At 69.0% G+C, this 57,671-nt stretch carries 49 protein-coding genes, 3 tRNA genes and 1 pseudogene (1 of these 53 running past the window's edge); 18 read left to right on the forward strand and 35 right to left on the reverse strand.

Going from position 1 to position 57,671, the window contains the following annotated elements:
* The coding region (locus A5643_RS17690; protein ID WP_156628629.1) for an AMP-binding protein at positions 1–2,370 on the reverse strand (2,370 nt) is incomplete at its 3' end.
* On the reverse strand, positions 2,351–2,581 hold the full coding sequence (locus tag A5643_RS07730) for an MbtH family protein (RefSeq protein ID WP_066853626.1): 231 nt from the start codon (positions 2,579–2,581) through the stop codon (positions 2,351–2,353). The genes A5643_RS07730 and A5643_RS17690, both read right to left, overlap by 20 nt.
* A 713-nt stretch (positions 2,582–3,294) precedes the next feature.
* On the opposite strand from A5643_RS07730, the gene A5643_RS07735 reads away from it, so the two are divergent.
* Positions 3,295–4,128 (forward strand): phthiotriol/phenolphthiotriol dimycocerosates methyltransferase, encoded by an 834-nt coding sequence (locus A5643_RS07735; protein WP_066853629.1) that lies wholly within the window; start codon positions 3,295–3,297, stop codon positions 4,126–4,128.
* Between the two features lie 173 nt (positions 4,129–4,301).
* On the opposite strand, the gene tuf is transcribed toward A5643_RS07735, so the two are convergent.
* The 6 genes from tuf to A5643_RS07765 all read right to left on the reverse strand — a co-directional run bounded on the left by tuf (position 4,302) and on the right by A5643_RS07765 (position 10,841).
* Complete coding sequence (tuf, locus tag A5643_RS07740) at positions 4,302–5,492, reverse strand: elongation factor Tu (protein ID WP_066853631.1); 1,191 nt, start codon at positions 5,490–5,492, stop codon at positions 4,302–4,304.
* A gap of 222 nt (positions 5,493–5,714) precedes the next feature.
* On the reverse strand, positions 5,715–7,820 hold the full coding sequence (gene fusA, locus A5643_RS07745; RefSeq protein ID WP_082948805.1) for an elongation factor G: 2,106 nt from the start codon (positions 7,818–7,820) through the stop codon (positions 5,715–5,717).
* A 72-nt stretch (positions 7,821–7,892) separates the two neighbouring features.
* Positions 7,893–8,363 (reverse strand): 30S ribosomal protein S7, encoded by a 471-nt coding sequence (rpsG, locus tag A5643_RS07750; protein WP_066853633.1) that lies wholly within the window; start codon positions 8,361–8,363, stop codon positions 7,893–7,895.
* Positions 8,363–8,737, reverse strand: coding sequence for a 30S ribosomal protein S12 (gene rpsL, locus A5643_RS07755; RefSeq protein ID WP_066853635.1), 375 nt, complete (start codon positions 8,735–8,737; stop codon positions 8,363–8,365). Before rpsL ends, rpsG begins: the two co-directional genes overlap by 1 nt.
* A gap of 245 nt (positions 8,738–8,982) precedes the next feature.
* On the reverse strand, positions 8,983–10,122 hold the full coding sequence (locus A5643_RS07760) for a mechanosensitive ion channel family protein (RefSeq protein ID WP_231995496.1): 1,140 nt from the start codon (positions 10,120–10,122) through the stop codon (positions 8,983–8,985).
* A gap of 146 nt (positions 10,123–10,268) precedes the next feature.
* A complete protein-coding gene (locus tag A5643_RS07765; protein WP_066853637.1) occupies positions 10,269–10,841 on the reverse strand; it encodes a TetR/AcrR family transcriptional regulator in 573 nt (190 codons plus the stop codon).
* Between the two features lie 173 nt (positions 10,842–11,014).
* On the opposite strand from A5643_RS07765, the gene A5643_RS07770 reads away from it, so the two are divergent.
* Both A5643_RS07770 and A5643_RS07775 read left to right on the forward strand, forming a co-directional pair.
* Positions 11,015–11,392 carry a DUF3060 domain-containing protein gene (locus A5643_RS07770; protein ID WP_066853840.1) on the forward strand — a complete coding sequence of 126 codons (378 nt, stop codon included), beginning with the start codon at positions 11,015–11,017 and terminating at the stop codon, positions 11,390–11,392.
* Between the two features lie 11 nt (positions 11,393–11,403).
* On the forward strand, positions 11,404–11,775 hold the full coding sequence (locus A5643_RS07775) for a DUF3060 domain-containing protein (protein WP_353612562.1): 372 nt from the start codon (positions 11,404–11,406) through the stop codon (positions 11,773–11,775).
* Positions 11,776–11,851: 76 nt separating this feature from the next.
* Here the strand turns inward: A5643_RS07775 and A5643_RS07780 are convergent, their stop codons facing one another.
* The 6 genes from A5643_RS07780 to A5643_RS07805 all read right to left on the reverse strand — a co-directional run bounded on the left by A5643_RS07780 (position 11,852) and on the right by A5643_RS07805 (position 17,602).
* On the reverse strand, positions 11,852–12,619 hold the full coding sequence (locus A5643_RS07780) for a crotonase/enoyl-CoA hydratase family protein (RefSeq protein ID WP_066853639.1): 768 nt from the start codon (positions 12,617–12,619) through the stop codon (positions 11,852–11,854).
* On the reverse strand, positions 12,619–13,344 hold the full coding sequence (locus A5643_RS07785) for a PaaX family transcriptional regulator C-terminal domain-containing protein (RefSeq protein ID WP_066853641.1): 726 nt from the start codon (positions 13,342–13,344) through the stop codon (positions 12,619–12,621). The genes A5643_RS07780 and A5643_RS07785 overlap by 1 nt, the downstream gene beginning before the upstream one ends.
* Before the next feature lie 10 nt (positions 13,345–13,354).
* Complete coding sequence (locus A5643_RS07790; RefSeq protein ID WP_286143647.1) at positions 13,355–14,266, reverse strand: crotonase/enoyl-CoA hydratase family protein; 912 nt, start codon at positions 14,264–14,266, stop codon at positions 13,355–13,357.
* Positions 14,267–14,271: 5 nt separating this feature from the next.
* Positions 14,272–15,912, reverse strand: a complete 1,641-nt coding sequence (locus tag A5643_RS07795) for an acyl-CoA dehydrogenase family protein (protein ID WP_066853643.1) — start codon at positions 15,910–15,912, stop codon at positions 14,272–14,274.
* 157 nt (positions 15,913–16,069) lie between these two features.
* Positions 16,070–16,828: a deoxyribonuclease IV gene (locus A5643_RS07800; protein ID WP_066853645.1), complete on the reverse strand. Its 759-nt coding sequence runs from the start codon at positions 16,826–16,828 to the stop codon at positions 16,070–16,072.
* Positions 16,829–16,984: 156 nt separating this feature from the next.
* Positions 16,985–17,602 carry a hypothetical protein gene (locus A5643_RS07805; RefSeq protein WP_066853647.1) on the reverse strand — a complete coding sequence of 206 codons (618 nt, stop codon included), beginning with the start codon at positions 17,600–17,602 and terminating at the stop codon, positions 16,985–16,987.
* A 350-nt stretch (positions 17,603–17,952) separates the two neighbouring features.
* Here A5643_RS07805 and A5643_RS07810 point away from each other — a divergent pair, with 350 nt between their 5' ends.
* Positions 17,953–18,366, forward strand: a complete 414-nt coding sequence (locus tag A5643_RS07810) for a hypothetical protein (protein ID WP_066853649.1) — start codon at positions 17,953–17,955, stop codon at positions 18,364–18,366.
* Positions 18,367–18,438: 72 nt separating this feature from the next.
* Here the strand turns inward: A5643_RS07810 and A5643_RS07815 are convergent, their stop codons facing one another.
* From A5643_RS07815 to rplJ, 6 genes are all read right to left on the reverse strand, one after another.
* Positions 18,439–21,261 carry a helix-turn-helix transcriptional regulator gene (locus A5643_RS07815; protein ID WP_197497677.1) on the reverse strand — a complete coding sequence of 941 codons (2,823 nt, stop codon included), beginning with the start codon at positions 21,259–21,261 and terminating at the stop codon, positions 18,439–18,441.
* A 320-nt stretch (positions 21,262–21,581) separates the two neighbouring features.
* On the reverse strand, positions 21,582–25,532 hold the full coding sequence (locus A5643_RS07820) for a DNA-directed RNA polymerase subunit beta' (RefSeq protein ID WP_066853654.1): 3,951 nt from the start codon (positions 25,530–25,532) through the stop codon (positions 21,582–21,584).
* Between the two features lie 37 nt (positions 25,533–25,569).
* Positions 25,570–29,064 (reverse strand): DNA-directed RNA polymerase subunit beta, encoded by a 3,495-nt coding sequence (rpoB, locus tag A5643_RS07825; protein WP_502686224.1) that lies wholly within the window; start codon positions 29,062–29,064, stop codon positions 25,570–25,572.
* A 400-nt stretch (positions 29,065–29,464) separates the two neighbouring features.
* Complete coding sequence (locus tag A5643_RS07830) at positions 29,465–30,529, reverse strand: ABC transporter ATP-binding protein (protein ID WP_066853658.1); 1,065 nt, start codon at positions 30,527–30,529, stop codon at positions 29,465–29,467.
* Between the two features lie 240 nt (positions 30,530–30,769).
* Positions 30,770–31,162, reverse strand: coding sequence for a 50S ribosomal protein L7/L12 (rplL, locus tag A5643_RS07835; protein WP_066853660.1), 393 nt, complete (start codon positions 31,160–31,162; stop codon positions 30,770–30,772).
* 51 nt (positions 31,163–31,213) lie between these two features.
* Positions 31,214–31,843 (reverse strand): 50S ribosomal protein L10, encoded by a 630-nt coding sequence (rplJ, locus tag A5643_RS07840; protein WP_066853662.1) that lies wholly within the window; start codon positions 31,841–31,843, stop codon positions 31,214–31,216.
* A gap of 379 nt (positions 31,844–32,222) precedes the next feature.
* Here rplJ and A5643_RS07845 point away from each other — a divergent pair, with 379 nt between their 5' ends.
* From A5643_RS07845 to A5643_RS07855, 3 genes are all read left to right on the forward strand, one after another.
* Positions 32,223–33,584, forward strand: coding sequence for an ABC1 kinase family protein (locus tag A5643_RS07845; protein WP_197497678.1), 1,362 nt, complete (start codon positions 32,223–32,225; stop codon positions 33,582–33,584).
* A gap of 2 nt (positions 33,585–33,586) precedes the next feature.
* Entirely contained in the window at positions 33,587–34,492 is a 906-nt protein-coding gene (locus tag A5643_RS07850; RefSeq protein ID WP_066853846.1) for an alpha/beta fold hydrolase, read from the forward strand.
* A gap of 136 nt (positions 34,493–34,628) precedes the next feature.
* Positions 34,629–35,489, forward strand: coding sequence for a cyclopropane mycolic acid synthase family methyltransferase (locus A5643_RS07855; RefSeq protein WP_066853664.1), 861 nt, complete (start codon positions 34,629–34,631; stop codon positions 35,487–35,489).
* 189 nt (positions 35,490–35,678) lie between these two features.
* On the opposite strand, the gene rplA is transcribed toward A5643_RS07855, so the two are convergent.
* From rplA to A5643_RS07910, 11 genes are all read right to left on the reverse strand, one after another.
* Positions 35,679–36,386 (reverse strand): 50S ribosomal protein L1, encoded by a 708-nt coding sequence (rplA, locus tag A5643_RS07860; protein WP_066853666.1) that lies wholly within the window; start codon positions 36,384–36,386, stop codon positions 35,679–35,681.
* Between the two features lie 76 nt (positions 36,387–36,462).
* Complete coding sequence (gene rplK, locus A5643_RS07865; RefSeq protein ID WP_066853668.1) at positions 36,463–36,891, reverse strand: 50S ribosomal protein L11; 429 nt, start codon at positions 36,889–36,891, stop codon at positions 36,463–36,465.
* A 59-nt stretch (positions 36,892–36,950) separates the two neighbouring features.
* On the reverse strand, positions 36,951–37,730 hold the full coding sequence (nusG, locus tag A5643_RS07870) for a transcription termination/antitermination protein NusG (RefSeq protein ID WP_066853670.1): 780 nt from the start codon (positions 37,728–37,730) through the stop codon (positions 36,951–36,953).
* Between the two features lie 55 nt (positions 37,731–37,785).
* Positions 37,786–38,199 (reverse strand): preprotein translocase subunit SecE, encoded by a 414-nt coding sequence (gene secE / locus A5643_RS07875; protein WP_066853849.1) that lies wholly within the window; start codon positions 38,197–38,199, stop codon positions 37,786–37,788.
* A gap of 78 nt (positions 38,200–38,277) precedes the next feature.
* A tRNA-Trp gene (locus A5643_RS07880) sits at positions 38,278–38,350 on the reverse strand.
* A gap of 197 nt (positions 38,351–38,547) precedes the next feature.
* Complete coding sequence (hadC, locus tag A5643_RS07885) at positions 38,548–39,048, reverse strand: (3R)-hydroxyacyl-ACP dehydratase subunit HadC (RefSeq protein ID WP_066853671.1); 501 nt, start codon at positions 39,046–39,048, stop codon at positions 38,548–38,550.
* Positions 39,049–39,052: 4 nt separating this feature from the next.
* Entirely contained in the window at positions 39,053–39,481 is a 429-nt protein-coding gene (gene hadB / locus A5643_RS07890; protein ID WP_066853673.1) for a (3R)-hydroxyacyl-ACP dehydratase subunit HadB, read from the reverse strand.
* Positions 39,468–39,947, reverse strand: coding sequence for a (3R)-hydroxyacyl-ACP dehydratase subunit HadA (gene hadA, locus A5643_RS07895; RefSeq protein ID WP_066853675.1), 480 nt, complete (start codon positions 39,945–39,947; stop codon positions 39,468–39,470). The genes hadB and hadA overlap by 14 nt, the downstream gene beginning before the upstream one ends.
* Positions 39,948–39,975: 28 nt before the next feature.
* Positions 39,976–40,143, reverse strand: coding sequence for a 50S ribosomal protein L33 (gene rpmG, locus A5643_RS07900; protein ID WP_066853677.1), 168 nt, complete (start codon positions 40,141–40,143; stop codon positions 39,976–39,978).
* Between the two features lie 35 nt (positions 40,144–40,178).
* Positions 40,179–40,252: transfer RNA gene (locus A5643_RS07905), tRNA-Met, on the reverse strand.
* 36 nt (positions 40,253–40,288) lie between these two features.
* Positions 40,289–40,361, reverse strand: a tRNA-Thr gene (locus A5643_RS07910).
* A gap of 85 nt (positions 40,362–40,446) precedes the next feature.
* Here A5643_RS07910 and A5643_RS07915 point away from each other — a divergent pair.
* Genes A5643_RS07915 through A5643_RS07925 form a run of 3 tightly spaced genes read left to right on the forward strand, consistent with a single transcriptional unit; the run spans position 40,447 to position 42,745 of the window.
* Positions 40,447–41,166: an MBL fold metallo-hydrolase gene (locus A5643_RS07915; protein ID WP_066853679.1), complete on the forward strand. Its 720-nt coding sequence runs from the start codon at positions 40,447–40,449 to the stop codon at positions 41,164–41,166.
* A 17-nt stretch (positions 41,167–41,183) separates the two neighbouring features.
* Complete coding sequence (locus tag A5643_RS07920) at positions 41,184–42,053, forward strand: DUF8453 domain-containing protein (RefSeq protein ID WP_066853680.1); 870 nt, start codon at positions 41,184–41,186, stop codon at positions 42,051–42,053.
* Entirely contained in the window at positions 42,050–42,745 is a 696-nt protein-coding gene (locus tag A5643_RS07925) for a crotonase/enoyl-CoA hydratase family protein (RefSeq protein WP_066853681.1), read from the forward strand. The genes A5643_RS07920 and A5643_RS07925 overlap by 4 nt, the downstream gene beginning before the upstream one ends.
* Before the next feature lie 30 nt (positions 42,746–42,775).
* On the opposite strand, the gene A5643_RS07930 is transcribed toward A5643_RS07925, so the two are convergent.
* Positions 42,776–43,807: a patatin-like phospholipase family protein gene (locus A5643_RS07930; RefSeq protein WP_066853683.1), complete on the reverse strand. Its 1,032-nt coding sequence runs from the start codon at positions 43,805–43,807 to the stop codon at positions 42,776–42,778.
* A 191-nt stretch (positions 43,808–43,998) separates the two neighbouring features.
* Positions 43,999–44,451 carry a cyanase gene (cynS, locus tag A5643_RS07935; protein WP_502686225.1) on the reverse strand — a complete coding sequence of 151 codons (453 nt, stop codon included), beginning with the start codon at positions 44,449–44,451 and terminating at the stop codon, positions 43,999–44,001.
* Positions 44,452–44,529: 78 nt separating this feature from the next.
* Between cynS and A5643_RS07940 the strand changes: the two genes are divergently transcribed.
* The 3 genes and pseudogenes from A5643_RS07940 (at position 44,530) to A5643_RS18105 (ending at position 46,562) form a co-directional block, all read left to right on the forward strand.
* Positions 44,530–45,036, forward strand: coding sequence for a protein disulfide oxidoreductase (locus tag A5643_RS07940; protein ID WP_066853687.1), 507 nt, complete (start codon positions 44,530–44,532; stop codon positions 45,034–45,036).
* Positions 45,033–45,872: pseudogene (locus A5643_RS18100) on the forward strand (cytochrome c biogenesis CcdA family protein); the annotation flags it as partial. The gene A5643_RS07940 and the pseudogene A5643_RS18100, both read left to right, overlap by 4 nt.
* Positions 45,861–46,562, forward strand: coding sequence for a class I SAM-dependent methyltransferase (locus A5643_RS18105; protein WP_156628676.1), 702 nt, complete (start codon positions 45,861–45,863; stop codon positions 46,560–46,562). The pseudogene A5643_RS18100 and the gene A5643_RS18105, both read left to right, overlap by 12 nt.
* Positions 46,563–46,579: 17 nt before the next feature.
* On the opposite strand, the gene A5643_RS07950 is transcribed toward A5643_RS18105, so the two are convergent.
* Together A5643_RS07950 and A5643_RS07955 are read right to left on the reverse strand one after the other, a co-directional pair.
* Positions 46,580–47,335 (reverse strand): class I SAM-dependent methyltransferase, encoded by a 756-nt coding sequence (locus A5643_RS07950; RefSeq protein ID WP_156628632.1) that lies wholly within the window; start codon positions 47,333–47,335, stop codon positions 46,580–46,582.
* Positions 47,332–47,943 (reverse strand): HD domain-containing protein, encoded by a 612-nt coding sequence (locus tag A5643_RS07955; RefSeq protein ID WP_066853691.1) that lies wholly within the window; start codon positions 47,941–47,943, stop codon positions 47,332–47,334. The genes A5643_RS07950 and A5643_RS07955 overlap by 4 nt, the downstream gene beginning before the upstream one ends.
* Before the next feature lie 70 nt (positions 47,944–48,013).
* Between A5643_RS07955 and recC the strand changes: the two genes are divergently transcribed.
* The 5 genes in view from recC to A5643_RS07980 are tightly spaced (at most 59 nt apart) and all read left to right on the forward strand, a layout consistent with a single transcriptional unit that may run on beyond the window.
* Entirely contained in the window at positions 48,014–51,310 is a 3,297-nt protein-coding gene (recC, locus tag A5643_RS07960) for an exodeoxyribonuclease V subunit gamma (RefSeq protein ID WP_066853693.1), read from the forward strand.
* A complete protein-coding gene (recB, locus tag A5643_RS07965) occupies positions 51,310–54,576 on the forward strand; it encodes an exodeoxyribonuclease V subunit beta (protein ID WP_066853851.1) in 3,267 nt (1,088 codons plus the stop codon). Before recC ends, recB begins: the two co-directional genes overlap by 1 nt.
* Positions 54,573–56,318, forward strand: a complete 1,746-nt coding sequence (recD, locus tag A5643_RS07970) for an exodeoxyribonuclease V subunit alpha (protein WP_066853695.1) — start codon at positions 54,573–54,575, stop codon at positions 56,316–56,318. Before recB ends, recD begins: the two co-directional genes overlap by 4 nt.
* Before the next feature lie 59 nt (positions 56,319–56,377).
* Positions 56,378–57,256: an NYN domain-containing protein gene (locus A5643_RS07975; protein WP_066853853.1), complete on the forward strand. Its 879-nt coding sequence runs from the start codon at positions 56,378–56,380 to the stop codon at positions 57,254–57,256.
* A 16-nt stretch (positions 57,257–57,272) separates the two neighbouring features.
* On the forward strand, positions 57,273–57,671 hold the 5' portion of the coding sequence (locus A5643_RS07980) for a superoxide dismutase family protein (protein ID WP_502686226.1). 195 nt of this gene lie beyond the right edge of the window; only the first 399 of its 594 coding nucleotides appear in the window; the start codon lies at positions 57,273–57,275; its stop codon lies beyond the right edge, outside the window.

Consider the following 57,671-nt stretch of genomic DNA (forward strand, 5'->3'; position numbering starts at 1 on the left):
CACAAACAACGCCGCCCCCGGCACCGGCGACCCAATCGGCACCACCGACGAACCCGGCGACAACGGCGCACTCACCGACGCATAGATCGTGGCCTCCGTAGGTCCATAAGCGTTAACCATCACCCGACCCGGCGCCCACCGATCCACCAACTCCGGAGGACACGCCTCACCGGCAACAATCAATGCCATCAATTCGAGACCCTGCGGTGACAACACCGCCACCGCCGAAGGCGTTTGGCTCAACACAGTGACCTGCTCGGCGACAAGCAACTCCTGCAAGTCCTGGGCCGAATGCCTCACCTGCTCAGGAACCACCACCAGCCGGCCCCCATGCAGCAACGCACCCCAGACCTCCCACACCGAAACATCGAAGGTCAACGAATGCCACTGGGACCACACCTGCTCCGGCCCCAAACCCACGCCGACCGAAATCTCCTTACACATTGCAACGACGCTAGAGTGAGCAACCGCTACGCCCTTGGGCACACCGGTGGTTCCGGAGGTGTAGATGACATAGGCGATATCGTCGGCCGTCGGCCCCGATGCCAGCGCGGTGGCCGGCTGATCAGCGATCACCGGATCCTCAACATCGATGACTGCGGCACTCACCCCCATGCCGGTGAGGCGCTGCGCCTGCTCGGCGTCGGCGAGCACCACCGTCGGGGCGGCGTCATCGAACACAAAACGCACCCGCTCATCGGGCACCATCGGGTCAACCGGCACATACCCCGCCCCCGTTTTGAGCACCGCCAGGATCGCGATCACCGCATCAGCCGAACGCGGCAACACCAACCCCACCCGGCCACCCGGGCCCACACCACGACCAACTAGCAGATGCGCCAACCGATTCGACGCCTCATCCACCTGCCGGTACGTCCACGACCGACCCTCAAACCGCAACGCCACCACATCCGGGCCCGCCACCACCTGCTCGGCAAACAACCCCGGAATCGACTTCCACACCGATGGCGCGGTAGTCAACGCCGTGCGATTACCGAACTCATCAAGACTCGCATCCTCATCGCCAAGCAGCGTGTCGATCGAGGACAACAGCGCATCGGGGTTCGCTGCCATTATCGTCAAGATGCGCTGCAGCCGTTCCCCCAAGTCCGCTACTCCAAGACCCGCGAACGGCTGCCCAGCGCCAGCGGTGCTGAGGAGAAGTTCGTCACCTGCACCGAGAAAAAAGAAGCCGAAATGCCCCAAGGGGCCGTGGTTGGTGTATGACGCTGTTACTGGAGTACCGGCCAAGTCGAGCGTCAACCGACCTGGGATGAAGTTGACGGCTACCCGGTTAGTCGCAGCCCCGATACCCGAAAGCCCTTCCTCGCCGGTCTCAAGGGTGCGCACAGGGAAGCGCTGGTGCTGCAATAATTCTCGTATGCGAACGTCGACATATCGACAAAACTCTGCGATGGTGGCCGTCGGTGATGTTTTGAGCACCAACGGAACGACACCGGCCAGCATGCCCGGAATTGTCCGGGACAGTTGACCGACCCTTCGGCTAACCGGAAAGTCTAATGCGACTTCCGAGCTATTGCGAGACCATGATCTCACCATCAGTGCGCATGCCGCGGTAATAACCGAATAGCGTCGAATACGCAAGCTTTTGTTTAACTCACCGATTCCTTTAACAACACCGACCTTGAGCTGGACCGTGGCAGATGTCGAATACGCGTCATGGTTGCCTACCGAGAGCATCTGGCCGTCAAGCCCGCTGTCCTGTGGAATATTGTTTCGCCAGTAGTCGAGGTCTTCTTCGTAGTCGGCGGATTGTTCATACTCCGTTTCATATCTAACGAGATCACGGAGGGATCCAAAAGACGATGGTGCAGCCGGCTTGCCAGAGACGAGCGCAGTGTAAACAGCCGCGATTCGGCGGCTGACCATCGCCATGCTTAATCCGTCTACGGCGATATGGTGGCAAAGCCCGAAGAGGTAATATTCCGATATACCCGTCTGGAATAATACGAACTTCGCCAACGGACCGGATAGCGACATCGGGTCTCGCTGGATTAGTGACGCAAGTTCGCGTGCAGTGCCAGCCGGGTCCTCCGAGTCAGTCAAGTCATAGAGATCCAGTTCAAAATTTGAATAATCAAATGGTCGCTGACCGACCCGACCCGCTTCCTCAATGACGACCGCCCTGCCGGCCTCGGCCTCATCAAGCGTATGGCGGATCGCACTCTCCAGGAGGTCCGGCTTGATCGGCCCGTCCACCTTGCCGAGCAGGCCCAGCTGCCATTCTGTGCCGACGAGACCAGTTTGCTGCGAGAGCCAGATGTCTAACTGGCTGCGGGTCAGTGGTAGAAGTTGGTCGCCAACCTCGGTCGCACTCCCTTCGGAGATCTCATTCTCCCCGTGCGTCATGCTTCGCCAACCGTTCGCGCAGGGTCTTCGGGCGGATGTCCGGCCAGTTGTGCTCGATGTACTCCATGCAGGAGGATCGGTCAGCTTCCCCATGGACCGCCCTCCAGCCAGGAGGAATCTCAGCAAAGTGTGGCCACAGGCTGTGCTGGTCTTCATCATTCACCAGAACGAAGAATTTACCGTCTTCGTCGTCAAATGGGTTGGTACTCAACCTTACTCCTCACCTGGTAATGATTCTCAACATACTGGTGCTGGCAGCGATGTGTCACCCAGTTAACAAAACTGAGCGGCGACAGCACCAGTTTCAGGACGGCCCGGAAATCACGACGCCGGGGAGGCCCGGGAGCGCGGGACTCAGCCACCGGCGAGCCGGCAGACCGTATCCGCAATCTCGGCCCGCCGGCTGCGACAGAGGGCACTCCCCTGAAGCGATGCCGCCGCGGCCGCAAAGTGCATGGACCACCGCTCCCCCTAGTCTGAGTGTTCCCTGACAGGCTCCCCCAATTAGACGCAGGCTACACCTTGGTGTCAATGGGATGAATGTGACTACGCGGTAACCGATCTCGACGCCAGACCCGTATACACTCGCTGACCTGGGTTTTGTTTACCTTGAGCTGGATCGGGGTACCGCGCCCGGCTATGCCCGCCCTCCGCGCCAGCGCCAGGTCACCGGCGTCTACCCGAGACTCCACGGCCCGTCTTGCGAATGACGATGGACTCGCATGGGCGAGGAGCATCGACCGGTGGCGAAGATTGCCAACGGTCACGACTCGCAGGGGCCCTTGGTGACAATTTGTAGGGATTCTTCGTGACAATCGTCGTTTTCATTTCTTGTTGTGACCACGCATGGTATAAGAACCGAGTCGGGCTGCGTAGCATTGGATTTCAACCCCATGGCGCGCCGGCCTCTGGCATACTGACCCCATGGCGGTGTTGACCACCCATCCGAAGCCTCTTCAGTGGCTCGCCCTTGCGCTCAATCGGCGGCTCACGCGGCTCAACCAGTACCTCGACGCCAAGCTCGTCTACCCGCGCCTAACCAGGAGGCTCAGGGACGCCGATCTCGTCTTCCTCAACTACGGCTACCAGGAAGACCCTCCGATGGCGGTACCGCTGTCAGATGCCGACGAACCCAATCGCCTCCCGATCCAGCTCTATCACCGCGTCGCCACCCAGTCAGATCTCGCTGGCAAGGAGGTTCTGGAGGTCGGCTGTGGGCACGGCGGGGGCGCCTCATACCTCACGCGCACCTTGAAGCCGGCAACCTACACCGGCCTCGATTTGAACAGCGAAGGCATCGACTATTGTCGGCAGCGACACTCGGTCGCCGGGCTTAGCTTCGTTGAAGGCGACGCAGAGCGGTTACCGTTTCCAGACCAAGCCTTCGATGTCGTTATCAACCTCGAATCATCCCACGTCTACCCGCATTTTTCGCAGTTTCTGGCCGAGGTCAGCCGCGTACTACGGCCCGGCGGAAATTTTCTCTATGCGGACTTCCGCCCTGACAAAGCTGTGGCCGACTGGGAAGCGGCACTCGCCAACGCACCTCTGGTAATGACCTCGCAGCAGGACATCAGCGAGCAGGTCACCCGCGGCCTTGAAGAAGCCCTGCCGTTATGGGACGACGTCATCGAGCGGTTTATACCCCGAGCGTTACGGGCCCAGGCTCATCGCTTCAACGTCATGCGCAGAAATTACGCGTTCATGCGAGACGGCAAGTTCCGATACCGGATGTACAGTTTCGTCAAGGAGCCGTGACGACTGTCTTTGGCCCCCACAGACCAGATGGAAAAGTCGCCCCATCGCCCGGCAGGGAGATGGGGCGGCTGCTTTCCTGGTCGTCTCCGCCCGAAGCCACCCCCACCTCCGAAGCGTAAAAAACCCCCGCACGCGAGGCGTGCGGGGGTTTTTTAACGCCTACCGGCGCCGAGTCACTTGATGATCTTGGTGACCTGGCCGGCGCCGACGGTGCGGCCGCCCTCGCGGATCGCGAAGCGCAGCCCCTCCTCCATGGCGACCGGCTGGATCAGCTTCACGCTCATCTCGGTGTTGTCACCGGGCATCACCATCTCGGTGCCCTCCGGCAGGCTCACCACACCGGTCACGTCGGTGGTGCGGAAGTAGAACTGCGGACGGTAGTTGGTGAAGAACGGCGTGTGCCGGCCACCCTCGTCCTTGGACAGGATGTAGGCCTGGCCCTCGAACTCGGTGTGCGGGGTGGTGGTGCCGGGCTTGACCACGACCTGGCCGCGCTCGACGTCCTCACGCTTGATCCCGCGGATCAGCAGACCGACGTTGTCACCGGCCTGACCCTGGTCGAGCAGCTTGCGGAACATCTCCACACCGGTGACGGTGGTCTTGGTGGTGTCCGGGCGGATGCCGACGATCTCGACGTCCTCGTTGACGTTGATCACGCCACGCTCGATTCGGCCGGTCACCACGGTGCCACGACCGGTGATGGTGAACACGTCCTCCACGGGCATCAGGAACGGCTTGTCGGTGTCGCGCACCGGGTCCGGGATGGACTCGTCGACGGCCTCCATCAGGTCCTCGACGGACTTGACCCACTGCGGGTCGCCCTCGAGGGCCTTCAGCGCCGAGATCCGGATGACCGGGGCCTCCTCGTCGAAGTCCTGGTCGGCCAGCAGCTCGCGGACCTCCATCTCGACGAGCTCCAGCAGCTCCTCGTCGTCGACCATGTCCGACTTGTTCAGGGCGACCAGAATGTAGGGCACCCCGACCTGCCGGGCCAGCAGCACGTGCTCGCGGGTCTGCGGCATCGGGCCGTCGGTGGCGGCGACCACCAGGATCGCGCCGTCCATCTGGGCGGCACCGGTGATCATGTTCTTGATGTAGTCGGCGTGGCCGGGGGCGTCGACGTGGGCGTAGTGCCGCTTGTCGGTCTGGTACTCCACGTGGGAGATGTTGATCGTGATGCCGCGCTGCTTCTCTTCCGGCGCGTTGTCGATCTGGTCGAACGCCCGCGACTCGTTCAACTCCGGAAACTTGTCGTGCAGAACCTTGGTGATCGCTGCAGTCGTGGTGGTCTTGCCGTGGTCAACGTGACCGATGGTCCCGATGTTGACGTGCGGCTTGTTCCGCTCGAACTTAGCCTTCGCCACTTCTGTGTCCTCCTGGACTTGTCGGTGCCTGTTACAGCAGGGTTGATGTTTTCAGTTGTGCCGCGGTGGTGACCGGGCAAGGTTACTCCGGGTGGGTCTGCTGCGCTTACTCGCCCGTCGCCTTCGCCGTGCTCACCGGCTCGGCTCCGGAACTCGTTCGCATGCTTACTCGCCCGTCGCCTTCGCTGTGCTCACGGCTCTGCGCCGCGCTCGTTCGCATGCTCACTCGCCCGTCGCCTTCGCGATGATCTCCTTCGACACCTGCGCCGGAACCTCGGCGTAGGAGTCGAAGACCATCGTGTAGTTCGCCCGGCCCTGAGACTTCGACCGCAGGTCGCCGACGTAGCCGAACATCTCCGACAGCGGCACCTGCGCCTTGACGACGCGGGCTCCGCTGCGCTCCTCCATGGCCTGGATCTGGCCGCGGCGGGAGTTCAAATCACCGATCACGTCGCCCATGTACTCCTCGGGCGTGGTGACCTCGACGGCCATGATCGGCTCCAGGATCACCGGCTGCGCGGCGGCAGCGGCCTTCTTGAGCACCTGGGAACCGGCGATCTTGAACGCCATCTCCGAGGAGTCGACGTCGTGGTACTGACCGTCGAGCAGGGTGAGTTTGAGGTTCACCAGCGGGTAGCCGGCGAGCACACCGTAGGCCATCGCGTCCTGCGCCCCGGCGTCGACCGACGGGATGTACTCGCGCGGGATGCGGCCACCGGTGACCTTGTTCTCGAATTCGTAGGTGGCGCCGTCTTCGCCGACGAACGGCTCGATGGTGACGATCACCTTGGCGAACTGTCCGGATCCACCGGTCTGCTTCTTGTGGGTGAACTCGACGTTCTCCACCGTGCGTTTGATGGTCTCGCGGTAGGCCACCTGCGGCTTGCCGACGTTGGCCTCGACCTTGAACTCGCGACGCATCCGGTCGACCAGGATGTCCAGGTGCAGCTCGCCCATCCCGCCGATCACGGTCTGGCCGGTCTCCTGGTCCAGGTGCACCTTGAAGGTCGGGTCCTCCTCGGCGAGCTTCTGGATCGCCAGCGACAGCTTCTCCTGGTCGCTCTTGGTTTTCGGCTCGATGGCCACCTCGATGACCGGGTCCGGGAAGGTCATCGACTCCAGCACGATCTGCTTGTTGGCGTCGCAGAGGGTGTCGCCGGTGGTGGTGTCCTTCAGCCCGATGACCGCGTAGATGTGGCCGGCCGAGGCCGATTCCACCGGGTTCTCCTTGTTGGAGTGCATCTGGAACAGCTTGCCCAGCCGCTCCTTCTTGCCCTTGGTGGAGTTGACGATCTGCGCGCCGGACTCGACCTTGCCGGAGTAGACCCGCACGTAGGTGAGCCGACCGAAGAACGGGTGCACGGCGATCTTGAACGCCAGCGCCGAGAACGGCTCGTCGACCGACGGCTTGCGGAAGATCTCCTCGGACTCGTCGCCGGGCACGTGCCCGCGCACCGACTCCACGTCCAGCGGGGAGGGCAGGTAGTCGATGACCGCGTCGAGCATGGGCTGCACGCCCTTGTTCTTGAACGCGCTGCCGCACAGCACCGGGTACATCTCGCTGGAGACGGTGAGCTTGCGGATGGCGCCCTTGATCTCCTCGACCGTGAGCTCCTCACCGCCGAGGTACTTCTCCAGCAGGGCCTCGTCGGTCTCGGCGACGGCCTCCAGCAGCTCGCCGCGGTACTGCTCGACCTTGTCGGCGAGGTCGGCGGGGATCTCCACCGTCTCGTAGGTCTCGCCCATCTTGGTCTCGCCGCGCCACACCTTGGCGGTCATCTCGACCAGGTCGACGATGCCCTCGAAGTCGTTCTCCGCGCCGATCGGCAGCTGGATGACTAGCGGCTTGGCACCGAGGCGGTCCCGGATGGTGCCGACGGTGAAGTAGAAGTCCGCGCCCAGCTTGTCCATCTTGTTGACGAAGCAGATCCGCGGCACGTCGTACTTGTCGGCCTGACGCCACACCTGCTCGGACTGCGGCTCCACGCCTTCCTTGCCGTCGAAGACGGCCACCGCGCCGTCGAGCACCCGCAGGCTGCGCTCCACCTCGACGGTGAAGTCGACGTGGCCGGGGGTGTCGATGATGTTGATCTGGTTGTCGTTCCAGAAACAGGTCACCGCGGCGGAGGTGATGGTGATGCCGCGCTCCTGCTCCTGCTCCATCCAGTCGGTGGTGGAGGCGCCGTCGTGGGTTTCGCCCATCTTGTAGTTGACGCCGGTGTAGAACAGGATCCGCTCGGTCGTCGTCGTCTTACCGGCGTCGATGTGCGCCATGATGCCGATGTTGCGGACCTTGTTCAGGTCGGTCAGCACGTCCTTCTGTGCCACAGAAGTCTTCCCACTCTTTCGATTAGTTGACGATGGTCTTCCAGTGCGCCGGCCCGCGGGCGGCGCGGACGGTCACCAGCGGTAGTGCGCGAACGCCCGGTTGGCCTCGGCCATCTTGTGGGTGTCCTCCCGGCGTTTGACCGCCGCACCCAGGCCGTTGCTGGCGTCGAGGATCTCGTTGGCCAGCCGCTCGACCATGGTCTTCTCCCGACGCTGGCGGGAGAAGCTCACCAGCCAGCGCAGCGCCAGCGTGGTGGAGCGGTCCGGGCGCACCTCGACCGGGACCTGGTAGGTGGCGCCACCGACCCGGCGGCTGCGCACCTCCAGCGAGGGTTTGACGTTGTCCAGCGCCCGCTTGAGCGTGATCACCGGATCGGTGCCGGTCTTGTCGCGGGCCTGCTCCAGCGCGCCGTAGACGATGCGCTCGGCCAGGGATTTCTTGCCGCGCACCAGCACCTTGTTGACCAGCTGGGTGACCAGCTGCGACCCGTAGACCGGGTCGTTGGTCAGCGGACGCTTCGGGGCGGGACCCTTGCGCGGCATCAGCTCTTCTCCTTCTTGGCGCCGTAGCGGCTGCGTGCCTGCTTGCGGTTCTTGACGCCCTGGGTGTCCAGGGAGCCGCGGATGATCTTGTAGCGCACACCGGGCAGGTCCTTCACCCGGCCGCCGCGCACCAGGACCATCGAGTGCTCCTGCAGGTTGTGGCCTTCGCCGGGGATGTAGGCGGTGACCTCGACGCCGGTGGTCAGCTTCACACGCGCCACCTTGCGCAGCGCCGAGTTCGGCTTCTTCGGGGTGGTGGTGTACACGCGGGTGCACACGCCGCGGCGCTGCGGGCTGCCCTTGAGCGCCGCAGTCTTGACCTTGGCGGGCTTGTCGCGGCGCCCCTTACGGACCAGCTGCTGAATGGTTGGCATCTACCGGCTTCCTGTGTCGCTCCGTTGTTCCTGAAGTATGTTGTCCTGCAGTTATCCCCGCCGCAGTCGCCTGTGACCGGGTGCGTCGCATGCACCGGCCGCGGAATTCATCCGTTGCGCAATGGACACACGAATCGGCCCGGCAGCGCACCTTGCGGCGACCCGAGGCGCCGAAGGCGGCCAGGCACGAGTTACTACGATACCCGCCGCTGGTCGGGCAGGTCAAAGCAGCAGGGGACGCTCCCCTACCGCCGGCGGCCATCACCGGCGGAGCGGTCGGCGCCGACGCCCACCAGTTCGTCCCAGTCACCGGCGTCGGGCTGATCCACCCGGTAGCGCGGCAACGCCCCGGGATGGTTGCGTTGCAGCCAGTCAATGAGGCCTTCGCGCACGTCACAGCGCAGCACGAACAGCGCGTCGGCGTCGGCCGCGCTGACCATCGGCCGCACCCGCAGGTAGCCGCCGACGGCGTTGGTGACCCGCAAGGACCCGGCGCGCCCGTCCCACAGGTCGTTCTCGGCGAGCAGCCGGTCCAGTTCGGCGCGCATCTCGTCGACGGGCACGGTGAAGTCCACGTCCAACTCGACCGTGCCGAACAGTTCGGTCTCGTTGCGGGTCCAGTTCTCGAACGGGGTGGTGGTGAAGTAGGTGGTCGGCAGCACCAGGCGGCGCTGGTCCCAGATCTCGACGACCACGTAGGTCAGGGTGATCTCCTCGATGCGGCCGAACTCGCCCTCGATGACCACCACATCGTCGACGCGGATGGCATCGGAGAACGAGATCTGCATCCCGGCGAAGACCGCGCCCAGCGAGGTCTGGGCGGCCAGACCGGCGACCACCGAGAGCACCCCGGCCGAGGCGAACAGCGTGGTGCCGATCTGGGTGAAGCCGGGGAAGGTCATCAGCGCGGTGGCCGCGCCCAGCACCACGATGATGACGATCGCCAACCGGCGCAGCGTCGTCACCTGGGTGCGGATCCGTTTGCGTCGCCGGTCACCGTCGGCGAGGTGGGCCTTGCCGGTCGACAGGCGGGCGAGCGCGCGCCGCTCGGCGACCATCACCAGGCTGGCGAACAGCCAGGTGACCGCGGCGATCATCAGGATGTGCAGCAGGTGGTCGACGCGGGGACGCCAGGACACGGCGCCGTCCACGGTGGCGGCCACCGCGGCGGTGGCGGCCATCACCATCAACGTCGCGCGGAACGGTCGCCGGGTCAGCGCCGTCAGGTCGGTGATCAGCCCGCTGCGCCGGCCGGCGCGTTGAATCAGCCACGACAGCGCCCAGCCCAGCAGGTACGCGCCGACGACCGCGCCGCCCACCCAGGCCAGCACCACCGCGAGCCGGGTGGCGGACTGCAGGTTGGTGGTCGTCGTTTCGGAATCCAGAGCGAAGGCGTTCAGGGCGAAAACGGTGTCCAGCTCGAAATCGTCGAGCACGAATATCAGCTCCCGCGAGTCGGGGTCGGTCGTTCGGACGCTCCCGCGAGTCTAGGGGAGACCGCCGAATCCAGCAGAGTCGCTGGACAACGCGGCTAACCGCTGCGTCGTTCCATCCCGGCGGCCAACCGCACCACCATGTCGGTGAATACCGCGTCGGTGTCGATCCCGTCCATCGCGCCGGTCATCTCCAGCAGCACGAAGCCGTGCATCGCCGACCAGAACTCCAGCGCGGCGTGAAACGCCTCCTCCCCGTCGAGCCCGTAGGAGGCGACCACGTCGATCACCGGCGCGGCCGCGGCGCGGGTGGCGGCGGTGAACTCGGGGTCGTCGCCGCCGAACGGCATCCGGGTGAACGCGGAGTACCGGCCGGGGTGGTGGTGGGCGTAGCTGCGGTAGGCGCCGGCCATCGCCAGCACCGCGTCGTCGCGGGCGCGGCCCGCCCCGGCCTGGTTGAGCATCGCGATGATGTCGTCGACGACGTTCATGCGCACGCTGCGCCGCAGGTCTTCGAGGCTGTCGAGGTGGTTGTACAGCGACGGGCCCTTGGTGCCCAGCTGGGTGGCGAGCGCGTTGATCGTCAGCGCGTCCCAGCCTTCCCGGTCCAGGAAGGTCAGCGCGGCGTGAACGATGCTGTCGCGGCTCAACTTGGTCGACCGCGCTGCCATGACACTCACTCTCCGGTTGCGGCGCCGGGGGCGGGTCACCGCGTTCAGCACTGAACTCTAGTGGACGCCGTTTCGGGGTTGGTTGACCAAGTCGGCCACGGCCGGGAAGCGGGGACGTAAGCTCACAGTGGCTCATGGCCGAGGCGACGTGGAGGTGTGCGGCGGTGAAACGGATTCGGGCGGGCGCGGCCGCGATCGGTCTGGCCGCGTTCACGGTCGCCGCGCTGGTCGGCCCGGTGGTCAGCGCGCCGGCCGCACACGCGATCTACGGCGACACCCACATCGTCGGCCAGGGCATCCGCCAGACCGTCGACTGCAACGACGCCACCCTCTACGTGCTCGGCTCGGACAACATCATCAACGTGGTGGGCAGCTGCTGGGCGATCACCGTGCAGGGGTCGTCGAACACGATCATCGCCGACACCGTCGTCAACGACATCACCGTCTTCGGTATCGACCAGACGGTGTTCTTCCACAACGGTGAGCCGGCGCTGATCGACCGGGGCCGGGAGTTGGGCATGGCCAACCGGTTGCAGCGCATCCCCGCCTGAGTAGGGCGCCGGTGCTGCGCGCTCTTCGGGCGGTTGTCATCGGGGTCGGCGTCGCGGCCGCGCTGGCCGGTTGCGGCGGTGGCTCCGGGTCCTCCCCCACCGGACCGGTGGGCACGACAGCCGGCTACGACGCGGTGGGCACCACCGCCGAATTGGATTGCGGCGAAGGTGGTTCGTTGAGCGTCACCGGCTCCAACAACACGCTGGCGGTGACCGGCGTGTGCGCCACCGTGTCGGTCGGCGGCGCCGACAACCGGGTCCGCATCGCCCGGGTCGAGCGCGAGTTGTCGGTCAGCGGGCTCAACAACACCGTCACCTACCGCGCCGGAGACCCGGCGGTAAACCGGTCCGGAACCGATAACACCGTCAGCCGCAGCGAGTAGCCCGGCGGGTCCGCCGCGGGCGCCGCTAACGCGCCGTGTCGGGGGCCTTTAGCCCGGCGCGCCGTGGCGGGCGCCGCTAGCCCGGGGCGCCGTGGCGGCCCGCGCCGGCGGCGAACCGCCCCGCGCCGTGCACGGCCTCCCCGGCCACCCGGGCGAAGCTGGCGAGCTCGTCGGCCATCGCCTCGGGTTCGGGGCGGCCCCACTGGTTCAGCGCGGAGCGCCGGTCGGCGCGCAGGCACTGCTGCGGCAGCGCCGCCAGCTCGGCGGCCAGTGTCTCGGCGGCCGTGCGGGCCTGCCCGGCCGGCACCACCCGGTTGGCCAACCCGATCGCCTGCGCCTCGGCGGCGTCGACCGCCCGGCCGGTGAGGATCAGATCCATGGCCCGGCTCTGCCCGATGAGTCGGGGCAGCCGGACCGTGCCGCCGTCGATGAGCGGCACTCCCCAGCGGCGGCAGAACACCCCGAACACGGCGTCGTCGTCGGCGACGCGCAGGTCGCACCAGAGCGCGAGTTCCAGCCCGCCCGCCACCGCGTAGCCGCTGACCGCGGCGATCACCGGTTTCGACAGGGTCATCCGGGTCGGGCCCATCGGTCCGGGCCCGTCGGGCCGCACCCGGTTGCTCTGCGGTGTGCCGAACGCTTTGAGATCGGCTCCGGCGCAGAAGGTTCCGCCCGCCCCACACAACACCGCGACCGCGGCGTCGTCGTCGCGGTCGAACTCGGCGAACGCGGCGTGCAGCTGCTCGGCCATCGGTCCGTTGACCGCGTTGCGGGCGGCGGGGCGGTTCATGATCACGGTGGTGACCGGCCCGCGGTGCTCCACCAGGACGGAGTCGGTGCTCATCATGCCTCCAGGGGTAGGGCGCGGCGCCCGCCGAACTCGGCGGCGAACTCCCGGTAGGCGGCGCGCAGTCGGGATCCCGGCCAGTGCGCGGGCAACAATTCGTCGGGCAGGACGGGGTCGGCAAGCAGATGGCGCACCGCGGCGGCGGCCGCGGTGAACCGGGCCGGCAGGTCCGGGGCGTGGGTCATTGAGGCCAGGATCTCCTCGCCCTGTTGCGCCCAGCCCGGCAGATCCCACAGCCGGCCCGCCAGTTCGGCCGGGTCGTCGTCGCGGGCGGTCAGCACCCGAAGTTGGCGCAGCGTCGCGTCGTCGAGGGTGGTCTGCAGGTTGTCCGGGCGCAGCCAAACCCCTTCGCGCAGTTCACCGAAGCGGCCGTGCTGCAGTGCGGTGCGCAGCGCCGCGCGGGTGCGGGCGCCGTTGCCGACGCTGGTGATCACCAACGTGGTCCACTGGCCCGACCAGGCCCGGCCCCGGGGGTCGAGCGCCTCGTCCTGACGGCGCTGGCGGGCCAGCAGCCGGGTCGCGAGGCGGTACCCGTCGGCGGAGCGGATCAGGTCGCCCGCGCTGACCATGCGGGTCAGCGCCACCCGCAGCGTCGTCTCCTTGATCCCGAATTCCGCGGCCAGCCGGACCAATTCGGCCGAGCTGGCCCAGGCCGGGTGCGCGCCGAGCAGCATCGACAGCACGACCGAGCGGGCGGTGAGGCGCGGGTGCGGGCTGGGCATCCGAGCCCGCCTAGACCTGCGAGGCGCGGCGGCCGTGGTCGCCGAAGGGTTCGTCGCGGCTGCGGACCGCCTCCCGGAAGCCGCGTTCGGTGGCGTCGGCGACGAACGCGTGCCCTTCGGGGGTGTGGCGGGCGATGCCGTCGAACACGGTGCTCAGCATCGCGCTGGTGGTCGCCTTCTCGCGCAGCGGGGCGTTGAGGGCGAGTTTGACCATGATCAGCTGGTTGACCGGCATCGCCGCGATGCGGGCCACCAGTCGTTCGGTGCGCTCGTCGAGATCGGCCGGGTCGGGCGCCTCGACCGCCAGCCCCCATTCGGCGGCCTGCGCGCCGGTGAGGCAATCCCCGGTCAACAGCAGCCGTTTGGCGCGCTGGTCACCGAGCCGGTGGGCCCACAGCCCGCTGGCCGGCACCCCCCACACCCGGGTGGGCGGGTAGCCGATCTTGGCGTCGGCGGCGATGATCATCTGGTCGGCGTGCAGCGCGATGTCGGTGCCACCGGCGATGCAGTAGCCGTGAATCTTGACCACGGTCGGTTTGTCCGCGCGCATTAGCGCGGAGAACCCGCGTACGAACCGGCTCATCATCTGGTAGTCGAGCATCGGATCCCAGGGCCGATCCGGGCGGTGGTTCTGCGCCTGCACCCGCCCGTCGAGCACGGTGCCGGCGTGGGCGTCCCCGCCGGCCGATGAGGACCCCTCGGCGTAGGCGCCCAGATCGAACCCGGCGCAGAAGCCGTCGCCGCGCCCGGAGACCAGGATGACGTGCACGTCGGGGTCCAGGTCGGCGCGTTCGACCAGGGCCGCCAGTTCCAGTGGGGTGTCGGCGATGATCGCGTTGCCCTTCTCGGGCCGGTTGAAGGTGATGCGCGCGACGCGGTCGGTCACCTCGTAGGTCATCGTGGTGAGGTCGGCGAGGTCCACGGCGGCTAGCCCTTGACCAGGACGCGGTCGAGGATCGGCGCGAGATCCAGTCCGGGTGGCAGGGTTCCGTAGGCGTGGCCGTAGTCGCGGTCGAGCCGGGTGGCCAGGAAGGCCTCGGTGATCGCGGGGTGGCCGTGGCGAACCAGCAGGGTCGCCTGCAGCGCCAGGCAGATGTCCTCGGCGATCCGGCGGGCGCGTAGCTGCGCCTCGGTGAGGTCGTCGAGGTGGTGCAGTTGGGTTTTCAGTGCCGCGACATGGGCGTCGAGGCGGGGGTCCTGTCCGGCGGTTTTCTCGATGTCGTCGAAGAGCACGTCGACCGATTTGGGTTGGGTGGCGATGGCGCGCAAGGTGTCCAGAGCGCTGACGTTGCCGGAACCCTCCCAGATGCCCATCAGCGGCGCCTCGCGGAACAGCCGCGGCATGCCGGAGTCCTCGATGTAGCCGTTGCCGCCCAGACATTCCATCGCCTCCGCCGCGTGCGGGGTGGCCTGCTTGCACAGCCAGTACTTGGCGGCGGCCAGCCCGATGCGCCGCAGCAGCGCGTCGTACTCGTCACCGCGCACCGCGTTGTCGGTGGCACCGGCCATCCGCATCGCGACCATGGTGGCGGCCTCGGCCTCCACGGCGAGATCGGCGAGCACGTTGCGCATCAGCGGCTGGTCGATCAGGTAGGCGCCGAAGGCCTTGCGGTGCTGGGCGTGGTAGATGGCGCGGCTCAGTCCGGTGCGCATGCTGGTGGCGCTGGCCAGGGCGCAGTCCAGGCGGGTGAGGTTGACCATCTCGATGATCACCGCGACCCCCCGGCCCTCCTCCCCGACCAGCCAGACGGTCGCGCCGTCGTACTCCACCTCCGAGGAGGCGTTGGCGTGGTCGCCGAGTTTGTCCTTCAGCCGCTGCAGCCGCATGCGGTTGCGGGTGCCATCCGGTAGCACCCGGGGCAGCAGGAAACAGCTCAACCCGCCGGGGGCTTGGGCGAGCACCAGAAAGATGTCGCCCATCGGAGCGGAGGTGAACCACTTGTGGCCGGTGAGGGTGTAGCTGCCGTCGCCGTTGGGGGTGGCGGTGGAGGTGCCGGCCCGCACGTCCGAGCCGCCCTGCTTCTCGGTCATCGACATCCCGGCGGTGATGCCGGCCTTGGCGGTGGCCACCGCGGTCGGGTCCGGGTCGTAGCTGCGGCTGGTGAGCAGCGGCTCGTAGCGTTCGGCCAGCTCCGGGTTGTAGCGCAGGGCGGGCACCGCCGCGTAGGTCATCGAGATCGGGCACAGGTGGCCGGGCTCGACGGTCCACGCGCCCATCTTGGCGGCGCGCACCACGTGGGCGCCGGGCCGGGGGTCGGCCCAGGGTGCGGCGTGTAGGCCGTGGCCGATCGCGGTGCGCATCAGTTCGTGGTAGGCCGGGTCGTATTCGACCTGGTCGATGCGGTGGCCCACCGCGTCGTGGGTGCGCAGGATCGGCCGGTTGCGGTCGGCCAGCTCCCCCCAGCGCCGCGCTTGGGCGGTGCCGGCGAGGGCGCCGAGTTCGGTGACCTCGTCCACGCCCCAGTCGCCGCCCTCGCGGATCAGGGCCTCGATCAGCATCGGCGAGGTGGCGGGGTTGTGTCCCTCCAGCGGCGGGACCTGGTTGGTGACGGTGTGGGTGTCGGACATGACCTCAGTGTTACAGCTTTTCCACAACCGAACAAGGACTGTAATAGGCAGGTTGGGCGTGCGACGCCCCTGAAATCGACACCTCAGCGGCGGTACAGGGCGAAAAAAGACCGGATCGGGCCGATTTGACGTCGATCTCAGGGATTACCCGGGTCGGCTACGCGCCCAGCTGGTCGCGCAGGAACGCGATGTCGTCCTTGCGGCCCTCTTCGGCGGTTTCGCAGATCACCGGGGCGCCCGCCGCTTTGACCACCGCGACCAGCAGTTGCGGGTCGATCTCCCCGGTACCGAAGTTGGCGTGGCGGTCCCGGCCGGAGCCGGGCGCGTCCTTGGAGTCGTTGCAGTGCACCAGGTCGATGCGCCCGGTGATGGCCTTGATCCGGTCCACCGCGTCGAGCAGCGACTCCCCCGCCGCCCAGGTGTGGCAGGTGTCCAGGCAGAACCCGACCCCGGTGTCGCCGATGTGCTCCCACAGCCCGGCGATCGTGTCGAAGCGCCGGGCCATCGCGTTCTGCCCGCCGGCGGTGTTCTCCACATACACCGGCACCTCGGACTCGAGCTGGTCGAGAGCCTTGCGCCAGCGGACGAACCCGTCGACGGGGTCCTCGTCGGCGGCGAGGTGCCCGCCGTGCACGATGACCGCCTTGGCCCCGATGTCGGCGGCGGCATCACAGGTCTGCTGCAGGATCTTGCGCGAGGGGATGCGCACCCGGTTGTTCGCCGAGGCGACGTTGATCAGGTACGGGGCGTGGACGTAGATCGGCAGGCCCGACTCGCGCAGCGCGGCGGCGTCCTCGCGGGGTTTGGGCGCCTTCCAGCTTTGCGGGTTGCCCAGGAAGATCTGCACCGTGTCGGCGCCGTCGGCTTTCGCCGCCGCGATCGGGTCTTTCGGGCTGACGTGAGAACCGATGAGCACGCCGGCCAGTCTAGTGACCGGCCAACTCGCCCCCGACCACCACCGAACGTGAAGACAAGTTCACCCTCGGCGTCGAGCGTGAACCTGTCTTCACACTCGACGCGCGAGGGCGTACTCGACGCACGAGGATCTGTCCCACGGCCTCGCAGCAGGCTCCTAGCGTCGTGCGCCGACCCGCTTGAGCCCCCGATGTACCGCCACGGCCAGGTAGCCGAACAGCACAGCGGTGGCCACGTTGAGGAGCAGGTCGAAAACGATCAGGCCGATCGACTGCGTCGGCGTCCCCCATTCCCGGGCGACATGATTCCAGTGCTCAAAGAACTCGAGCGCCGACACCGAAACCGCCACGCACAGTGACCATGCCACCGCCGCCAGAATCGATGCCCAGTGCAGGAGCCGGTGTGCTCGCGGGGTGCCCAACGCCAGGGCGACGTACCCGAAGACGAGCCACAGTCCGACGGTGACCAGTCGGCCGATCACCGCGATAACCGAGAACGTCATCAGGCTCGTTCCCGGTAGGGCGACGGACAACAGGCCGACCGATCCCAACGTCACTCCCAGCACCGCGTTGGGGTTGTCCTGGCGCAGCGATTGAAACCACGGCTGGGCGATGAGTTCTCCGCGCATGCCTTGCGCAATCAGTTGCTCGATGAAGGACATGCGCCGGCCGGAGCCGGTCGTGAAGGTCGACGGTTGTGGCGGAACGTGGCGGGAGCGCTGGGCCGCGGCGTTGGGGCCGCGGTGTGTGCGGTCGTCGCTGTAGTGCGAGGTCATGGTTTTTGCCTTTCTGGGTGCCGGACCCGGCATCGTTCGTCTGCCTGCCGTGGTCGGGGTTTATTCGGACCGGTCGAGTATTCGACCGCTCAGTCGGCGAGAACATCAGCTAAACCGCGTAGATATCGGCGCGCAGGTACGCATCACGCGACGTCATGTCGATATACGCGTTTTGGCCGATGTTGTCCGTCTGGCCTGCTCGGATAGTCGACTCACACAACCGAATACATCAGGGCACGCCAGGTTTCCGGCCGAATCCCGGGCACCGACGCCGGGACCAAACCCGGTTCGGGCGGTGCGTCCCGCCGACCGCGAGCCGCCCGGCCCGCTGCATCAGAGAGGAACAGATCATGAGTACCATCCGCGCGCTGAAAGCGGTTCGCGCGTCCGCGATCGGCGGGGCTGCGACAGCCCTGACGATCGCGGCTCTGCCCCTGGTGGGGGCCGGGACCGCGCAAGCCAACGCCAACCCGGTTATGTTCGGCACCCTCGACCTGTGGGTTCAGTACGAAGGCGGCGGCCTCAGCCTGTGGGCCACCGTTCTCGATGGCGGCAACCCTGATGGGGTGACGGAATGGTGCAGCTACCACTCCGTCGGCACCGGGGAGACACTGCCGATTCCGTTCGATTCCGGAGTGGCGCTGACCGGCCGCGGGCCCTCGGCGCCGATCTGGATCCCGGCCCCGCAACTGGGCGGAACCTGGGACGTCACCGTGAGCTGCAACGGCTCGGGAAACTCCGCCTCACACAGCGTGATCTACTGAGCGTTCCGCCGGCCGGGGCTGCCGCCGCAACGACACCGGCGACGGCAGCCCAGCGACCGCTCCACCGAGCGATCAACCCATGACCGGTCGTGGATATCGCTCGCCGCCAGTCACTTCCTGAACCAGCTGAACCCGCGAGGTCACACTCAGCTTCGTGTAGATGTGGGACAGGTGGGTCTGGACGGTGCGCGGTGAGACGAAAAGCCTTGCGGCGATGTCTTTATTGCCGATTCCTTCGCGGACCAACCGAATCACATCGAGTTCGGCCGGGGTAAGGGCCGACCATCCCGTCGTGGGCCGTTTGCGGGCACCGTGGCCGCGCAGTGCGTAGGAGATCGCTGCCTGGGGGGACAAGCCGGCACCCTCGGCCCATCCGTCATCGAAGGCCCCATCACCTATCGCGCCACGGGCAACGCGTACCGCCTGGTGGTATGCGACGTCGTAGCAGGAGAATCGCACCTGACCAGTCTGGTCCCGCAACGCTTGTGCCGCACCGAAAAGGCGCGCGGCTTTGTGCCTCCCGGCAGGAGTCGTAGCCAAGCCGGCAAGGCAGTCCAGAACATCGGGAACGGTCAGGTATGCCCCGGTCTCCGCGGCGATCCCCAGCGCCTCATAGCCATCTCGATAGGCCTTTTCGCAGTCGTTCTCGGCGATGGCCACCCGAACACGTGTGGCGAGCAACACCATTCGATGCACACCCGCGGCCGTCGCGATCGCCCGCTCCACCCACTGGCGTGCCGACGCGACATCGCCGGCTGCCAAAGTCGCCTCGGCGATCGGGTCGCAGTTGATGGCCAGCAGTTCGGTCTGCCGACACGCCTGCCAACCCGCCGTCGCCGCATCGATCGCGCCGGTCACGTCCGCACCGGCCAGCGACGCATATGCCGACGCCCCACACGCCGCGCCCTGGTGGAAGCCGACCGCCAGCACGGCGGCGGCCTCCCGCGCCGAGGCCGCCGCGGCACCCGCCCCGGCCGCATCGCCGCGGTAAGCGTGCACCATGCCCAGCGTCTGGGCGCCTACCGCCTCGATCAGCAGGTGGTGGGCGGCGCGCGCTTGGTCCGCCAGGTCGGTCAGCAGCGCCTCGGCTTCGGTCAGGTCGCCGGCGAGCCACCGCGCCAACCCGATGCACCAGCAGCAGAGCCGGGACACCGAATCCTCACCGATCCGGTCGGCCAGACGACCGCCTTCCTCGCCGGCCGCGCGGGCCCCGGCCGGATCGCCCGCCACAAACGCGGCCAGGGCCTGCCAGCCCAGGACCTGCGCCAGCTGCCAGGCATCACCGACCGACCGGCACAGCTGCACGGCCTCGGCGAAGTACGGCAGCGCCAACTCGGGACGGAAGAGGCAGGTGCAGCCGCAGGCGGTGAGCACCCAGGCGAGCAGGGCCGGGTCGGCGGCATCGAGGTTCCGGGCAATCGCCAACGCCTGATCGGCCTCGTCCAGCCGGCCGAGCACACCGGCCAACTGGTTGAGGATCAGCCGATCAGCCAGGGTGCGGGCCCGGGTGGACGGCGCCACGGTGGTGTCGGCGCCGATGGCGTCGAACCAGCTCAGCCCCTCGGTGATGCGGCCGCGCAGCCACAGAGGTTGCAGCGACGATGCCAGCCGCGACCCGGCGTCGGCGTCGCCGTGGTCGCGGCTCCAGGCGAATGCCGCCCGCACGTTGTCGATCTCCACCTCGGCGCGTTCGGTCCAGCGCCCAACAGCGCCGGATCGCGGGGCGGCGAACAGCTCGGTGTAATGGTCGCGGTGGCGGCTGCGCACTGCATCGGCCTCGCCGGAGTCCTCGAGTTTTTCCAGTGCGTACTCCCGCACCGTCTCGAGCAGCCGATACCGGGTGCCGCGTCCGCTGTCGCGGGCCAGCACCAGCGACTTGCCGACCAGCAGCGAAAGCTCGTCGACGAGCTGGGGGCGCGCCACCTCGGGCTCGCCTGCCACCGCCACCGCGGCGTCGAGGTCGAAGCCGCCCATGAACACCGCCAACCTGCGGAACAGCAGCTGTTCGCGCGCACTGAGCAAGGCGTGCGACCAGTCGACCGACGCCCGCAGGGTCTGCTGGCGCGGGACCGCGGCGCGGCTCCCGCCGGTCAGCAACCGGAATCGGTCGTGCAGCCCGTCGACGATGTCGATGGGGCTCAACGCCCGGACTCGGGCCGCCGCCAGCTCGATCGCCAACGCCACGCCGTCCAGTCGGCGACAGATCTCGGCCACCGCCGCGCCCTGGTCACCGGTCGCGACGAAGTCCGGGCGGGCCAGACGAGCCCGGTCGGTGAATAACTCGATCGCCTCGTCGGCCAAGGTCAGCGACGGTGTCAGCCAGGTCGCCTCCCCGGTTACCCCGAGCGGTTCGCGGCTGGTCGCCACGATCCTCAGCCGCGGGCAGGCGCTCAACAACGCGCCCACCAGCTCCGCGCACGCGTCCAGCAGGTGCTCGCAGTTGTCCAAGATCACCGTTGTCGTGCGGTCGGCGAGGAAGTCGACGACGGTCTGCAGCGTCGAGCGCCCCGGCTGGTCGGGCAGCAGCAACGCGCGGGCCAACCGCACCGGGACCAGGTCGGGGTCGACGATCGGCGCCAAGTCCACCCACCACGCCTCGTCGGTGACCGAGCCGGCGAGCTGTTCGGCCAACCGCGTCTTGCCCACGCCGCCCGCGCCGACCAGCGTCACCAGCCGGTGGGCGCACACCAGCTGCCGCACCTCGTCGAGCTCGGCTTCCCGCCCGATGAAGCGGGTCAGATGGACCGGAACCCGGCCGGTGACGGGCACGTCGCGCGGGATGGGCACGCTGTCGAATCCGGGGTGACGCTGGGACATCCCCCGCTGCTGGCGCGGATCACCGCTGCGCGGCACATCCTTCACGACCAGACGCTCCACCTCACTGGGCCGGTGCACCGACCGTCTGTTCTCCTCTGCAGATGCTAACCACGCGCCGCACGGGGTGGAAGAAAACCGCAGCTCTCGCTATGCGTGGGCCACCAGGGGCTTTGTCATCGCCGGCGGGTCGGGCGGCTGGTGCGGCTGCCGCCCCGCCCACCACCGAACGTGAAGACAGGTTCACCCTCGGCGTCGAGCGTGAACTTGTCTTCACGCTCGACGCACGAGGGCGTACTCGACGCGAGGGTGTACCTCGACGCGCGAGGGTGTACCTCGACGCACGGGGTTGACAACGAGGAAAGCCCCGGGCGCACCCGGGGCTTTCCTCGTTCTCGTACTTACCGGTAGTCGGAGTAGCCGTAGTCGTCCAGCGGCACCGCGGCACCGGTGGCGGTGCCGAAGTCCGGGCTGTAGTACTGATCCTCGTACGACGGGATCGTGTACGCCGCGGCTCGGGCCTCCTCGGTGGGCTGCACCTGGATGTTGCGGTAGCGGTTGATGCCGGTACCGGCCGGGATCAACTTACCGATGATCACGTTCTCCTTCAGACCCTCGAGGCGGTCACTGCGGCAGTTGATCGCCGCGTCGGTGAGCACCCGGGTGGTCTCCTGGAACGACGCCGCGCTCAGCCACGAGTCGGTGGCCAGCGACGCCTTGGTGATCCCCATCAGCACCGGGCGGCCCGCGGCGGGCTCGCCGCCCTCGGCCATCACCCGCCGGTTCTCGGACTCGAACTCGGCGCGCTCGGTGAGCGAGCCGGGCAGGAACTCCGTGGACCCGGAGTCGATGATGGTCACCCGGCGCAGCATCTGCCGGACGATCACCTCGATGTGCTTGTCGTGGATCGACACACCCTGGGCGCGGTAGACCTCCTGGACCTCCTTGACCAGGTGGATCTGCACCTCACGCGGGCCCTGCACGCGCAGCACCTCGTGCGGGTCGGCGGAGCCCTCCAGCAACTGCTGGCCCACCTCGACGTGGTCGCCGTCGGCCAGCAGCCGCTCCTCACCGTCGGCGTGCTTGAACACCTTCAGCCGCTGACGCTTGGAGAGCTTGTCGTAGACCAGCTCCTCCCCGCCGTCGTCGGGGATGATGGTGATCTTGTAGAACCGCTCGTCCTCCTCCAGCCGGATCCGGCCGGACACGTCGGCGATCGGCGCCTTACCGCGCGGCACCCGCGCCTCGAACAGCTCCTGCACCCGCGGCAGACCACCGGTGATGTCCTCACCGACACCACCCTGGTGGAAGGTGCGCATGGTCAGCTGGGTACCGGGCTCACCGATGGACTGGGCGGCCACGATGCCGACGGCCTCACCGATGTCGACCAGCTTGCCGGTCGCCATCGACCGCCCGTAGCACAGCGCGCACACCCCGGTGCCGGTGCCGCAGGTCAGCACCGAGCGGACCCGCACCGCGGTGATCCCGGCGGCCAACGCCGCCTCGATCGCCGGGTCGCCCAGGTCGTGGCCGGCCTCGACCACCACGTTGCCGTCCTCGTCGAGGGCGTCGGTGGCCAGCGTGCGGGCATACGCCGACGTCTCGATGTGCGGGTCGCGGATCAGGGTGCCGTCGGGCTGACGCTCGGCCAGCTCCACGGTGATACCCCGCTCGGTGCCGCAGTCGTGCTCGCGCACGATGACGTCCTGGGAGACGTCGACCAGACGACGGGTCAGGTAACCCGAGTCGGCGGTCCGCAACGCGGTGTCGGCCAGACCCTTACGCGCACCGTGGGTGTTGATGAAGTACTCCAGCACGGTCAGGCCCTCCCGGAAGGAGGACTTGATCGGACGCGGGATGAACTCACCCTTCGGGTTGGTCACCAGGCCCTTCATCCCCGCCAGGGTGCGGGTCTGGGTGAAGTTACCGGTGGCGCCGGACTCCACGATCGTGATGATCGGGTTGTCGGCCGGGTAGTGGTCGCGCAGCGCCTCACCGACCTCGTCGGTGGCTTCCTTCCAGATCTCCACCAGCGCCTCGGTGCGCTCCTCGCGGTTGAGCGCCCCGCGCTGGAACTGCTTCTCCACCTTGTCGGCACGGGCCTCGTAGGCGTCGAGGATCTCCTTCTTGCGCGGCGGCACCAGCACGTCGGCCATGGAGACCGTGACCCCACTGCGGGTGGCCCAGTAGAAGCCGGCGTCCTTGAGCTTGTCGACGGTCTGGGCGACGACGATCATCGGGTAGCGCTCGGCCAGATCGTTGATGATCGCGGCCTGCACCTTCTTGTGCATCTGCTTGTTCACGAACGGGTAGCCCACCGGCAGCAGCTCGTTGAACATCACCCGGCCCAGCGTCGTCTCGGTGGACCAGGCGTCACCGGGACGCCAACCGTTCTCGCCGAACAGCTCCGCCTCGATGTCGGCGGGCGGCCGCTGGTCGCTCAGCCGCACCTTGATGCGGGCCCGCACGCTCAGCGCGCCGCGGTCGGCGGCCATGATGGCCTCCGCCGGCGAGGAGTACACCCCCGACTCCGGGGCATCCTTGGTGGCCGGCGCGTATTCGCCGGTGTCGCCCTCGATCTCGGTGGTCAGGTAGTACAGACCGGTCACCATGTCCAGCCGCGGCATGGCCAGCGGACGGCCCGAGGCCGGGGACAGGATGTTGTTCGAGGACAGCATCAGGATGCGGGCCTCGGCCTGCGCCTCGGCCGACAGCGGCAGGTGCACCGCCATCTGGTCACCGTCGAAGTCGGCGTTGAAGGCCTCACACACCAGCGGGTGCAGCTGGATCGCCTTGCCCTCCACCAGCATCGGCTCGAAAGCCTGGATCCCGAGGCGGTGCAGGGTCGGTGCGCGGTTGAGCAGCACCGGGTGCTCGGCGATGACCTCTTCGAGCACATCCCACACCTGCGGACGCTGACGCTCCACCATCCGCTTGGCGCTCTTGATGTTCTGCGCGTGGTTGAGGTCCACCAGCCGCTTCATCACGAACGGCTTGAACAGCTCGAGTGCCATCAGCTTGGGCAGACCGCACTGGTGCAGCTTGAGCTGCGGGCCGACCACGATGACCGAACGGCCCGAGTAGTCCACACGCTTACCGAGCAGGTTCTGGCGGAACCGGCCCTGCTTGCCCTTGAGCAGATCGCTCAGCGACTTCAGCGGACGGTTGCCCGGCCCGGTGACCGGCCGGCCGCGGCGGCCGTTGTCGAACAGCGCGTCGACCGACTCCTGCAGCATCCGCTTCTCGTTGTTGACGATGATCTCGGGCGCACCCAGATCCATCAGCCGCTTGAGGCGGTTGTTGCGGTTGATCACCCGCCGGTACAGGTCGTTGAGGTCGGAGGTGGCGAAGCGGCCACCGTCGAGCTGGACCATCGGGCGCAGTTCCGGCGGGATCACCGGCACCGCGTCGAGCACCATGCCCATCGGCGAGTTGCCCGACTGCTGGAACGCCGCGACCACCTTCAGCCGCTTGAGGGCGCGCAGCTTCTTCTGCCCCTTGCCGTTCTTGATGATGTCGCGCAGCGAGTCGGCCTCGGCGTCGATGTCGAAGCTCTCGATCAGCTTCTGGATCGCCTCGGCACCCATCGCCCCGGTGAGGTACTCGCCGTAGCGGTCGATGAGCTCGCGGTAGAGGTTCTCGTCGACGATCAGCTGCTTGGGCGCCAGCTTGGTGAACGTGGTCCAGATCTCCTCGAGCCGGTCCAGCTCCCGCTGGGCGCGGTCGCGCAGCTGGCGCATCTCGCGCTCACCGCCGTCGCGCACCTTGCGGCGCGCGTCGGCCTTGGCGCCCTCGGCCTCCAGCTCGGCCAGGTCGGCCTCCAGCTTCTGGGCGCGGGCCTCCAGGTCGGTGTCGCGCTGGTCCTCGACGGCCTTGCGCTCCACGGTCATCTCGGCTTCGAGGGTGGACAGCTCGTTGTGGCGCATCTCGTCATCGACGCCGGTGATGACGTAGGCGGCGAAGTAGATGATCTTCTCGAGGTCCTTCGGAGCCAGGTCCAACAGGTACCCGAGACGCGACGGCACGCCCTTGAAGTACCAGATGTGGGTGACCGGGGCGGCCAGCTCGATGTGGCCCATCCGCTCGCGGCGCACCTTGGCGCGGGTGACCTCCACACCGCAGCGCTCACAGATGATGCCCTTGAAGCGCACCCGCTTGTACTTGCCGCAGTAGCACTCCCAGTCGCGGGTCGGCCCGAAGATCTTCTCGCAGAACAGGCCGTCCTTCTCCGGTTTGAGCGTGCGGTAGTTGATGGTCTCCGGCTTCTTCACCTCGCCGTAGGACCATTGCCGGATGTCGTCGGCGGTGGCCAGACCGATCCGGAGTTCGTCGAAGAAGTTGACGTCGAGCACGTAACGCCCTTTCCCCTTGCGGGTTTGGTACTAGTAACTAAGCGAGGTCCTCAACCGAGGCGGATTCGTTGCGGGACAGGTTGATACCCAGGTTCGCCGCAGCGCGCTCCAGGTCGTCGTCCTCGCCTTCGCGCAGCTCGATGGCCGCACCGTCGCTGGAGAGCACCTCGACGTTGAGGCACAGCGACTGCAGCTCCTTGAGCAGCACCTTGAACGATTCCGGGATGCCGGGCTCGGGGATGTTCTCCCCCTTGACGATGGCCTCGTAGACCTTGACCCGCCCGACCGTGTCGTCGGACTTGATCGTCAGCAGCTCCTGCAGCGTGTAGGCCGCGCCGTAGGCCTGCATCGCCCAGCACTCCATCTCACCGAACCGCTGCCCACCGAACTGCGCCTTACCGCCCAGCGGCTGCTGGGTGATCATCGAGTACGGGCCGGTGGAGCGGGCGTGGATCTTGTCGTCCACCAGGTGGTGCAGCTTCATGATGTACATGTAGCCGACGGTCACCGGGTACGGGAACGGCTCACCGGAGCGCCCGTCGTAGAGCACCGCCTTGCCGTCGCCGTTGACCAGCACGTTGCCGTCCCGGTCGGGCAGCGTCGAGGCCAACAGCCCCTGCAGCTCCTCCTCCTGGGCACCGTCGAAGACCGGGGTGGCGGTCTTGGTGTCCGGCTCCGCGGACAGCAGCTCCTCGGGCAGCTTGCTCGCCCAGTCCGGGGTGCCGCCGACGACATCGATGTTCCAGCCGGCCTTGGCCACCCACCCCAGGTGGGTCTCCAGGATCTGGCCGATGTTCATCCGGCGCGGCACACCGTGGGTGTTCAAGATGATGTCGACCGGGGTGCCGTCGGGCAGGAAGGGCATGTCCTCGGTCGCGAGGATCTTGCCGATCACACCCTTGTTGCCGTGCCGGCCGGCGAGCTTGTCACCGTCGGAGATCTTGCGCTTCTGGGCGACGTAGACCCGCACCAGTTCGTTGACGCCGGCGGGCAGTTCGTCGTCGTCCTCGCGGGAGAACACCCGGATGCCGATCACCTTGCCGGACTCCCCGTGCGGCACCTTCAGCGAGGTGTCGCGCACCTCGCGGGCCTTCTCGCCGAAGATCGCGCGCAGCAGCCGCTCCTCGGGGGTCAGCTCGGTCTCCCCCTTCGGGGTGACCTTGCCGACCAGGATGTCGCCGTCGCGGACCTCCGCGCCGATGCGCACGATGCCGCGCTCATCGAGGTCGGCGAGCACCTCGTCGGAGATGTTGGGGATGTCGCGGGTGATCTCCTCGGCGCCCAGCTTGGTGTCGCGGGCGTCGATCTCGTGCTCCTCGATGTGGATCGAGGTGAGCACGTCCTCCTCAACCAGGCGGTTGGACAGGATGATCGCGTCCTCGTAGTTGTGGCCCTCCCACGGCATGATCGCCACGAGCAGGTTCTTGCCCAGTGCCATCTCACCGTTCTCGGTGCACGGGCCGTCGGCGATGACCTGACCGTCCTCGACGCGCTGGCCGGCGTCCACGATCGGGCGCTGGTTGGCGCAGGTGCCGTGGTTGGACCGGTTGAACTTGCGCATCATGTAGGTCTGGCGGCTGCCGTCGTCGGCCATCACCGTGATGTAGTCGGCCGACACCTCCTCGATGACCCCGGCCTTCTCGGCGACGACCACTTCACCAGCGTCGATGGCGGCCCGCAACTCCATGCCGGTGCCCACCAGCGGCGACTCGCTGCGCACCAGCGGCACCGCCTGACGCTGCATGTTCGCCCCCATCAGGGCGCGGTTGGCGTCGTCGTGCTCCAGGAACGGGATCATCGCGGTGGCCACCGAGACCATCTGGCGCGGCGAGACGTCCATGTACTCCACCTGGGCGGAGGAGACGTACTCGACCTCGCCGCCCTTGCGGCGCACCAGCACGCGGCTCTCGGAGAACCGGCCGTCGTCGTCCAGCGGCGAGTTGGCCTGCGCCACCACGTAGCGGTCCTCTTCGTCGGCGGTCAGGTACTGCACCTGGTCGGTGACCACCCCGTCGACGACCTTGCGGTAGGGCGTCTCGATGAACCCGAACGGGTTGACCCGCGCGTACACCGACAGCGACCCGATCAGACCGATGTTGGGGCCTTCCGGGGTCTCGATCGGGCACATCCGGCCGTAGTGGCTCGGGTGCACGTCGCGGACCTCCAGGCCGGCGCGCTCCCGGGAGAGCCCGCCGGGCCCGAGCGCCGACAGCCGGCGCTTGTGGGTCAGCCCGGACAGCGGGTTGTTCTGGTCCATGAACTGGGAGAGCTGGCTGGTGCCGAAGAACTCCTTGATCGCGGCGACCACCGGGCGGATGTTGATCAGGGTCTGCGGCGTGATCGCCTCGACGTCCTGGGTGGTCATCCGCTCGCGCACCACCCGCTCCATGCGGGACAGCCCGACCCGGATCTGGTTCTGGATCAGCTCACCGACGGTGCGCAGGCGACGGTTGCCGAAGTGGTCGATGTCGTCGACCTCGACCGGCACCTCGAAGCCGCCGGGGGCGGTCATCGTCGGCTGGCCCTCGTGCAGGCGCACCAGGTACTCGATGGTGGCGACGACGTCCTCTTCGGTCAGCGTGGTGATCGCCGAGTCGACGTTGAGGCCCAGCTTCTTGTTGACCTTGTAGCGGCCCACCCGGGCCAGGTCGTAGCGCTTGTCCTTGAAGAACAGGTTCTCCAGCAGCGCCTGCGCGGACTCCTTGGTGGGCGGTTCGCCCGGGCGCAGCTTGCGGTAGATCTCCAGCAGCGCCTCGTCGGGGCCGGCGGTGGAGTCCTTCTCCAGGGTGGACATCATGATCTCGGAGAAGCCGAACCGCTCGCGGACCTGCTCGTTGGTCCAGCCCAGCGCCTTGAGCAGCACGGTGACCGACTGGCGGCGCTTGCGGTCGATACGCACCCCGACCGTGTCACGCTTGTCGATGTCGAACTCCAGCCACGCGCCGCGGCTGGGGATCACCTTCACCGAGTGCAGGTTCTTCTCGGTCGACTTGTCGATGCTCTCGTCGAAGTACACCCCCGGCGAGCGCACCAGCTGCGACACCACGACCCGCTCGGTGCCGTTGATGATGAAGGTGCCCTTCTCGGTCATGATCGGGAAGTCACCCATGAACACCGTCTGGCTCTTGATCTCGCCGGTGTTGTTGTTCATGAACTCGGCCGTGACGAACAGCGGGGCCGCGTAGGTCATGTCCTTGTCTTTGCACTCCTCGACCGGCGCCTTGACGTCGTCGAAGCGCGGGTCGGAAAAGGACAGCGACATGGTGCCGGAGAAGTCCTCGATCGGTGACAGCTCGTCGAGCACCTCCTCCAGGCCGCCCTTGGGGGGAACGCCCTCGGTACGGGCGGCAGCCTTCTCCCGCCACTCGTCGGCGCCGATCAGCCACTGGAACGAGTCGGTCTGCACGTCGAGCAGGCCGGGCACCTCCAGCGGCTCGCGCAGCTTGGCGAAGGAGACTCGGTTGGGGGCTCCGGGCACGGAGTCGTTGGTCGTACTCGAGGGGTTCGTCTTGCTCTGGCGGGAGACTGCCAAGATGCGTCCTTCCAGCACCTCATGCGACCTGCGGGTCGGGTTGACCCGATCGTCGCGAATTCTGCGTCGGTTCGGCTGGCGGGCGTACTGTCCGGGCCTCACGCACGGGGCCGGAAACCTGGGCGTCGAACGAGCTCAGACCGGGACCGCGATGTCAGGCGAGTGTGAGGTGGGCAGGGGGCAGCCAGCGCAACGACCAAGGATAGCGCAGCATCGGCCATTCCTCAACCGCGGCATCACGGTGAGCTCGACGCTGGCTGTCGTCGCCTGAGTTCGGTGTGTGAACACGCTGACCTCAAGATTGACCTGTTTAGCGCCGTCCGTCAAGCATTTCGGGAAGCCGAGTTGCGGTTCGGGCCGCGGGCCGGGCCGGCGTGAGTTTCCTCACTCCGGCCGGCTGCTACGCCTGGTGGCGCGGGATGACGGCGGTGGTCGCCTCGTCGGGGTATTCGACGACGTCCCCGGAGTCGTTGGCGTGGTAGCGCCCGTTGTCCTCCATCGACTCCCGGATCGCCTCCTGGGCGGCCTCGGGCAGGGTGTGCATGATCGAGCGGACCCGCTCCTGGCGACGGCCGACGGCCTGCCGCTCGGGCATGCCCGGCGAGGCCGACAGCTGCGGCGGCACACCCTCGATCTCCTCCACACCGCCGTGGTGCTGGCCGGCGTCGAGCATGGCCTGCTCCTCGGCCATCGTCGACTCGTCCTTCTCCTCCGACATGCCGATCGGGCCGATGCGCCGGCCGTTGAGGAACTGCTTGACCACCGGCTCGTCGCTGGTCAGCAGCACCTCGCGCGGACCGAACATCACCAGCTGCTTGCGGAACAGCATGCCCATGTTGTCCGGCACGGTGCGGGCGATGTTGATGTTGTGCGTGACGATCAGGATCGTGGCGTCGATCTGGGCGTTGATGTCGATGAGCAGCTGGCTCAGGTAGGCGGTACGCACCGGGTCCAGACCGGAGTCCGGCTCGTCGCAGAGGATGATCTCCGGGTCGAGCACCAGGGCGCGGGCCAGCCCGGCGCGCTTACGCATACCACCGGAGATCTCGCCGGGGAACTTCATCTCGTCGCCGGTCAGACCCACCAGGGCGAGCTTCTCCATGACGATGTCACGGATCTCGCTCTCCTTCTTCTTGGTGTGCTCCCGCAGCGGGAAGGCGGTGTTGTCGAACAGGTTCATCGACCCGAACAGCGCGCCGTCCTGGAACAGCACGCCGAACAGCGTGCGGATGTCGTAGAGCTCCTTGGCCGAGCACTGGATGATGTCGGTGCCCTCGATCTTGATCGAGCCGCGCTCGGGGCGCAGCAAACCGATCAGCGACTTGAGGAACACCGATTTGCCGGTACCCGACGGGCCCAGCAAGACGCTGACTTCCCCCGCGGGGATGGTCATCGACACGTCTTCCCAGATGCGTGACGAGCCGAAAGACTTGGTCAGTCCTTCGACCTCGATTGCTACGCCCACGCGAGTTCCTTCCGCTTACGCCTAATCCGCCAACCTGACCGTGTGGCAACCGTCACTGTAGCTCACCGCTGCTCGCCAGATCATATTTCCGACCAGAGACCCGGTCGGCTTTCCGGAGCACAGTACCGACCCGTCGCGGCGTGGCCGCGACCAGGATGGCTATCGGAAGTTCGGGGGATCTCCGGGGGACGTGGAAGGGCCCCCGGGACCGTGATCCCGGGGGCCCTTCGACGGCCGAAACTACTTGAGGGTGACGGTGGCGCCAGCGGCCTCGAGCTTGGTCTTGGCCTCCTCGGCGACGTCCTTGGCGACGCCCTCGAGCAGCGGCTTGGGCGCGCCGTCGACCAGGTCCTTGGCCTCCTTCAGGCCCAGGCCGGAGACGACCTCGCGCACCACCTTGATGACGCCGATCTTCTTGTCGCCGGCGGCCTCGAGGATGACGTCGAACTCCGACTGCTCCTCGGCGGCCTCGGCGGCCGGGGCGGCGCCACCGGGGGCGGCCGCGACGGCGGCGACCGGGGCGGCGGCGGTGACGTCGAAGGTCTCCTCGAACGCCTTGACGAAGTCCGACAGCTCCAGCAGCGTCATCTCTTTGAAGACGTCGAGCAGTTCCTCGGTGGACAACTTGGCCATGGTTGGGGTCCTTTCCTTATTGCCGGGTGGTTTTCCGGATGGGGGGTTGGGTTAGTCGGCGGCTTCGGCCGGGGTTTCGGCCTCGGCGGGCGCCTCGGCTGGGGTTTCGGCTGGGGTTTCGGCTTCGGCGGGCGCCTCGGCTTCGGGTTCGGCGGGAGCGGCGGCCTCGGCGGGCTTCTTCTCCTGCAGCGCGGCGGCCAGTCGGGCCACCTGCGACGCCGGGGCGCTGAACAGCCCGGCGGCCTTGGACAGGTTCGCCTTCATCGCGCCGGCCATCTTCGACAGCAGCACCTCGCGCGACTCCAGGTCCGCGATGCGCTCGATCTCGTCGACGGTCAGCGGGTGGCCGTCCATGTAGCCACCCTTGATCACCAGGGCCTTGTGGTCCTTGGCGAACTTCTTGATCGCCTTGGCCGCGTCGACCGTCTCCCCGGTGACGAACGCGATCGCGGTCGGGCCGACGAACAGGTCGTCCAGCCCCTCCACGCCCGCCTCGGCGGCAGCCCGCTTCACCAGCGTGTTCTTGGCGACGGAGTAGGTGGCCGTCCCGCTGAGCGAGCGACGCAACTCGGCCAGGTTGCTCACCGACAGGCCGCGGTACTCGGTGATGACGGTGGCGGTCGACGCCTTGAACTGCTCGGCGATGTCCGCGACGGCGGCGGCTTTGTCAGCCCTCGCCATGCATACCTCCTGGGTTCGGTGGACTCGGTGGTCGCCGGCCGACCCGGGAGAACACGAACGCCCCGACGCAGGACGCGGTCGGGGCGTGAAGAACGTCGTGTGACGACGTCTGCCTCGTCCTCCTGCGTGGGCCGCCGGGATGCTCCCGGACCTTCAACCGATTCCTCGGTGACCGACGGTCTTGGGTGGATCGCCGTCAACGATAGCGCGGACGGTGCCGATCAGCCAAAACGGCGCCCGTCACCGTTCACTCTGCGCAGAGCACGGCGCCTACTCGCACTCTCCCGTGCTGAGCGCAGAGTCGACGACCCGGCCGTGAATGCGCTCCCGTTCGGACCGTCCACTCGGCGTTGAGCGGCGGGTTTGGCACACTACGGGGATGGGTTCGACGGGGACGGGTTCGGCGGAGAACCGCGAGATCGCGAAGTTGGCGCGGGTGCCGCTGCCGGTCGAGGCGGCGCGGATCGGGGCGACCGGCTGGCAGCTCACCCGCACCGGGGCGCGGGTGCTGGTCAGCCTGCCCGGCCGCGGCGGCCTGCAGCACAAGGTCATCAAGCAGATTCCGCAGACCTTCTCCGACCTGGGCCCGACCTATGTGAAGTTCGGCCAGATCATCGCTTCGTCGCCGGGCGCGTTCGGGGAGCCGCTGTCGAAGGAGTTCCGCAGCCTGCTCGACGCGGTGCCGCCGGCCGATCCGGCCGAGGTGCACAAGCTGATCGTGGAGGAGTTGGGCGCCGAACCCACCGAACTGTTCGCCAGCTTCGACGACACCCCGATCGCGTCGGCCTCGATCGCCCAGGTGCACTTCGCCACCCTGCACAGCGGCGAGGAGGTGGTGGTCAAGATCCAGCGGCCGGGCATCCGCCGGCGGGTGGCCGCGGACCTGCAGATCCTCAAACGCTTCGCGCAGCTGGTCGAGATCGCCAAGCTGGGCCGGCGGCTGTCCGCCCAGGACGTGGTCGCCGACTTCGCCGACAACCTCGCCGAGGAACTCGACTTCCGCATCGAGGCGCAGTCGATGCAGACCTGGGTGAACCACCTGCACGCCTCCCCGCTGGGCAAGAACATCAAGGTGCCCGACGTGCACTGGGACTTCACCACCCGCCGGGTGCTGACGATGGAGCGGGTCGCCGGCATCCGCATCGACAACGCCAAGGCTATCCGGGAGGCCGGCTTCGACGGCGTCGAGCTGGTCAAGGCGCTGCTGTTCTCCACCTTCGAGGGCGGGCTGCGCCACGGGCTGTTCCACGGCGACCTGCACGCCGGCAACCTGCTGGTCGACGATCAGGGCAGGGTGATCTTCCTCGACTTCGGGATCATGGGCCGCATCGACCCACGCACCCGCTGGCTGCTGCGCGAGCTGGTGTATGCGCTGCTGGTCAAGAAGGACCACGCCGCCGCGGGCAAGATCGTCGTGCTGATGGGAGCGGTCGGCACCGTCAAACCCGAGGGGCAGGCCGCCAAGGACCTGGAGGCCTTCGCCACCCCGCTGACCATGAAATCGCTCGGGGACATGTCCTACGCCGAGATCGGCAGGCAGCTCTCCGCGCTGGCCGACGCCTACGACGTCAAGCTGCCCCGCGAGCTGGTGCTGATCGGCAAGCAGTTCCTCTACGTCGAGCGCTATATGAAGCTGCTGGCGCCGCGCTGGCAGATGATGTCCGATCCCGAGCTGACCGGCTACTTCGCCAACTTCATGGTCGACGTCAGCCGCGAGCACAACGCCGGTCCGGAGCTGTGACCGTGGAGGTTCGCACCGGTACCGCGGTCTCCGGCGACGTCGAGATCGCCTACGAGGACATGGGCGATCCCGCCGACCCGCCGGTGCTGCTGATCATGGGGCTGGGCGCGCAGCTGCTGCTGTGGCGGACCGCGTTCTGCGAGAAGCTGGTCGCCGAGGGCCTGCGGGTGATCCGCTACGACAACCGCGACGTCGGGCTGTCGACCAAGCTGACCGGCCGCCACGCCGGCGGCCCGCTGCCGGTGCGGATGATCCGGTCCTTTCTGGGGCTGCGCAGCCCGGCGGTGTACACGCTAGAGGACATGGCCGACGACGCCGCCGCGGTGCTCGACCATCTGGGCATCGAGCGCGCCCACATCGTCGGCGCCTCGATGGGCGGGATGATCGCCCAGGTCGTCGCCGCCCGGTTCGCCGAGCGCACCCGGTCGCTGGGGGTGATCTTCTCCAGCAACAACCGGGCCTGCCTGCCGCCGCCGGCACCGCGCGCCCTGCTCTCGCTGCTCACCGGCCCCTCCCCCACCTCACCGCGCGAGGTGATCGTCGACAACGCGGTGCGGGTCTCCCGGATCATCGGCAGCCCCGACTACCCCACCCCCGAAGAGCAGCTGCGCGCCGACGCGATCGCCGGTTACGAGCGCAGCTACTACCCGTGGGGGATCACCCGCCAGTTCGCGGCGATCCTGGGCAGCGGCAGCCTGGCCGGCTACGACCGCCGGATCGCCGCACCGACGGTGGTGATTCACGGTCTGGCCGACAAGCTGATGCGGCCCTCGGGCGGGCGGGCGATCGCGAAGGCCATCCGCGGCGCCCGGCTGGTGCTGATCGAGGGCATGGGCCACGATCTTCCCGAGGTCCTGTGGGACCGGGTGATCGGCGAGCTGACCGCCACCTTTGCGGCGGCGCACTGACCGCTGAACGGGCGTTCCCCGGTTTGAGCCCAGACCACCCCGGCGGGTAATGTCTGACGTTGGCCTCACGCCGCGTTGAGATCGCAGCGACGGCACACCGCCTCAGGCCGGCAAACCGGGTTTGGAGATTTTCCGCATGGCGAAGTTAGAGCCGAAGTACGAAGAACTGCAGTCGATCTACGACATCTCCGATGAGTTCTACGAGCTGTTCCTCGGTCCCACCATGGGCTACACCTGTGGATACTTCGAACGCGAGGACATGACCACCAGCGAGGCGCAGAACGCCAAGTTCGATCTGGCGCTGGGCAAGCTGGGCCTGGAACCGGGCATGACCCTGCTGGACATCGGCTGCGGCTGGGGCGGCGGCATGCAGCGGGCGCTGGAGAACTACGACATCAACGTGATCGGCCTGACGATCAGCAAGAACCAGCAGAAGGCCGCCCAGGCCCGGCTGGCCAAGATCCCGACCGAGCGCAAGGTCGAGGTCCGGCTGCAGGGCTGGGAGGAGTTCGACGAGAAGGTCGACCGGATCGTGTCGATCGGCGCGTTCGAGCACTTCGGGTTCGAGCGCTACGAGCCGTTCTTCGAAATGGCCTACAACGCCCTGCCCGACGACGGGCGGATGCTGCTGCACACCATCTGCGTGCACGACTTCCGCGACCCCGACGCCGAGCACCCGCCGGTGACGATCAGCACCGCCAAGTTCACCAAGTTCATCATGGACGAGATCTTCCCGGGCGGCCGACTGCCGACCATCGCGATGGTCGAGGAGCACGCCGACCAGGCCGGGTTCACCCTGACCCGCCGCCAGTCGCTGCAGCAGCACTACGTGCGCACCCTGGAGTTGTGGGCCGAGGCGCTGCACGCCAACAAGGAGCGCGCCCTTGCGGTGCAGGGCCAGGAGGCCTACGACCGGTTCGACAAGTACCTGGTCGGCTGCGCGGACCTGTTCCGGGGCGGCTACACCGACATCAACCAGTTCACGCTGCAGAAGTAAGCAGCACGCAGAAACGGACCGCGGCGCGGCGCCTGTCCTCGGACGGGCTCCGCGCCGCAGTGCTTTGCGGCGGCAGTGCTTTGCGCGGCGCCGCAGCCCCCGAAAACGCAGCCGGCCCCACACCGGCGGAAAACCGGGTGGGGCCAGCTGTCGAGGCGGCCGGTCGGGTCGTCTCCGACCCGAGCCCGCTCAGGCCTCGGTGAAGTTACGGGTCACGGTCGGGTCGACCGGGATGCCCGGGCCGGTGGTGGTCGAGATGACGATCTTCTTCAGGTAGCGGCCCTTGGATGCCGACGGCTTGAGCCGCAGGATCTCGTCGAGGGCGGCGCCGTAGTTCTCGGCCAGGTTCTTCTCGTCGAACGAGGCCTTGCCGATCACGAAGTGCAGGTTGGCCTGCTTGTCGGCGCGGAAGTTGATCTTGCCGCCCTTGATGTCGGCGACGGCCTTGGCCACGTCCGGGGTGACGGTGCCGGTCTTGGGGTTGGGCATCAGCCCGCGCGGCCCCAGCACCCGGGCGATCCGACCGACCTTGGCCATCTGGTCGGGGGTGGCGATGGCGGCGTCGAAGTCGGTGAACCCGCCCTGGATCCGCTCGATCAGGTCGTCGCCGCCGACGATGTCGGCGCCCGCGGCGGTGGCCTGCTCGGCCTTCTCCCCCACGGCGAACACCGCCACCCGGGCGGTCTTGCCGGTGCCGTGCGGCAGGTTCACGGTGCCGCGCACCATCTGGTCGGCCTTGCGCGGGTCGATGCCGAGCCGGATCGCCACCTCGACGGTGGCGTCCTGCTTGGTCGAGCCGGTCTCCTTGGCCAGCTTGGCCGCCTCCAGCGGGCTGTAGAGGTTGTCGCGGTCCACCTTCTCGGCGGCGGCGCGGTAGAACTTGCTCTTCTTGCTCATGTGTTCATCCCATCGGTGTTGAAAGGAGCCGTGGTCGGCGGGCCGAAGCAAGCCCTCCCACGGGGTGGGGTGTAGATTATTCGACGGTGATCCCCATCGACCGGGCGGTGCCGGCGATGATCTTCGCGCCGGCCTCGACGTCGTTGGCGTTGAGGTCGGCCTTCTTGGTCTCGGCGATCTCGCGCACCTGGTCCCAGGTCACCTTGGCGACCTTGTTGGTGTGCGGCTCGCCGGAGCCCTTGCCCACCCCGGCGGCCTTGAGCAGCAGCTTGGCGGCCGGCGGGGTTTTCAGCACGAAGTCGAAGCTGCGGTCCTCAAAGACGGTGATCTCCACCGGCACCACGTTGCCGCGCTGGTTCTCCGTCGCGGCGTTGTAGGCCTTGCAGAAGTCCATGATGTTGACGCCGTGCTGACCCAGCGCCGGACCGACCGGCGGGGCGGGGTTGGCCTGCCCGGCCTCGATCTGCAGTTTGATCAGCCCGATGACCTTTTTCTTCGGGGCCATGAGTGGGGTCCTTTCTCGGCTTGGGTCGTCGCGGGCGAAACCACGCGACGGGATCGCTGTTAAATCTTGGAGACCTGGGTGAAGGTCAGCTCGACGGGGGTCTCCCGGCCGAAGATCGACACCAGCACCTTGAGTTTCTGCTGCTCGGCATTGACCTCGCTGATGGTGGCCGGCAGGGTCGCGAACGGCCCGTCCATGACGGTCACCGACTCGCCGACCTCGTAGTCGACCTCGATGACCGGCTGCTCCAGCCCGCCCTCGGTCGCCGCGGCCGCCGTGCTGGCCGCGCCCTTGGCGGCCTTCTTGGCCGGGGTGCGCGGCAGCAGGAACTTCACCACGTCGTCGAGGGAGAGCGCCGACGGCCGGGAGGTGGCGCCGACGAACCCGGTGACGCCCGGGGTGTTGCGCACCGCCGCCCAGGAGTCGTCGGTCAGGTCCATCCGCACCAGGATGTAGCCGGGCAGCACCTTGCGGTTGACCTGCTTGCGCTGCCCGTTCTTGATCTCGGTGACCTCTTCGGTGGGCACTTCCACCTGGAAGATGTAGTCGCCGACGTCGAGGTTCTGCACGCGGGTCTCGAGGTTGGCCTTCACCTTGTTCTCGTAGCCGGCGTAGGAGTGGATGACATACCAGTCGCCGGGCTTGGCGCGCAGCTCCGCCTTGAGCGCGACGGCGGGGTCGACCTCCTCGACCTCCTCGCCGGCAGGCTCGGTCGCCTCGGTCGCCTCGACGGCCTCGGTCGCCTCGACCTGCTCGGCGCTCTCGGCCTGCTGCGCCTGCTTCTCAACGGCTGCGTCAACCGCCTCATCGGCGGGCGTGTCGCCGTCGAAGGTAGTCACGACTCTCATTCCTCTCTATCGCTTCAGCTCGGGGGCGAACCCTCTCGCTGCCGGGTCAGGTGTTCTGTCCGAAGACCAGCATCACCAGCTTGGCCAGACCGTAGTCGGACAGCGCCACCAGCGCGACCATGAACACCAGGAACGCCAGCACCACCGAGGTGTAGGTGATCATCTGCTTCTTGTTCGGCCAGATCACCTTGCGCAGTTCGTTGACGACCTGCTTGAGGTAGTTGAAGACGAACAGGAACGGGTTGCGGGACGGACCGGTGCGGGCCTTCTTGGCCTTCTTGGTCTTCTTCGTCGCGCTACCGACGTCGGCACCGGCCCGCGCCGGCTCCTTCGCCGCGCCGGTCTCGGTAGCGATGCGCTGCCGCTTGCCGCTGGGCCGCTTCGGCTGGGTCACCACAGCGGACTGCCCACCGGCGTCCCCGGTGTCAGCGGCGTCGGCACCGTCGCGCTCGTCGCTCACCGCGCGCTCCTTCGTTCGGTCGTTGGTCATGCTCCGGCGGATACGTCCAGTCTCCACCATCACACGTATTCAGTTGAGCACGGGCGACAGGACTTGAACCTGCAACCTGCGGTTTTGGAGACCGCTGCTCTGCCAGTTGAGCTACGCCCGTCCGAGGTTGGCAGCCCAACCCGCGTGCTCGGGGCCTCCCCTGCGCGCCGCCCCGGTGCATCGCTTCGCTCTGCCTCGTCGTCGGCTAACAAGACTGACGCGCTCCCCGTTCAGCCGATCACCGACCGACGGAGGGCGCGTTGGTAGTGGGAAAACCCCGAGTGGAAAGTGTACCCCGCCGCCACCGTCGGTTACTAATCAGTCCTTGCGGGTGACCTGACCGGTCGCGGGGTCGAACTTGATCTTCACCGAGTCGTCGCCCTCGTGGCCCATCATCGTGGTGTAGCCCTCCATCACCAGCTCGCCGTCCTCGTCACGCAGGGTGTTGCGGCTCACCACGATGTCGGCGCCGAACCGCTGGTCGACCGAATCGATCACCATCTGCGCCCAGACCTTGTCGCCGGCGTAGAGCGGGCGGTGGTAGACGAAACGCTGGTCGACCTGCACGATCTGCATGGTTTCCATGCCGATGTCGACCTTGCGGAAGAAGTCCTGCTGGACCAGCAGCGCGAAGGTGGAGATGAAGGTCAGCGGGGCCACCAGCGCCCGGTGCCCCAGTTCTTCCGCGGCCGCCTCATCGAAGGTCGCCGGGTCGTCGGCCTTGACCGCCTTGGCGTATTCGCGCACCTTCTCCCGACCCACGATGAAGTAGTCCGGGTAGTCGTGCACCATCCCCAGGATGTTGGTCTTGAGTGCCATCCCGCTACGCCAGCTTCGCCGAAGCGGTGGCGCGGCCGAAGATCTTCTTGCCGTCGTGGGTGGCGGTCAACGCCAGCGTCACGATCTTGGTCTCCGGGTCGGCCGACTTCACCCGGCCGCCGAACACGATCTCGGTGCCGGTGCTGTCGTTGGGGACCGGGACCACCGCGGTGAACCGCACGTTGTATTCGGTGACCGCGCCCGGGTCGCCGACCCAGGAGGTGACGTAGCCGCCGCCGAGCCCCATGGTCAGCATGCCGTGGGCAATGGCGGTGTCCAACCCGACCAGCTTGGCGATCTCGTCGTCCCAGTGGATCGGGTTGAGGTCACCGGACACCCCGGCGTAGTTGACCAGATCCTGCCGGGTCAGCGGGATCGTCTTCTCCGGCAACTGGTCACCGACCTTCACCGAACTGAATTCACGCAGTGCCATCGGAAAAGCCACTCTCCCCATCTTCTTCGCTACGCCCCGCAAGGGTGGTGTAGGTCTCCTGTACCACTTCGCCGTCCTGGTTGGTGACGATGATCTTGGTGACGATGATGTCGGTGCCGTGCGCCTGGCGCAGCGAATCCACCGTCACGTCGCAGTAGAGCCGGTCGCCGGCGGTGACCGGCCGGAAGAACTTCAGTACCTGGTCGACCTGCACGATCTGCGCGTCGTGAATGGCGACCCCGGCGTATTCGAAGAACGCCACCTGTGCCTTGTAGCCGAGCACCGAGGTGAACGTCAGCGGCGTCGGCAACGCGTTGTAGCCGAGTTCGGCCGCCGTCTCCTCCTCGAAGAACACGTCGTCGTCGTTCTTGACGGCGACCGCGTACTCGCGGATCTTCTCGCGCTCCACCTGGTAGTAGTCGGGGTAGCGGTACTGCAACCCGACGATCCGCTCCGATACCGTCACGGTCTGCGATCCTCAACCGGGCGGCGGGCTACCGCGATTCGCGGTGCGCTTGGTGTTTGCCGCAGTTCGGGCAGAACTTCTTCAGCTCGAGGCGGTCCGGGTCGTTGCGGCGGTTCTTGCGGGTGATGTAGTTACGGTGCTTACACACTTCGCAGGCCAGAGTGATCTTCGGCCGTACATCGGTACTGGAGGCCACGTCTGCTGTCCTCTTTCACAATTGCGGTTGACTTGTAGCGATGGCCGGACTTGAACCGGCGACCTAACGATTATGAGTCGTTCGCTCTAACCACCTGAGCTACATCGCCTCGGGTACCCGCCGCCAGCCTGCCCGGCGTCCACCGAGCCCCCTAACGGAATCGAACCGTTGACCTTTTCCTTACCATGGAAACGCTCTGCCGACTGAGCTAAGGGGGCGCGGCCCGTCGACACTGTCGCGGGCCATCGATGAGGGTACAACCTGGCACGCGGCGGCACCAAACCGCGCCTCTAGGCTGGAGCTATGGCTGACGACTCCAACCGCCTCTACTTCCGGCAACTGCTGTCCGGGCGCGACTTCGCCGCCGGCGACCCGATCGCCACCCAGATGCGCAACTTCTCCTACCTGATCGGCGACCGGCAGACCGGCGACGCGCTGGTCGTCGACCCCGCCTACGCCGCCGCCGACCTGGTCGACGCGGTGGAGGCCGACGGGATGCGGCTGGCCGGGGTGCTGGTCAGCCACCACCACCCCGACCACGTCGGCGGCTCGATGATGGGCTTCGAGCTCAACGGGCTGCCCGAACTGCTGGAACGGGTCAGCGTCCCGGTGCACGTCAACAAGGAGGAGGCGCAGTGGGTGTCCCGGGTGACCGGGGTGGCCCTGGGCGATCTGACCGCCCACGAGCACGGCGACACCGTCACCGTCGGCGACATCGACATCGAGTTGCTGCACACCCCCGGGCACACGCCGGGCAGCCAGTGCTTCCTGCTCGACGGCCGGCTGGTCGCCGGCGACACCCTGTTCCTGGAGGGCTGCGGGCGCACCGACTTCCCCGGCGGGGACTCCGATGCGATGTACCGCAGCCTGCAGCAGCTGGCCGCCCTGCCCGGCGACCCGACGGTGTACCCGGGGCACTGGTACTCCGCGGACCCGCACGCCACTCTGTCGGAGGTCAAACGCACCAACTTCGTCTATCGGCCCGCCAACCTGGAGCAATGGCGGATGCTGATGGGCGGTTGACCTGATATAAGCGGTAGATGAGTTTTCAGCCCGCCCAGTCCGGAATCGAGCGCTGGGCCGACGACCGGTGGTACGAGATCACCCACGCCGGAGCGGCGGTCTGGGTGGCGGTGGCCGTCTGGGTGGCCTTGGTGTTCCTGGGGCTGGCGCTGCTGTACGCGGGCCGGCAACTGCGGGCCGGCGCCCGGGTGCGCGCGGCGCGGGAGCGGCCGTATGTGTCGATGTACATGGAGCCGCACCCGGCCGACTGGCATCTGATCGAGTTGGTGGTGCGCAACTTCGGCCGCACCGCCGCCTACGACATCGGGTTCGACTTCGTCGCCCCGCCGACCGTGGCCGCCTACGAGAACGCCCAGGACGGCTTCGCCGACGTCATCACGCTGCCGCTGCCGGAGCGGCTGCCCACCCTCGCCCCGGGCCAGGAGTGGCGGCTGGTGTGGGATTCGGCCCGCGACCGCGACCAGATCGGCAGCCAGATCGAGTCTCGGTTCACCGGGTTCGTCACCTATTTCGACCGCGCCGAGGAGCACGCCGGGTCGCGGCGCTGGTGGCGGCGGCGTCGTCGCCCGCTGCGCACCGAGGTGGTGCTGGACTGGGAGGAGCTGGCCCCCACCCAGCGCATCGAGTTGATGACGAACCATGACCTGGCGCGGCGGGAGAAGCAAAAGCTGGAGCTGCTGCGCGGGGTGCTGACCTACTTCCAGTACGCGGGCAAGGAGAACCGCCCGGAGGTGCTGCGCGAGGAGATCGAACGGGTCAACCGCGCGGCCCGCGACGTGCAGGACCGCTGGCGCAGCCAGACGGTCGCCGACCCGGCCGACACCGTGCGGTTGAATGTGCCCCACGGCCGGCACAGCGGCCGCCCCGACAGTAAGGATCAACCATGACCGGCCCCGTCAGCTACCGCCGCGACGACGCGATCGCGGTGATCACCCTCGACGACGGGAAGGTCAACGCGCTGGGTCCGGCGATGCAGCAGGCGATCTCCGCCGCGCTCGACGAGGCCGACCGCGACGACGTCGGCGCGGTGGTGATCGGCGGCAACGACCGGGTGTTCAGCGGCGGCTTCGATTTGAAGGTGCTGACCTCCGGGGAGGTCCAGCCCGCGCTGGAGATGCTGCGCGGCGGCTTCGAGTTGGCCCATCGGGTGCTGACCTACCCCAAGCCGGTGGTGATGGCCTGCACCGGGCACGCGATCGCGATGGGGTCGTTCCTGCTGTGCTGCGGCGACCACCGGGTGACCGCACCGGCCCACAACATCCAGGCCAACGAGGTCGCGATCGGGATGACGCTGCCCTATGCGGCGCTGGCGATCCTGGAGCTGCGGTTGACCCGCTCGGCCTACCAGCAGTCGGTCGGGCTGGCCAAGACCTACTTCGGGGAGAGCGCGCTGGCCGCCGGCTGGGTCGACGAGGTGGTGCTGCCCGATCAGGTCCGCGCCCGCGCCGAGGAGGCCGCCCGCGAGTTCACCGGGCTCAACCAGCCCGCCCACGCGGCGAGCAAGCTGCGCGCCCGCGCCGACGCGCTGACGGCGCTGCGCGCGGGGATCGACAACATGGCCGCCGAATTCGGGGTGTAGCGGCGCACCGCTCGCCGCCTATTACGGCCGCTATTTGGGCCGCGGCACCTGGTGGGAGCGGCGGAACCGCCGCAGGTAGCGCGGCCAGTCCCAGGTGGTGAGGAACTCGCTAGCGGCGAGGTAGCCGTTGTCGTAGAGCTCGCGCAGCTGCGCGCGGGTGGCGCCGAAGTCCAGCACGCCGACGTCGGTGGAGTTGACCTGGATGGCGCGCACGCTCACCCACGGCAGGCTCAGATGGGTCTGGTCGTGGCCGACCAGCATGGTGGTGACCAGCTTCTCCAGCAGCGCCGACGGGCCGAACCAGCGCAGCGGCTTCAGCGCGGGCACCAGGGCGCTGATGCCCTCCCCGGTGGTGGGCACCACCGTCACCCCGAACGTGGGCCACTTCGGGGCGTTGCCGTCGGGCCGGTCGAAGGTGTCGATCGGGAAGTTCGACAGCACCCCGCCGTCGACCAGGGTGGACGCCCGGCCCGCGCAGTCGACCAGCGTGCACGGCCGGTAGAAGAACGGCACCGACATCGAGGCGCGCACCGCGTCGGCCACCGACTGCTCGTCGGGGTCGAGGCCGTAGACCCGCCGGTAGTCCCACGGCAGTCGCACCAGCTGCCCGGTGGTCAGGTCGGTGACGCTGACCACCGCCCGGTAGCGCCGCTCCGGCAGCAGGTTCTCGTCGGGGTAGGCCAGGTCGCCGAAGGTGCTGACGCCGAGGTTCTTCAGTTCGCTGCGGATCCAGTCGTGGGCGAAATCGCCGCGGTAGAGCCCGGTGTCGCGCACCAATCCCCAGGCCTTGCCGGCCAGCGGTAGCGGGGCGGCGTCCCGCCAGCGGCGCAGCGGCACCGACAGCGCCAGCTCGGTGACCTCGTCGGCGGTGAGCTGATCACCCTGCGCGGAGGCGGCCATGATCGCGCCGACCACCGAGCCGCCGGAGACCCCGGAGACCCGCTCGATGGAATAGCCGGCGTCCATCAGCGCGACCAGCGCGCCGACCAGCCCGATGAATTTCACCCCGCCGCCGGACAGCACCAGATCGGCGTGCAAAGGTCCCGCCCCGGCTGGTGCCACAGCCTTCGATGCTAGTCGCGTCAGACGCGCCCCGTCTCGGCCTGCGCGCCCCGCCGCCGCCCGCCACAACCCGCCGAGTGAAGCTCCATGGCGGAAAAATCGCCCGCGGAGCTACCTACAGCTTCACTCGGTGCTGTGCAGCATCACTCGGTGCTGTGCGGCGGCACAGTCGCGGCGCGCAACGCGGGGCGTCACTCGGCGGCGACCCACTCATAGGGCAGGAACTTGCCGTCGAAGGTCACCACCACCCGGTCTCCGCCCGGGTGCGGCTTGCGCTGCAGGTCGACGCTGAAGTTGATGGCGCTCATGATGCCGTCGCCGAACTGCTCGTGGACCAGCTCCTTGATCGCCGGGCCGTAGACCTGCAGCGCCTCGTAGAAGCGGTAGACGGTCGGGTCGCTCGGCACCGTCGTGGGCAGCCCGCCGCGGTAGGGCACCGCCGCCAGCGCCGCCACCGCCGCGGCGTCCAGGCCGAGCAGCTCCACCAGCACCTTGCCCTGCTCGGGCGGGATGGGCTGCTGGCCGAGGAGCGCGGAGGTGGTCCAGACCACCGGCCGGTCGATGGCGTCGGCGAGGTCCTGCCAGCTCAGCCCCTTCTCGAGGCGGGCCACGACGATCTGTTCGGTCAGCTCGTTTCTGTTCATACCGTCCAGCATGCGCTCCGATCAGTACCGTGGTCGACGGGCCTGTCCCCGCCCGCTCCCGCCCAGCAAAGGAACCGCATGCTCCGTCGCGTCTTGCCTCTCGCCGCCGCCGCGTTGACGGCGCTCACGCTCACGCTGGCCGGCTGCGCCTCGCCCGCCCCGGCCCCGGAGGCCGGCACCCCGGCCCAGCTGGATTTCACCGCCACCACGATCGACGGCGCCGAGTTCGCCGGGGAGAGCCTGCTGGGCAAACCCGCGGTGCTGTGGTTCTGGGCGCCGTGGTGCCCGACCTGTCAGCGGGAGGCGCCGATGGTGGGCCAGGCCGCCGAGACCCACCCCGACGTGACGTTCGTCGGGGTCGCCTCGGCCGCGCAGGTGCCGGAGATGAAGGAGTTCGTCGCGACCTACCCGGTGGGCTCGTTCACCCACCTGGCCGACACCGACGGCGCGGTGTGGCGCAAGTTCGGGGTGACCAAGCAGCCGGCGTTCGCGTTCGTCGCCGCCGACGGCCAGACCGAACTGGTCAAGGGCGAGGTGACCAGCGTGGAGTTGGACCGGCGACTGGATGAGCTGACCGCCCGGTGATCGACACCGCCGCCCTCGGGCTGGCGCTGGGTGCGGGGCTGGTGGCCGCGCTCAACCCGTGCGGGTTCGCGTTCCTGCCCGGCTATCTCGCGCTGGTGATCGCCGGCGGCAGCCGGCAGCGTTCCCGGCCGGCCGCGCTGGCCCGGGCCGGGTTGGCGACGGCGGTGATGGCGGCCGGGTTCGTCACCGTCTTCGGGGTCTTCGGGTTGGCGATCTCCCCACTGATCGCATCGGCACAGCGCTACCTGCCGTTCGCCACGGTGCTGATCGGGGTGGTGCTGATCGGGCTCGGCGGCTGGCTGCTCAGCGGCCGCGACCTGACCGTCATGCTGCCCACCCCGTCGGGCGGGTCGCCGGGGGCCGGGCTCGGCTCGATGTACGGCTACGGGGTGGGCTACGCGCTGGCGTCGCTGTCGTGCACGATCGCGCCGTTTCTGGCGGCGGTCTCCACCACCTTCCAGCAGGGCGCGTGGCTGACCGGGGTGCTGGCGTTCGTCAGCTACGCCCTCGGCATGGCGATCACGGTCGGGGTGGCCGCCCTGGCGGTGGCGTTGGCCGGGGCGTCGGCGGCCGGGGCGCTGCGCGCGGTGCTGCCCTACATCAACCGGATCGTCGGGGCGCTGGTGCTGGCCACCGGGCTCTACGTCACCTACTACGGCTACTACGAGATCCGGTTGTTCTTCACCGACGCCGGCCCCGACGACCCGGTGATCGAGGCAGCCGGGGCGGTGCAGGGGTGGCTGGCCGGGGTCGTCGACACCCTCGGGGTGTGGCCGCTGCTGGCCGCGGCGGCGGTGCTGGTCGCGCTCGGGATCGGCTGGCGCATGGCCCCGCGGGCGACGCCGGGGCTACCCTGCGAGACGACGGCAGCCAGGGAGGTGGGCGTGCACGGCGCAACCGATGAGAACGAGGAACCGCGCGGATTCTGGGAGCGGTTCTACGGCGAGACCGAGCAGAAATGGAGCGGGCGGGTCAACGCCCGCCTGGTCGAGGTCGCTCAACCCCTCACCCCCGCTCGGGCGTTGGATCTGGGTTGCGGGGAGGGCGCCGACGCGGTGTGGCTGGCCGAACAGGGCTGGCAGGTGATGGCGGTGGACATCTCGGCGACCGCGCTGGCCCGCGCCCGTGCTGCCGCCGCTGCGGAGCGAAACGTCGTGGACCGCATCACGTTTGAAGAACACGAGCTGCCGCACAGTTTCCCCGCCGGGCACTACGAGCTGGTGTCGGCGCAGTTCCTGCACTCCCCGGTGCGGCTGGATCGCGAGGAGACCCTGCGCCGCGCCGCCGACGCCGTGGCCCCCGGCGGGATCCTGCTCATCGTCGACCACGCGGCCGCGCCGCCGTGGGTGGAGGATCCCGAGGCGCACCACTTCGGCACCCCCGACGACGTGCTGGCCGCCCTCGACCTGGCCGACACCGACTGGGAACGGCTGCGCGCCGACACCACCGACCGCGCCGGCTTCAGCCCCGACGGAGACCCGGTGACGTTGAGCGACAACGTGATCGTGCTGCGCCGCTGTCCTTGAATTCAGGCCGGCTTGACTCAGGCCGGCTTGGTCGCGGTGACCACATGGGTCGGCGACCACGGGCCGCCGTACCACATCCGCCAGCCCAGGTTGCGGCGCTGCACGTTAGCCCAGCCCAGTTCGGCCAGCCCGGCGGCGTGCCGGTCGGTCTCCCACAGGTCGGCGATGATCAGCCGCCCGCCGGGCCGCAGCACCCGGACCGCCTCCAGCAGCGCGCGGCGCCGGCCCGCCCGGCCGGGAATGTTGTGGATGACCAGATTCGAGACCACCACGTCGACGCTGGCGTCGTCGAACGGCAAGGTGGTGATGTCGGCGGTGTGCAACTCCACGCGGTCGGCGACCCCCTCCAGGGTGGCGTTGGCCCAGGTGGTCTGCTCGGCGTTGCCGGTCTGATCCGCCTGCCACACGTCCACGCCGATCGCCCGGCCGCGCGGCAGCCGCTTGGCCACCGCGCAGAGCACCGCGCCGCGCCCACAGCCCAGGTCCAGCACGGTCTCGTCGCCGCGCAGCCGAAGCCCGTCGAGCAGTTCGGCCCAGACCGCGAACTTGCCGCGGCGGGTGGCGTGGGCGTACAGCCCCGCCTGCGCGAGCAGCGCGGCGGTGATCGCCGCCGCGGTTCCGGCGCGCCGGTAGCGGCCCCGTGCCGCGCTGCGGGCGGCGTAGCCGGTCAGCGCCGCGCACCCGGCGGCCAGCAGCCCGGCCTGCACGGGCGCGGATAGGACATGGAAGGAGCCGTCGACGCCGTAGTCGCCGCGGTGCGCACCGGCGGTCATGTCCGCCATTCTTCCAGCCCGGCCGGCCCGATCTCGTCGGTCAGGGTCTCGATCACCTCCCGCAGCTCGCCGACCAGGGCGCTGTCGCTGCGCCGGGCGTAGACGTCCAGCAGCGCGCGGTAGTACCACAGGTGCGCGCCCGGATGGTGTTGGTTGAACCGCTGCCACACGGCGTCGCCGACCGCGCGGTGATCGCGCAGCAGCGCCCGCGCGTTGTCGAGTTTGTCGGCCAGCGACACCAGGATCGCCTCGTCGGAGACTTCGGCCAGCAGCTCGATGTAGCGTTCCTTGCGCGGCAGCCACGGCGGTTTCGGGGTTTCGAAGGTGTCGCTGCATTCGCCGACGATGGCGGCGACCTGCGCGCCGAACAGTTCTTCGATCTCGGCGAGGGTGTCCGCGCCGCCCTGGTCCTCGGCGGCGTCGTGCAGCAGCGCGCCGATCGCCTGGTTCTCGGTGCCGCCGGCGCCGATCACCAGCCCGGCCACCGACAGCAGATGCCCCAGATACGGGATGTCGCCGGCCTTGCGGGTCTGGTGCCGGTGCACGTCGGCGGTGTACTGCAGGGCCCGGTCGAACCGGTCGGTCAGCCGTGGGGTGGGGGCGCTCATGGCTCCACTGTGGCACGCGGCCCGGACATGTTCCGGCCGCCTGTCGGAGCCGGGCTCTATGGTTGGCTCGATGCCGCTACACCTGCACCGCGCCGAGGACACCGGGCTGCTCGCCGACCGGCTCGGCGCGCTGCTCGCGGTGCCGCCCGCCGACCCGTTCGCCGCGGATCTGGTGCTGGTGCCGGCCCGCGGGGTGGAACGTTGGCTGTCGCAGCGGCTTTCGCACCGGCTGGGCGCGGTGGACGGTGACGGGGTGTGCGCGGCGGTGGCGTTCCGCTCCCCCGGCTCGCTGATCGCCGAGATCGCCGGCACCGACAGCGACGACCCGTGGTCACCCGAGGCGCTGGTGTGGCCGCTGCTGGAGGTCATCGACGCTTGCAGCGGGCAGCCGTGGTGTCGGGCGCTGGCCGCCCACCTGGGCTACAGCGACGACAGCGACGGCGACGATGCGCTGCGCCGCGGCCGTCGCTACGCGGTCGCCCGCCGGCTGGCCGGGCTGTTCTCCTCCTACGCCCGGCAGCGCCCCGACCTGCTCGCCGACTGGTCGGCAGGCACCGACAGCGACGGCGCCGGCGGCGCCCTCGACGACGACCTGGCCTGGCAGCCTCCGCTGTGGCGGGAGTTGGCCGGCGCGGTCGGCGCCCCGGCCCCCCAGCAGCGCCACGCCGAGACGCTGGCCCGGCTGCGCGCCGCACGCACCGCGACCCTGCCGGAGCGGCTGTCGCTGTTCGGGCACACCCGGCTCAGCCGCACCGACCTGGAGTTGCTGGGGGCGCTCGGCGCCCACCACGACCTGCACCTGTGGCTGCCGCACCCGTCCGATGCGCTGTGGCAGGCCCTGCGCGGGGTCGACGGGGCGGTGCCCCGCGACGAAGACACCAGCGCGAGCCGGGTCGCCCACCCGCTGCTGGCGACCTTCGCCCGCGACCTGCGCGAGCTGCAGCGGGCGCTGCCCGAACCCGACACCGACGAATACCTCGCCGCGCCAACCGGTCCGGGCACCCTGCTGGGCTGGCTGCAGGACGACCTGGCCGCCGACGCGGTGCGCCCGGCCGGCCGGGTGCCCGCCGCGGGCGACCGGTCGGTGCAGGTACACGCCTGCCACGGCGCGGCCCGGCAGGTCGACGTGCTGCGCGAGGTGCTGCTGGGCCTGCTCGCCGACGACGAGACCCTGCAGCCGCGCGACATCGTGGTGATGTGCCCGGACATCGAGGTCTACGCGCCGCTGATCGCCGCCGGGTTCGGCCTCGGCGAGCTGACCGGTGAACACCATCCGGCGCACACGCTGCGGGTGCAGCTGGCCGACCGGGCGCTGCACCAGACCAACCCGCTGCTGGGGGTGGCAGCGCAGCTGCTGGGGCCGGCCGGGAGCCGGGTCACGGCCACCGAACTGCTCAACCTGGCCCAGACCGACCCGGTGCGCGCCCGGTTCGCGTTCACCGACGAGGACCTCGACGTCATCGCCGAGTGGGTGCGCGACACCAACATCCGGTGGGGGTTCGACGCCGCCCACCGCGCCCCCTACGGGCTGGCCGGCATCGTGCACAACACCTGGCGGTTCGGGCTGGACCGCATCCTGACCGGGGTGGCGATGTCGCAGGACGCGCAGACCTGGCTGGGCACCGCGCTGCCGCTCGACGACGTCGGCAGCAACCGGGTCGAGCTGGCCGGGCGGCTCGCCGAATTCGTCGACCGGGTGCAGCGCATCCTCGACGAGCTCACCGGGGCGCGCCCGCTGACCGGGTGGCTGACCACGCTGGCCGACGGGGTGGCCGCGCTGACCCGGGTCGCCCCCGACGACGGCTGGCAGCAGAGCCAGCTGCAGCGCGAGTTCGCCGACGTGGCCGCCGGCGCCGGAGAGCGCGCCGACACCGCGTTGCTGTTGCCGGATGTGCGGGCGCTGCTCGACCACTGCCTGGCCGGGCGGCCCACCCGCGCCAACTTCCGCACCGGCAGCCTGACCGTGTGCACGATGGTGCCGATGCGCTCGGTGCCGCACCGGGTGGTGTGCCTGGTCGGCCTGGACGACGGGGTGTTCCCCCGCCAGACCCTCGCCGACGGCGACGACGTGCTGGCCCGCCGCCCGCTCACCGGGGAGCGCGACCCGCGCTCGGAGGACCGCCAGCTGCTGCTGGATGCGATCTGCGCCGCGCGGGAGACCCTGGTGATCACCTACACCGGCGCCGATGCGCGCTCGGGGGCCAAGCAGCCGCCGTCGGTGCCGCTGGCCGAACTGCTCGACACCCTCGACGCCACCACCGAGCAGCCTGTGCGCGACCGGGTGGTGGTGCGGCATCCGTTGCAGCCGTTCGCCGTTGCCAACGTCACCCCGGGGTGTCTGGGGACGACCGACCGGCCGTTCACCTTCGACCCGACCGCGCTGACCGCCGCGGAAGCCGCCGTCGGGCACCGCAGCGCGCCGCCGGCGCTGTTCGGGTCGTTGCTGCCCGCACCCGAGCCGGCCGATGTGGAGCTGGCGGACCTGCTGGCGTTCTTCGCCGACCCGGTGCGCGGATTCTTCCGGGCACTGCAGTACACGCTGCCGTGGGAGGTCAAGGGCGTCGAGGACGCCATGCCGGTGGAGATCGACCACCTGGCGAAGTGGGGTGTCGGCGACCGGATGCTGCGCGACATGCTGGCCGGCATGCACCCCGACGAGGCGGCGAACGCCGAGTGGCGCCGGGGTTGTCTGCCGCCGGGCCGGCTGGGCATGCGCACCGCCTGCGAGATCCGGGATTTGGCGCGCGCCCTGGCCGAGACCGCGCTGGCTCATCACGTCGGTGAGCCGGACGCCGTCGACGTCGACGTCGACCTCGGCGGCGGGCGCCGACTCACCGGAACCGTCAGCCCGATGTACGCCAACCGCAGTGTGGCAGTGCACTATTCGCAGCTCGGCCCGAAACACGCGCTGGCGTCGTGGATCACCGTGCAGGCGTTGGCCGCGCACCGACGCGGCCCGTGGTCGGCGCTGTGCATCGGGCGGGCCAGGAACCGGGTCGTGCAGCGGACGTTCCTGCCGGCCGACGATCCGACCGCGGCACTGGCCCGTCTGGTGGCGCTCTATGACGCCGGTCGCCGCGAACCGCTGCCGCTGCCGTTGAAGACCTCCTACAAGTGGGCGACGGCAAGCCGGGAAGGCGGCGAGCCGCGCGAGGGCGCCCGCCGGGAGTGGCAGGGAAGCAAGAAGATCCCCGGCGAGAACGACACCCCCGCCCATGTCGCGGTGTGGGGCAAGGAGTCCCCGCTGAGCCGGCTGCTGGATGACCGGCCGCGCCCCGGTGAGGAGACCCCCGGGGAGCCCACAAGATTCGGTGCGCTGGCGCTCCGGTTGTGGACCCCGGTGCTGGACAGCGAGGAACTGCCGTGATCGCCCCATTCGACCTGCGCGACCCGCTGCCCGGGCCGTGCGACACCGTTGTGCTGGAGGCCAGCGCGGGCACCGGGAAGACGTTCGCGCTGGCCGGGCTGGTCACCCGGTATGTGGCCGAGGGGCGCGCCCGCATCGACGAAATGCTGCTGATCACCTTCGCCCGGGCGGCCAGCCGGGAGCTGCGGGAGCGGGTGCGCGAGCAGATCGCGGCGGCGCTGGCGGTGACCGAGGGGCGCCGCGAACCGGGCAACGCGTTGGAGTCTCAGTTGCGCGAGAGCGCCGACGCCGGGCAGGCCGACCGGCTGCGCGCTGCGCTGACCGGGTTCGACGCCGCCACCATCGTCACCATCCACCAGTTCTGCGGCCTGGTGCTGAAATCGCTTGGCGTGGCCGGGGACAGCGATCCGGCGGTCACGCTGGCGGAAAGCCTCACCGAGCTGATCACCGAGGTGGTCGACGACCACTATCTGGCCTATTTCGGCCAGCAGGAGGAGCCGCCGCCGTTCACCCGTGAGGCCGCGCTGGAGATGGCGGCCACCGTGGTGGAGGACCCGACCGCCGAGCTGCGGCCCACCGACCCCGAGGCGTCCTCGGCGGCCGCGGCGCGGCTGCGCTTCGTCACCGAGGTGCGCGCGGAGGTGGAGCGCCGCAAACGCAGCCAAGGGATCGTCGGCTACACCGACCTGCTCACCCGGCTGGCCGCCGCGCTGGCGCAACCGGAGTCGCAGGCGGCCGCCCGGATGCGGCGACGCTGGTCGGTGGTGATGGTCGATGAGTTCCAGGACACCGACCCGGTGCAGTGGCAGGTGCTCGACCGGGCGTTTCGCGGGCATTGCTCGCTGGTGCTCATCGGCGACCCCAAGCAGGCCATCTACGGCTTCCGCGGCGGGGACATCTACACCTATCTGGCCGCCGCCCGCGCCGCCGACGACCGGCGCACCCTGACCACCAACTACCGCAGCGACGCCGCGCTGGTCGACCGGCTGCAGGTGGTCTTCGAGGGCGCCCAGCTGGGCCACCCCGACATCGTGGTGCCGCCGATCACCGCCGAGCACACCGGAACCCGGCTGACCGGCGCACCGCACCCCGACCCGTTCCGGCTGCGGGTGGTCAGCCGCGCGATGGTCGGCAAGCAGGGCACCCAGTCGGTGCCGATCGACGCGTTGCGCACCCACATCCCCGACGACCTGGCCGCCGACATCGCGGCGCTGCTGGCCTCCGGCGCCCAGTTCGCCGGCGAGCCGATCAAGGCCGAGCACATCGCGGTGATCGTGGAGACCCACGTCGACGCCCGGGCCTGCCGCGACGGGCTGATCCGGGCCGGGATCCCGGTGGTCTACACCGGCGACACCGACGTGTTCGACTCGCGGGCCGCCGCGGACTGGCTGTGCCTGCTGGAGGCGTTCGAACAGCCCAACAGCGCCGGGCTGGTGCGGGCCGCCGCCTGCACGATGTTCTTCGGGGAGACCGCCGAGACCCTGGCCGCCGGCGGCGACGAGCTCACCGACCGGGTCGCCCACACGCTGCGGGAGTGGGCCGAGCACGCCCGGCGCAGCGGGGCCGCCGCGGTGCTCGAGGCCGCCCAGATCGCCGGGATGGGCCGCCGTGTGCTGTCGCACTACGGCGGGGAGCGGCACATGACCGACGTCGCGCACGTCGGGCAGTTGTTGCAGGAGACCGCGCACCGCGAGCGACTCGAGCTGGCCGGCCTGCGGGACTGGCTGCGCCGGGAGTGCGAGGACCGCAGCGACGCCGCCGAACGCAACCGCCGCCTCGACAGCGAGGCCGCCGCGGTGCAGATCATGACGGTGTTCGTTGCCAAGGGGCTGCAGTTCCCGATCGTGTACCTGCCGTTCGCGTTCAACCGCCACATCCGCCTCGACGAAGTGCTGCTCTATCACGACGCGGACACCCGCTGCCTGCACCTCGGCGGCGCCGGCGCGGAACGCACGACCGCCGAGGAGCTCAACCGGGTGGAGGTCGCCGGGGACATCATCCGGCTCACCTATGTGGCGCTGACCCGCGCCCAATCCCAGGTGGTGGCGTGGTGGGCGCCGACCTGGGACGAGATCAACGGCGGGCTGTCGCGGCTGCTGCGCGGGCGGGGCCCGGGCACCGCGGAGGTGCCGATGGCCTGCGAGCGCAGGATCAGCGACGAGGATGCCTGGGACTTGCTGACCGCCTGGCAGGACGCCGGCGGCCCGGTGCTCGAGGAGAGTGTGATCGGCCCGCCGGTGCCCGCCCCGGCGCCGGAGCCGGCCGGGCCGTTCGCGGTGCGTAGCTTCGACCGCAGCGTCGACACCGGCTGGCGGCGCACCTCGTATTCGGGGCTGCTGCGCCACGCCGAACTGGCCCGCGAGGCCGGGGTGCACAGCGAACCGGAGATCAGCACCCGCGACGACGAATCCGAGGACCTCACCCTCACCGAGGAGCCCGCCGGCGCCGGCGCGGAGGTGCTCTCGCCGATGGCGGAGTTGCCGCGCGGCGCGGCGTTCGGGTCGCTGGTGCACGCCGCGCTGGAGACCGCCGACCCGCTCGCCACCGACCTGGGTGCGGAGTTGGCCGCGCAGATCGGCGAGGCGCAGGCGTGGTGGCCCCTCGACGTCGAACCGGCCGCGGTGGCCGCGGCGCTGCTGCCCATGCACGACACCCCGCTGGGGCCGCTGGCCGACGGGTTGACGCTGCGCCATGTCGGGTTGGCCGACCGGCTCTGCGAGCTGGATTTCGAGATCCCGCTCTCCGGTGGGGACAGGGTCGAGACCACGGAGTTACGGCTGGCGGATCTGGCCGGGCTGCTGCGCGAGCACCTGCCGGCCGACGACCCGTTCGCCGGCTACGCCGACCGGCTGGCCGCCGAGGCGCTGGGCGATCAGCCGTTGCGCGGCTACCTGTCCGGGTCCATCGACGTGGTGCTGCGCACCCCCGAGCAGCGCTACCTGGTGGTGGACTACAAGACCAACCACCTCGGCGACACCGCCGCCGACTATTCGTACTCCCGGCTCACCGAGGCGATGCTGCACTCGGACTACCCGCTGCAGGCGCTGCTGTATACCGCGGTGCTGCACCGGTTCCTGCGCTGGCGCCAGCCCGGCTACGACCCGGCGACCCATCTCGGTGGGGTGCTGTATCTGTTCGTGCGCGGCATGTGCGGGCCCGACACCCCGGTGCTCGACGGGTCCCCGGCCGGGGTGTTCGGCTGGTCTCCCCCACCGGGTTTGGTGGTCGGGCTGTCGGATCTGCTGCACGAGGGGGTGAGCGCGTGACCGAGGAGCAGACGCTCGATCCGCTGTCGTGGCGGGTGGCCGGGAGCGCCACCGGGCTGCTGGCGGAGTTCAACCTCGCCGGGGTGCTCGAGACCGCCGATGTGCATGCCGCGCAGCGCATTTCCGCGCTCGGCGAGGAGACCGACGAGACGGTCGTGTTGGCGGTGGCGTTGGCGGTGCGGGCGCTGCGCGGTGGGTCGGTGTGCGTGGATCTGCGCACGGTGGCCGCCGACGCCGCCGCACCGGGGTTGGGCTGGCCGGCGGTGGCGGGCTGGCTGGCCGCGGTGCGCGACTCGAAGCTGGCCGCCGCCGGGGTGCTGCGGCTCTACGGGGAGAGCCTGCTGTATCTGGACCGGTACTGGCGCGAGGAGCAGCAGGTCTGCGATGACCTGGTGGCGCTGGCGGCGCCGCGCGGAGCACCCGCCTCGGTGCCCGGCTTCGAGCGACTCTTTCCGCCCGGGCGGTTCGCCGAGCAGCGCGCCGCGGCCGAGATCGTGCTGGCCCAGCCGGTCACCGTGCTCACCGGCGGGCCGGGCACCGGCAAGACCACGATGGTGGCGCGACTGCTGGCGCTGCTGGCCGAGCAAGCCGAAGCGGCGGGGCGGGCCAAGCCGCGCATCGCGCTGGCCGCCCCGACCGGCAAGGCCGCGGCCCGGCTGACCGAGGCGGTCGCGGAGAAACTGACCGAACTGAGCGCGGACGACCGTCGCCGCCTCGAGGGCTTACAGGCCACCACAGTGCACACGCTGCTGGGGTGGCGGCCGGGCAGTTCGGTGCGGTTCCGTCACCACCGCGGCAACCGGTTGCCGCACGAGGTGATCGTCGTCGACGAGACCTCGATGGTGGCGTTGACGATGATGGCGCGGCTGCTGGAGGCGGTGCGCCCGGATGCCCGGCTGATCCTGGTGGGCGATCCCGACCAGTTGGCGTCGGTGGAGGCCGGGGCGGTGCTGGCCGACCTGGTCGACGGGCTGGCCGCCCGCCCCGACACGAAGGTGGCCACGCTGGCGACCTCGCACCGGTTCGGCGAGTCGATCGGGGCGCTGGCCGCCGCGATCCGCGACGGCGACGCCGACACCACCCTGGAGCTGCTGGCGGCCGGCGGGGAGCACCTGCACTGGGTTGACGTCGAGGATCCGACCGCGGCGCTGCGGGCGATCGTGGTGCCGCATGCCCTGCGGGTGCGGGAGGCCGCGGCGCACGGCGACGTCGGTGCGGCGCTGGCCCGCCTCGACGAGCACCGGCTGCTGTGCGCGCACCGGGAGGGCTCGCACGGGGTGGCGCACTGGAACCGGCAGGCGCGGCGCTGGGTCTCCGAGCAGACCGGGGATCCGGCCTGGGCGGAGTGGTATCCGGGCCGTCCCCTGCTGATCACCGCCAACGACTACGGGCTCGGGGTGCGCAACGGCGACACCGGAGTCGTGACGTCCGGGCCGGACGGGCTGCGGGCGGTGTTCGCCACCGGCGCCGGCCCGCTGGAGGTGGCGACCAGCCGGCTGACCGACGTGGACACGATGTATGCGATGACGATCCACAAGAGCCAGGGCAGCCAGGCCGACGAGGTCAGCGTGCTCATGCCGCCGGTGGATTCGCGGCTGTTGACCCGGGAGCTGTTCTACACCGCGGTGACCCGCGCGCAGCGCACGGTGCGGGTGATCGGGTCGGCGGAGTCGGTGCGAGCCGCTCTGGAGCGCCGCGCCGTGCGCGCCAGCGGGCTCGCGCAGCGGCTGCGGGAGGCCTGAGCGGCGCGGTTTCGGCCACCGGTGGCCCGCCGGGGTCGCGGATGCACCACACTGAACGCATGCCCGACAACGACGACGACCGGGTGGCGGTCTACCTCGACTTCGACAACATCGTCATCTCCCGCTACGACCAGGTCCACGGCCGCAACTCGTTCCAGCGGGACAAGGCCAAGGGCCTGGACAAGCACGCCGACCGGCTGACGCAAGCGACGGTGGATGTGGGCGCGATCCTCGATTTCGCGTCCTCGTTCGGGACGCTGGTGCTCACCCGGGCCTACGCGGACTGGTCGACCGAGGTCAACGTCGGCTACCGCCAGCAACTGGTGGGTCGCGCGGTGGATCTGGTGCAGCTGTTCCCGGCGGCGGCGTACGGCAAGAACGGCGCGGACATCCGGCTGGCAGTCGACGCGGTCGAGGACATGTTCCGGCTGCCGGACCTGACCCACGTGGTGATCGTGGCCGGCGACTCCGACTACATCGCGCTGGCGCAGCGCTGCAAGCGGCTGGGCCGCTACGTGGTCGGGATCGGGGTGGCCGGGGCGACCAGCCGGGCGCTGGCCGCGGCGTGTGACGAGTTCGTCTCCTACGACGCGGTGCCCGGGGTGCCGCCGCTGGAGCCGTCCTCCGAGCCCGCCGCCAAGCAGCGCGACCGCGACGAAGACCAGGAGGCGCCCGACGACGCCCCGCAGCCGGACCCGCAGGACGCCGCGACCCGGCTGCTGACCCGGGCGTTGCAGATCACCTCGGAGAAGAACGACGTCGACTGGCTGCACAATTCGGCGGTGAAGGCGCAGATGAAGCGGATGGATCCGTCGTTCAGCGAGAAGTCGCTGGGGTTCAAATCGTTCAGCGACTTCCTGCGGTCGCGGTCGGATCTGGTGGAGCTCGACGAGAGCTCGACCACCCGGATGGTGCGGCTGCAGGGGGGCGCGGCCTAAGCTGCCCGTCATGGCCCTGTCTCGTGTTCTGACCGCTTTCGCCCTGGCTGCCCCGATCGTCGCGCTGACCGCGTGCAGTCCCGACCAGGAGCCGGCCGCCGGGCCGGGCACCACCCCGGCGGTGGTCACCCCGTCGTCGTCGCCGACCCCGGCGAGCACCCCGGGGCTGGTGGCGCACCTGGCGACCGCGGATGGCACCCCGGTGGCCGACGCCACCTTCGACTTCACCGAAGGCCGCGACGGATACGTCACGATCACCGTCGAGACCACCGCCGACGGCGTGCTGGAGCCGGGTTTTCACCACATGCACATCCACGCGGTCGGCAAATGCGAGCCGGACTCGACGGGTCCCGAGGGCGGGGAGCGCGGGGATTTCCTCTCCGCCGGCCCGCACTATCAGTCGCCGGGGCGCACC

Origin of the sequence: Mycobacterium sp. 1274756.6 (genome assembly GCF_001668625.1) — a bacterium.
GTDB lineage: Bacteria > Actinomycetota > Actinomycetes > Mycobacteriales > Mycobacteriaceae > Mycobacterium.

What these genes read in the sequence shown, in the direction of transcription:
- A5643_RS07735 (WP_066853629.1), top strand. Translation starts at nt 3,295, where the DNA reads ATGGCGGTGTTGACCACCCATCCGAAGCCTCTTCAGTGGCTCGCCCTT.
- rpsG (WP_066853633.1), bottom strand. Translation starts at nt 8,363, where the DNA reads ATGCCGCGCAAGGGTCCCGCCCCGAAGCGTCCGCTGACCAACGACCCG.
- rpsL (WP_066853635.1), bottom strand. Translation starts at nt 8,737, where the DNA reads ATGCCAACCATTCAGCAGCTGGTCCGTAAGGGGCGCCGCGACAAGCCC.
- A5643_RS07765 (WP_066853637.1), bottom strand. Translation starts at nt 10,841, where the DNA reads ATGGCAGCGCGGTCGACCAAGTTGAGCCGCGACAGCATCGTTCACGCC.
- A5643_RS07780 (WP_066853639.1), bottom strand. Translation starts at nt 12,619, where the DNA reads ATGAGCACCGACTCCGTCCTGGTGGAGCACCGCGGGCCGGTCACCACC.
- A5643_RS07785 (WP_066853641.1), bottom strand. Translation starts at nt 13,344, where the DNA reads ATGCCCAGCCCGCACCCGCGCCTCACCGCCCGCTCGGTCGTGCTGTCG.
- A5643_RS07795 (WP_066853643.1), bottom strand. Translation starts at nt 15,912, where the DNA reads ATGTCCGACACCCACACCGTCACCAACCAGGTCCCGCCGCTGGAGGGA.
- A5643_RS07805 (WP_066853647.1), bottom strand. Translation starts at nt 17,602, where the DNA reads ATGACCTCGCACTACAGCGACGACCGCACACACCGCGGCCCCAACGCC.
- A5643_RS07810 (WP_066853649.1), top strand. Translation starts at nt 17,953, where the DNA reads ATGAGTACCATCCGCGCGCTGAAAGCGGTTCGCGCGTCCGCGATCGGC.
- rplL (WP_066853660.1), bottom strand. Translation starts at nt 31,162, where the DNA reads ATGGCCAAGTTGTCCACCGAGGAACTGCTCGACGTCTTCAAAGAGATG.
- rplJ (WP_066853662.1), bottom strand. Translation starts at nt 31,843, where the DNA reads ATGGCGAGGGCTGACAAAGCCGCCGCCGTCGCGGACATCGCCGAGCAG.
- A5643_RS07845 (WP_197497678.1), top strand. Translation starts at nt 32,223, where the DNA reads ATGGGTTCGACGGGGACGGGTTCGGCGGAGAACCGCGAGATCGCGAAG.
- A5643_RS07855 (WP_066853664.1), top strand. Translation starts at nt 34,629, where the DNA reads ATGGCGAAGTTAGAGCCGAAGTACGAAGAACTGCAGTCGATCTACGAC.
- rplA (WP_066853666.1), bottom strand. Translation starts at nt 36,386, where the DNA reads ATGAGCAAGAAGAGCAAGTTCTACCGCGCCGCCGCCGAGAAGGTGGAC.
- rplK (WP_066853668.1), bottom strand. Translation starts at nt 36,891, where the DNA reads ATGGCCCCGAAGAAAAAGGTCATCGGGCTGATCAAACTGCAGATCGAG.
- hadC (WP_066853671.1), bottom strand. Translation starts at nt 39,048, where the DNA reads ATGGCACTCAAGACCAACATCCTGGGGATGGTGCACGACTACCCGGAC.
- hadB (WP_066853673.1), bottom strand. Translation starts at nt 39,481, where the DNA reads ATGGCACTGCGTGAATTCAGTTCGGTGAAGGTCGGTGACCAGTTGCCG.
- A5643_RS07915 (WP_066853679.1), top strand. Translation starts at nt 40,447, where the DNA reads ATGGCTGACGACTCCAACCGCCTCTACTTCCGGCAACTGCTGTCCGGG.
- A5643_RS07920 (WP_066853680.1), top strand. Translation starts at nt 41,184, where the DNA reads ATGAGTTTTCAGCCCGCCCAGTCCGGAATCGAGCGCTGGGCCGACGAC.
- A5643_RS07925 (WP_066853681.1), top strand. Translation starts at nt 42,050, where the DNA reads ATGACCGGCCCCGTCAGCTACCGCCGCGACGACGCGATCGCGGTGATC.
- cynS (WP_502686225.1), bottom strand. Translation starts at nt 44,451, where the DNA reads ATGAACAGAAACGAGCTGACCGAACAGATCGTCGTGGCCCGCCTCGAG.
- A5643_RS07940 (WP_066853687.1), top strand. Translation starts at nt 44,530, where the DNA reads ATGCTCCGTCGCGTCTTGCCTCTCGCCGCCGCCGCGTTGACGGCGCTC.
- A5643_RS18105 (WP_156628676.1), top strand. Translation starts at nt 45,861, where the DNA reads ATGGCCCCGCGGGCGACGCCGGGGCTACCCTGCGAGACGACGGCAGCC.
- A5643_RS07950 (WP_156628632.1), bottom strand. Translation starts at nt 47,335, where the DNA reads ATGACCGCCGGTGCGCACCGCGGCGACTACGGCGTCGACGGCTCCTTC.
- A5643_RS07955 (WP_066853691.1), bottom strand. Translation starts at nt 47,943, where the DNA reads ATGAGCGCCCCCACCCCACGGCTGACCGACCGGTTCGACCGGGCCCTG.
- recC (WP_066853693.1), top strand. Translation starts at nt 48,014, where the DNA reads ATGCCGCTACACCTGCACCGCGCCGAGGACACCGGGCTGCTCGCCGAC.
- A5643_RS07975 (WP_066853853.1), top strand. Translation starts at nt 56,378, where the DNA reads ATGCCCGACAACGACGACGACCGGGTGGCGGTCTACCTCGACTTCGAC.